Genomic DNA, 57,671 nt, shown 5'->3' with positions numbered 1-57,671 from the left:
ACCCCCTGCCCCAGCACCTTGCCGAGTGTCCGCAGGCCAAACGGGACGGGCGGTTTACCGAGGCTGGCGAAGACCAGCTTCATCAGCAGCAGCGGCATTAACGATCCTTCTGCGTAATGAAGCCAGAAACGGTATTGCAGCTTTAGCGCACGATCCTGCGGCTTCATCTGCGACCCGGGATCGTAAGTTTCCTGCAAATATTCGAGGATAGCGCCCGATTCCGCCAGGATCAGGCCGTTGTCCTCCAGCACCGGGGATTTCCCCAGCGGGTGGATTTTACGCAGCGTGGCGGGGGCCATCATGGTCTTATCCCGCTGATAACGAACGATCTGGTACGGTAGAGAGAGCTCTTCCAGCGCCCAGAGCACGCGCTGCGATCGGGACTGGTTGAGGTGGTGGACCTTAATCATCGTCATCTCCAGTTGGGCTTATCCACTAACTATAGAAAATTGCACAACCTGGCAAAAAAATTTTGCCGATTTTTTGCGCGATGAGGCTGGTAAAGCTAAGGCCGCGGCCTAGACTTAAAGTGTCAGCACAAGCCGGAACCTCCACAAGATGCTCGACTGAGGGGTGCTGATGTCGGGGGAAACCCTCCTGTAAACCAGCGGGATAGAGAGAAAGACAAAGACCGGGAACAAACTAAAGCGCCCTGTTGTGGCGCTTTAGTTTTTTCTGCATCAGGCTAGTCCTCTTCCAGCAGCCGCGCGCCGGTTCCCTGTTCGCCCAGCTTATCGCCAGGGTTTCGCAGCGGACAGTCACTGCGCGACAGGCATCCGCAGCCAATGCATCCGTCCAGCTCATCCCGCAGCGCCACCAGGGTGTGAATGCGCCGGTCCAGCTCATCACGCCACTGGGAAGAGAGTGCCTTCCACTCCTTTGCGCTCAGGGTATGCCCTTCCGGCAGGATACCAAACGCCTCGCCAATGGTGGCCAGCGGGATGCCAATACGCTGGGCAATCTTAATGATCGCCACATAGCGCAGCACGTCACGGGTATAGCGGCGCTGGTTGCCGGCGTTGCGGATGCTTTTAATTAACCCTTTGCTTTCATAGAAGTGCAGTGCAGAGACCGCCACACCGCTACGCCTTGCCACCTCGCCCGGAGACAGCAGCGGTTTAATCCGCGGTAATTTCTTTTCCATAAAACCTCTTTACCTCAAGTTAACTTGAGGAATTATACTCGCCCGCAGACAAAACGACGAATCAACCGATACAGGTGTATCCAGAGAGAGGCTGCTCTATGTCACATCAACAAATTATTCAGACACTTATTGAATGGATGGATGACCATATCGATCAACCTTTGAGTATTGATGTGGTGGCGAAGAAGTCGGGTTACTCGAAGTGGTACTTGCAGAGGATGTTCCGCGCCGTCACGCACCAGACGCTGGGCGAATACATTCGTCAACGCAGATTATTGCTGGCTGCCCAGGCGTTACGCACCACCCAGCGGCCCATTTTTGATATCGCCATGGATCTGGGATATGTCTCCCAGCAGACCTTCTCCCGCGTCTTCCGCCGCGAATTTGATCGCACCCCCAGCGACTATCGCCATCAGCTCAATTAGTGGCTATGAGCAAGGGCTGTCGCGACGGGCTGATGTTGCCAGGTCATGAAATCCTGCGGTGACATCGCCTTGGCAAAGTGCCAGCCCTGGCAATACTGCACGCCGCGCTTGTTCAACCACATCACCTGCTCCACGGTTTCTACCCCTTCCGCGATGGTTTTCAGGCGCAGGCTTTGAGCCATTTCGATAATGTGCTCAACGATAAGATGGCTGGTACTGTTGGTGGTCAGCGTATCGATGAAGGTCTTGTCGATTTTCAGGATATCCACGTTCAGCGAGTAGAGGTTGTGCAGGTTGGAATAGCCGGTACCAAAATCGTCAATCGCCACCTCATATCCCGCCTGGCGGAATGCCTGAATTACCGGCGTGGTCCTGGGGACATCAATGAAACCGCGCTCCGTCACTTCAATTTTGATCTGCTGGGCCCGCACATTATAGTGCCGGGCTTTATCGGTGATCATCGCAATCAGGCGTGAAGAGTGGAAGTCCGTTGCCGAGAGGTTAATGGAGATATAGAGATGCGGGTTACAGGCCAGGAAATGGCCCAGATCGCTGAAGACTTCCTCTACCACGTAATCGGTAATGCGTTCGCTCATCCCCTCTTTTTCTGCCAGCGGGATAAATTCTACCGGGCTCATTACCGGGCCGTTAAAGCCAGGCCAACGCAACAGCGCTTCTGCGCCGACACACGCATTTGTTTTAATGTCGATAATGGGCTGGTAATGCAGGCAAAGTTGTCTTTTATTTAATGCCCGGTGCAATAAGCGACCCGGTGAATTAAATTCGCGTCGCGTCCGTGACCACATCAATAAAATGATAATACTGCTGATCATGCCCAGCGGCAGGGTTAATGTCGCCTGATGATAGAGCACTTCGTAAAAGCGCTGATTAGTCGTGGAAACAATAGCGGCAATCGGGCGTTTGTCCGAATGAAGAATAGTGTAAAAGCGGCCTTCGTTCTGGAATATAGCTTCGTTATCGCCAATCAGCTTTTTTAATGCCTTTTCTTTTGCCTGTTCACTGATAGAGAAAAAGTCGTTGTTCACCGTATCAAATACCCCCCACGCCAGGGAGCGGTCGGCTGACATGACTTCGCTATAGGTCAGGGGATTAACCACCACCACATAATTACCGACCTGCATATAGGTCATTTTATATCCCGCATAAAAGGGCGTATCGCGGTAATAATAGATAGAGACGTCAGGGGCGCGTTGGTAATTGGCAGCAGAGATTAAATAGGGGTTTTCAGGCGTGCTGGTGGTTGAGCAGAGAAACGCTTTACCTTCGGCGTACAGCAGGTCGGCAATGTAGAGTCGGCCCCGGACGATATTTAACATATATTGCCGGTGTTCCGGTGTGCAAATATTACCCGAGTATTTTTCAGCCGCATGACGTGCCAGCTCAACCTGCTGAATAACCAGTTCAGTTTTGTCTAAAGCAAGAGCAGCAAATGAGCGAAGTTGACTGCTTGTTTCGTTGACCGCGCGTTGCTGAGCAAACCATAGCGCAAGCATCACAGGTAGCAAAACTACCATGATAACCCCGACTATCCTCAGCACCTTGTCCCGTGCGTTACGATTCATTTCCGCCCTATTATCCCTGCTTTTTATGTGCCTGTAGTCATGAAGGCCGGATGCTTTGCTAAACAGGTGATTACGTTGCATGAATCATGCGAAGTTAGCAACTGACTTTTAACGCCAATAACCTAATATTGAGTTATGCCGATAATATTTGTCCGTAAGCCAAACTGAAAGTATTCGTTTCGTGTTTATTAAGTTAAATAATTACCGATCCAGGAAGCCAGGCTCCCGGATAACTCAACAGAAAATCGTCGATTAAGCCAAACTACCTACAGAATGAAAAAAGCGCAACTTCATCCTGAAATTTTGTGCTATTTAACCCTTCAGGATGATTGAAGTGATTTATAAATAATCAACCGCGACGATTGTTTTACCTCTTCCACCACGCTTGGCATCGTAAAGTGCCTTATCTGCGCTAATGAGTAGCGATGAGGTATCGCGTGGTTTTCCGCTCACCTCCACCACGCCCGCACTGAAAGAGAGCGTTAAGGTGCGGCTGCCGACCTTGAGCGGCGTGAGGGAGAGCGCCTGACGGAGCACCGTGGAGAGCTGCACTGCCGCATCGCTGCGAGTTTTGGGCAGCAACAGTAAAAACTCCTCTCCCCCTACCCGGCCCAGCGCTGCCCCCGAGGGGATCATCGTCCGCAGGCAGTCGCAAAAATGCACCAGCGCGGCATCGCCCACCAGATGCCCCCACTTATCATTAATCTGTTTAAAGAAATCCAGGTCGAGCATCATGACAGAGAAGTGGCTGTCGGCCTCTTCGTGCTGGCAGGTCTCCAGCGCAGCGCCAATCTGCTGCAGGATGGCAGAGCGGTTAAGACAGCGCGTCAGATCGTCGGTGGTGGCCTTCACCTCCAGCTGCTGCTCCGCTTTTTTACGCGCGGTAATATCGAGCCCGATATTAAGGATAGAGCCGTCCGGCAGAGAGATGTTTGACCACAGGATCGTCAGCTGAACGCCGTCCCGCCGCAGCGGATGCCATTCGTACATATCGTTCAGCGGGGTGGTATTGACCGACTCGCGCACCCGGCGGCGCTCCTCCGGGTCAGGATAAAAGAGCGCCAGCGGATCGGCATGGGCGTTGATCTCCGCCATCGTCCAGCCAAACACCTTTTCGCATTCGGCATTCCACAATACGCAGCGGCTATGCCGATCAAAGGAGTTCATCAGTACCGGTGCCCGCTCAAACAGGGTTTTATACTGGGTGATCATCCGCTGCATCTCTTTTGCCGTGCGCTCACGGGCAACGAGGCCGGTCAAATAGTCCTTCAGTTTTTCGACCAGGATCACCACCACCTCTTTTAGCACAGTGATGCTGCTTTGCGGTTGCGTAAAGCCGAGGAAGAAGTAGCCGTTGCAGCGATCCTGTTGCAGCGACAATTTATACAGCACGCCACACTGTAAATGCGTATGGCCCGGATGGGTGGCAGGAAATAAAAGCGTACCGATCTTCTCTTTCCAACAGATGACCCGCCATGCCCGGTGGTGACGCTGCAATAACGCACTGGAAAGAAAGGCTTTAATTTCTGGAGAATGGCAGGTTAATTCGCCGACGCTGACAAACTGCGGCTGGCCCACATCGTCCTCCATCATCACCCAGCTGGTCTGGGCGCCAAAGGTGTGATTAATCGTCTGGAGAAGATCCGTTAAGGTTTGCTGCGACGATAATTTTGGCATTAATTTAGCTAATGCGTGCAGAGCCCGCGTGCTGTCATTTATATACTCTCGATTTGCTTGCTTCATCGTTTTATTCGTCGCTCATTTAACGAGATAAAAAATGTCGCAACGAATAAATCAGGAGTGAAAGGATACGCAGCCAGCATCTATTATTGCGGCTGTCTGACCCTGTCGAAAAAGAAAGTGTGTGTAAAATTAAAAGTACAGCAAATAATAACCAGTAAAAGCCTGATTTATTTATTACGGGCTAGTCACGTAACCGGATGAAGCATAATCCATAGCCCTGAGGCTGTAAATATTGTACATCGGCATGCTGCTTGTACATGTTTTCTTATCCCAATGAATTTTCAATAAAGTTGTCGCAAACGGGCACTTAGCAGACTAAAGAAATATTTCTTCGGGCTATTTATACAACAAAAGCCGGGTTAAAAAACGCCATTTTCATGCATTTGCCCACTGGCGAATAAAAGAACAAGTGTGATATAGTTCACACATCTGATGTAACAAAAAACATCGTTTCATTTTGTCAGTCTGAGCTTGCCGGTAGCCAGTTTGCCACGTCCGGGCAACGTCGCGCTACACCCGGCGGCGGTTATCTTTGAGGATCGGTCTTATGGCAGCTATTACCACCGGTGTTGTCTTTGCACGCTGGGAGTTGTTGAGCGCGGTGCTGATGTTTCTGGCCAGTACGCTGAATATACAGTTCAAGAAATCGGATTACGCGGTGCTGGCGGTGATCAGCACCTGTCTGGGACTGGCGGCGGCCTGCTGGTTTGCCACCGGCCTGTTGGGCATCACCCTGCTGGATATGGCCGCGGTCTGGAATAACGTTAAAACAATCATGGTTGAGGCAATGAGCCATACGCCGCCGGACTGGCCGATGATGTACACCTGATGCCCGCGGGCATAAAGGCTGAATACAAAAAAACCCAGACATGCGTCTGGGTTTTTTGTTTTTGCGAATCGCAGGTTCTGGCTATCAGAACGGGATGTCGTCGTCGAAATCCATTGGCGGTTCGTTGGACTGCGCTGGCACAGACGGCTGCTGCGGACGGGACTGCGCGCCGCCGCTGAACTGGTTGCCGCCCTGCGGCTGCTGAGGCTGACCCCAACCGCCCTGCTGCTGGCCACCACCTGCCGGCGCGCCGCCGCCCTGACGACCGCCCAGCATCTGCATGGTACCGCCAACGTTCACCACCACTTCAGTGGTGTATTTTTCCTGACCGGATTGATCGGTCCATTTGCGGGTACGCAGCTGGCCTTCAATATAGACCTGAGAACCTTTACGCAGATACTCACCGGCCACCTCGGCCAGTTTGCCAAACAGCACGACACGGTGCCATTCGGTCTGCTCTTTCATCTCACCAGTCGCTTTATCACGCCAGGATTCGGAGGTAGCCAGCGTAATGTTGGCCACTGCACCACCACTCGGCATATAGCGTACTTCCGGGTCCTGGCCCAGATTACCGACGAGAATCACCTTGTTTACGCCTCTGCTGGCCATGATCGTGTCTCCTGAAAACAATTTCTAAATAGTGTAAACGCGCGAGTGTACCATTTCCATGCCGCATGTTCATAGCTGCGAGGCGGATTCCACCCAACTCTTTTCGTGGTCTATTTTTGCACAACGAATCTGAATTTGCATCTCAATACTGTATATCCAGACAGGTCAATTTGTGTCATAATTAATCGTTTATGCCGGTTGTCCTTCAAACAAACCAGGCATTCCGTGTATCTACCTACCGGGAAAGGTGAATGGATAAGATCGAAGTTCGGGGCGCCCGCACCCACAATCTCAAGAATATCAACCTCGTCATCCCTCGCGACAAGCTGATTGTCGTCACCGGGCTTTCAGGCTCAGGCAAATCCTCTCTGGCTTTCGACACCCTCTATGCCGAAGGACAGCGTCGTTACGTTGAGTCGCTCTCTGCTTATGCGCGTCAGTTCCTGTCGCTGATGGAAAAACCGGACGTCGACCATATCGAAGGGTTGTCGCCTGCCATCTCCATTGAGCAGAAGTCGACCTCTCACAACCCGCGCTCCACCGTCGGGACCATCACCGAAATCCATGACTACCTGCGTCTGCTCTATGCCCGCGTAGGCGAGCCGCGCTGCCCGGACCACGATGTCCCGCTGGCGGCCCAGACCGTCAGCCAGATGGTGGACAACGTGCTGGCGCAGCCGGAAGGCAGACGCCTGATGCTGCTGGCGCCGATCATTAAAGAGCGTAAGGGCGAGCACACCAAAACGCTGGAGAACCTGGCAAGCCAGGGCTATATCCGCGCCCGTATCGACGGGGAAGTGTGCGATCTCTCCGATCCACCGAAGCTGGAGCTGCAAAAGAAACACACCATTGAGGTGGTGATCGACCGCTTTAAGGTGCGTGACGACATGACCCAGCGCCTAGCGGAGTCGTTCGAGACCGCGCTGGATCTCTCCGGCGGTACGGCGGTGGTTGCCGATATGGACGACCCGAAAGCGGAGGAGCTGCTCTTCTCCGCCAACTTCGCCTGCCCGGTGTGCGGCTACAGCATGCGCGAGCTGGAACCGCGTCTGTTCTCGTTCAACAACCCGGCGGGCGCCTGCCCGACCTGTGATGGCCTGGGCGTACAGCAGTACTTCGATCCCGATCGGGTGATCCAGAATCCCGAACTGTCGCTGGCTGGCGGCGCCATCCGCGGCTGGGATAAGCGTAACTTCTACTATTTCCAGATGCTGAAGTCGCTGGCAGAGCACTATAAATTTGACGTTGAAGCGCCGTGGGGCAGCCTGAGCCCAACCGTGCACAAAGTGATCCTGTTCGGTTCCGGCAAAGAGAACATCGAGTTCAAATACATGAACGATCGCGGCGATACCTCGGTGCGTCGCCATCCGTTTGAAGGCGTGCTGCACAATATGGAGCGCCGCTACAAAGAGACCGAATCCAGCGCCGTGCGTGAAGAGCTGGCGAAGTTCATCAGCAACCGCTCCTGCGCCACCTGTGACGGTACCCGTCTGCGTCGTGAAGCGCGCCACGTATATGTGGAAAACACGCCGCTGCCAGCTATCTCAGACATGAGCATCGGTCATGCGATGGACTTCTTCACCAACCTGAAGCTCTCCGGCCAGCGGGCGAAAATCGCCGAAAAAGTGCTGAAAGAGATTGGCGATCGTCTGAAATTCCTGGTGAACGTTGGCCTGAACTACCTGACGCTTTCCCGCTCCGCAGAGACGCTTTCCGGCGGCGAGGCCCAGCGTATCCGTCTGGCGAGCCAGATTGGTGCGGGCTTAGTGGGCGTCATGTACGTGCTGGATGAGCCGTCTATCGGCCTGCATCAGCGTGACAACGAACGTCTGCTTGGGACCCTGATCCACCTGCGTAACCTCGGCAACACGGTGATTGTGGTCGAGCACGATGAAGATGCCATCCGTGCCGCCGACCACGTGATCGACATCGGGCCGGGTGCGGGTGTTCACGGCGGCCAGGTAGTGGCGGAAGGTCCGCTGGACGCCATCATGGCGGTGCCGGAGTCCCTGACCGGCCAGTACATGAGCGGTCAACGCAAGATTGAGGTGCCAAAACAGCGCGTGCCTGCCAACCCGGAAAAAGTACTGAAGCTCACCGGCGCTCGCGGCAACAACCTGAAAGACGTGACGCTCACCCTGCCGGTCGGCCTGTTCACCTGTATTACCGGGGTGTCGGGTTCCGGTAAATCGACGCTGATTAACGACACGCTGTTCCCGATTGCCCAGACCCAGTTGAACGGGGCGACGTTGGCTGAACCGGCGCCGTATCGCGAGATCCACGGTCTAGAGCACTTCGACAAGGTGATCGATATCGACCAGAGCCCAATTGGTCGTACCCCGCGCTCTAACCCGGCGACCTATACCGGTGTCTTCACGCCGGTACGTGAACTCTTTGCCGGCGTGCCGGAATCGCGTTCGCGCGGCTACACGCCGGGCCGCTTCAGCTTTAACGTGCGCGGCGGGCGCTGCGAAGCCTGTCAGGGCGATGGTGTGATCAAGGTTGAGATGCACTTCCTGCCGGATATCTACGTGCCGTGCGACCAGTGCAAAGGCAAACGCTATAACCGCGAAACGCTGGAGATCAAATACAAAGGCAAGACCATCCACGAAGTGCTGGATATGACCATCGAAGAGGCGCGCGAGTTCTTTGATGCCGTTCCGGCGCTGGCGCGTAAGCTCCAGACCCTGATGGATGTCGGTCTGACCTACATTCGTCTGGGCCAGTCGGCAACTACCCTCTCGGGCGGGGAGGCGCAGCGCGTGAAGCTGGCGCGTGAGCTCTCCAAACGCGGCACCGGACAAACGCTGTACATTCTGGATGAGCCGACCACTGGTCTGCACTTTGCCGATATCCAGCAGCTTCTCGACGTGCTGCACCAGCTCAGAGATCAGGGCAACACCATCGTGGTGATTGAGCACAACCTGGACGTGATTAAAACCGCGGACTGGATTGTCGATCTCGGTCCGGAAGGCGGCAGCGGCGGCGGTGAAATACTGGTTTCCGGCACCCCGGAAACCGTCGCGGAGTGCGAAGCCTCGCACACCGCCCGCTTCCTTAAACCGCTTCTGAAGTAGTTACACTGACAGCTGCTGCCGGGTCATCTCCGGCAGCAGTTCCACCGCCTGCTTGTAAGAGGCATCCACCAGATAATAAATCTGCGAATCCGGAATCGACCCGTCCAGATAGACCGTGCTCCAGTGCGCTTTATTCAGGTGCTTGCTGGGACGCACGTCGTTGTGCTGCTGGCGCAACAGTTCCGCCAGTTCAGGGCTGGTTTTTAACGAGGCCGCCGGACGCCCCTCCACATCTTTCACCATCGCAAACAGCACGTCGGCGACTTTGATTTGGGTTGCCTTCCAGTCGCTGTGCACACTTTGCTCCGCACCCGGCTTATTCATGCAGTACTGAAGTATCTCCGAAATTGTCATCTTTATTCCCCTTGTAGCGTGGCGATGATTTTGCGCGAACCGCCGTGGATACGATGTTCTCCCAGCCAGATCCCCTGCCAGGTGCCCAGCTGTACGCGGCCGTGATTGACCGGCAGCAGCAAAGAGACGCCTAGCGTGGAGGATTTAATATGGGAAGGCATGTCGTCTGGCCCCTCGTCATCATGTTCCCAGCGGGCACTGTCGGGAATGGATTTGAGAAAATGCTGCTCCATATCGGAACGGACGCTGGGATCGCAGTTTTCATTAAGAGTGAGAGAGGCTGACGTGTGTTGCAGCAACAGATGAAGTAAACCCACGTTGATGCGGGGAAGATCGCGAATCTGACCGATGACCTCGTCTGTCACCAGGTGAAAACCGCGAGACCTGGCGCGCAGGGTCAGGGTTTGCTGATACCACATGTGCTGCTCCGTTTTACAGGTTGATCCCTCTAAGTGTGCAGCAATACGACGAAAGGTAAAACCCGCAGCGGGTAAATCTGCTTAAAAAGTGTTCCTGTCTGCGCCAGGAGCCAGTGAGGGATTATCTCTTTACGGCCCCCTTCGCCAAAAGAAGAAGGCCGTGAGTAAGTGCTTACATTACAGCAGCGAAGGCCTTCGCCACGCGCTGAACGTTGCCGCTATTCAGACCTGCAACGCACATGCGTCCGCTGGCAATCAGATAGACGCCGAACTCGTCGCGCAGGCGGTCTACCTGCTGTGCGCTGAAGCCGGTATAGCTGAACATGCCGCGCTGCTGTAGCAGGTAGTCGAAGTTGTGCCCCGGAACGGCATCCTTCAGGACATCCACCAGCGTCTGGCGCATGGCGAGAATGCGGGTGCGCATCGCTTCCACTTCTGCCAGCCACTCGGCTTTGAGTTCGTCATCACCCAGCACGGTTGCCACCACCTGCGCACCGAAGTTTGGCGGGCTGGAGTAGATACGGCGTACGGTCGCCTTCAGCTGGCCCAGCACGCGCCCGGCGGCGTCCTGATCTTCGCAGACCACCGACAGGCCGCCGACACGCTCGCCATACAGCGAGAAGATTTTAGAGAAGGAGTTGCTGACCAGCGCCGGCAGGCCTGCGCTGGCAATGGCACGGATGGCGTAGGCATCCTCTTCCATCCCGGCGCCAAAGCCCTGGTAGGCGATGTCGAGGAACGGGATCAGATTGCGGGCCTTCAGCACCTCGATAACTGCATCCCACTGCGCATTCGTCAGATCGGCACCGGTCGGGTTATGGCAGCACGGATGCAGCAGCACGATGCTGCGTTCCGGCAGGGTGCTCAGTTTTTCCAGCAAGGCGCCAACGCGTACGCCGTTGGTCTGGTCGTCGAACCACGGATAGGTATTCACCGTAAAACCCGCGCCTTCAAAGATGGCGACGTGGTTTTCCCAGGTCGGGTCGCTCACCCAGACACCCGATTCCGGGAAATATTTGTGCAGGAAGTCGGCGCCGACCTTCAGCGCGCCGGAGCCGCCCAGCGTCTGGATGGTAGCGACACGCTTCTCCGTCAGCACCGGATGGTCTGCGCCAAACAGCAGCGGGGCGATGGTGTGACGGTAGCTGTTAAGCCCTTCCATCGGCAGATAGAGCGATGCGCCGTGTGGCGTGGCATTGAGACGCGCTTCGGCTTTGGCAACGGCCTGCAGCTGCGGGATGATGCCCGCTTCGTTGTAGTAAAGACCGATACTGAGGTTAACTTTATCGCCACGCGGATCGTCTTTGAAACGCTCCATTAAGGAGAGGATGGGGTCGCCAGCATAGGCGTCGACTTTCTGGAACACGCGATGGTTCTCCGGATAATAATGAGGCAGGGAATTCAACAATAAACCGGAAGTGGCAGAAGATCGAGAGGATGTTAATGAAGATGGGGTGTGGGCGACAGAACCTACGGCGCGGCCTGTTTCTCCTCACCCTGGTCCTGCAGGGTCCGGGAATCGCCAGTAATTTTATTGCCCTTAAAGCCATGCCGGAATCCTAAGGAGATAAACAACTTACAGCGACACCCTGGTCCGGCTGAAAATCGCCGAAGCGTTTCCGGAAGGCCGGGGCGAGGCGCAGGGACGCGCCGAGAGGGCATAGCCTGCAGGGATGCAGGCTGGTGCCCGACCCGAAAGCCTGAAGGAATAAGCTGAGGGCACCGCGAAGCGGCGATTTTCTTTGCCGGGAGCCGGGATTGCTAAGGGGGCGGCGGCGAGCCCCCTTAGCACGTTCACGGGTGACGTGGTTTACAGAGAAGCAGCGAACGTAAGGTGAACGGAACAACCACTTCAGTCGTATGTTCCCCCTTACCCCAGCCCTTTCTGAGAGGGAAACGGCCGTGCGGATATCTCATCCCTCCAGGGGGAGGGAAAGTTATTATAAATCAAGATACCGCATCGCCAGGCGCGACGTCAGCCGCGTGATAAGTTCGTAAGCACTTACTTTTGTGATTTCCGCGATTCGCTCCACGGGCAAACCTTCGCCCCACAGCGTCACCGGATCGCCCGCTTTCTCCTCGGCCTCTGGCCCAAGGTCGACGCAGATCATATCCATCGCCACGCGGCCAACAATGGTCACTTCCCGGCCATTCACCAGCACTGGCGTCCCGGATGGCGCCGCGCGCGGATAGCCGTCGCCGTAGCCCATCGCCACCACGCCTAAACGGGTGTCGCGCTCGCTGATCCAGGTCCCGCCGTAGCCGACCGGTTCACCGGCTTTGTGCTCGCGCACCGCAATCAGGCTGGAAGTCAGCGACATCACCGGCTGAAAACCGAGGTCCGGTCCCCAGGGCTTACCCTCCAGCGGCGAGACGCCGTACAGGATGATCCCTGGACGCGCCCAGTCAAAATGGGACTGCGGCCAGAGCAAAATACCGCCGGAGGCCGCAATCGAACGCATCCCCGGCTTGCCTTCGCAGAAGGTGTTAAAGATATCGAGCTGCTGCTCGGTGGCACCACAGTCAGGCTCATCGGCACGGGCAAAATGGCTGACGATATTGACTGGCTGACGTACATTCCTGCACTGGCTTAAGCGCTGGTAAAACGCCTCCGCCTGCTCCGGGCGCACGCCCAGACGGTGCATGCCAGTGTCGAGCTTCATCCACACGGTGACGGGCTCGCTGAGCACCGTATTTTCCAGTGCTTCGAGCTGCTCCAGATTGTGTACGGCGGTATGCAGCCGTTGCGTGGCGATAGTCGGGAGATCGGCGGCGTTAAAGAAGCCTTCGAGCAGCAGAATCGGCTGGGTGATCCCCCCTTCGCGCAGGCGCAGGGCTTCTTCGAGACGGGCGACGCCAAAGGCGTCGGCATCAGGGAGCGTTCGCGCGGTCTCAATGAGACCGTGTCCGTAAGCGTTCGCTTTCACGACTGCAACGAGCTTGCTGGCGGGCGCCAGTTCACGCAGGCGTTGCAGGTTGTGTCGCAGAGCGCGGCGGTTAATGACTACTGTTGCCGCTTGCATTGCAAATCCTTGTTAAAAGAAGGTCGGAGAGTTATTCGTCATCGTATTGCGGGCCAGCATAGTTGTCGAAACGCGACCACTGGCCGTTAAAGGTAAGTCGCACCGTACCGATGGGGCCGTTACGTTGCTTACCGATAATAATTTCCGCGATCCCTTTCAGGTCGCTGTTCTCGTGATAAACCTCGTCACGATAGATGAACATGATTAAGTCGGCATCCTGCTCGATAGAGCCGGATTCACGCAGGTCGGAGTTAACCGGACGTTTGTCGGCACGTTGTTCCAGGGAGCGGTTAAGCTGCGACAGGGCCACAACCGGTACCTGTAATTCTTTCGCCAGTGCTTTCAGCGAGCGGGAGATTTCGGCGATCTCAAGCGTTCGGTTATCAGAGAGCGACGGGACGCGCATCAGCTGGAGGTAGTCGATCATGATCAGACCAATGCCGCCGTGCTCGCGGGCGATACGGCGCGCGCGGGAGCGCACTTCCGTTGGCGTCAGACCGGAAGAGTCATCAATATAGATATTACGTTTTTCCAGCAGGATGCCCATGGTGCCGGAGATCCGCGCCCAGTCCTCATCGTCCAGCTGCCCGGTACGAATACGGGTCTGGTCCACGCGGGACAGCGAGGCCAGAGAACGCATCATGATCTGCTCGGAGGGCATCTCCAGACTGAAGATTAAAACCGGTTTATCCTGCAACATCGCCGCGTTTTCGACGAGGTTCATCGCAAATGTCGTCTTACCCATCGACGGACGGGCGGCGACGATAATCAGATCCGACGGCTGCAAACCGGCGGTCTTTTTATTCAGATCGTCATAGCCCGTGTTAACGCCCGTAACCCCGTCGTGCGGCTGCTGGAACAGCTGCTCAATACGCGAGACGGTGGCGTCCAGCACGTCGGCGATGTTCTTCGGCCCTTCGTCTTTATTGGCCCGACTTTCGGCGATTTTAAATACCCGGGATTCGGCCAGGTCGAGCAGTTCATCGCTGTTACGCCCCTGCGGATCGAAACCGGCTTCGGCGATTTCATTGGCAACGGAAATCATGTCGCGTACCACCGCACGTTCACGCACGATGTCAGCATAGGCGCTGATGTTCGCCGCACTTGGGGTGTTTTTCGACAGTTCAGCCAGATAAGCGAAGCCGCCTACCGACTCCAGCTGCCCCTGACGCTCCAGCGATTCCGCGAGCGTGATCAGGTCGATAGGGCTGCCGGACTCCTGCAACCGCGCCATTTCGGTAAAGATATGGCGGTGCGGTCGGGTGTAGAAATCGTCAGTGACCACGCGTTCGGCGACGTCGTCCCAGCGTTCGTTATCCAGCATTAAACCGCCCAACACCGACTGTTCCGCTTCGATCGAGTGAGGCGGAACCTTTAATCCGGCTAACTGGGGATCGCGTTCCCGGGGTTCAGTCTGTTTGTTGAAGGGTTTGTTTCCTGCCATAGTGAATGGAGTTACCGAGATAGAGAGTGGGTCGAAAGATTACCATATTTTCTAATTCTAATGGAGGGAGCATGGCAACGCGTATTGAATTTCATAAACACGGCGGCCCGGACGTTCTCAGGGCGGTAGAGTTCACTCCCACCGCGCCTGGGGAGAACGAAGTCCAGGTCGAAAACAAAGCCATTGGTATTAACTACATCGACACCTACATCCGCAGCGGGCTCTATCCGCCCCCTGCTCTGCCGAGCGGTCTGGGTACCGAGGCGGCGGGCGTGGTGGTGAAAGTCGGTAGTGCGGTAAAACATATTAAAGAGGGCGATCGCGTGGTGTATGCGCAATCGGCTCTCGGGGCCTACAGCTCGGTCCACAACGTCCCGGCAGATAAAGCAGCGATTCTGCCCGGCGCCATCTCCTATGAGCAGGCAGCTGCCTCCTTCCTGAAGGGGCTGACGGTCTTCTACCTGTTGCGCAAAACCTACGAAATCAAACCTGACGAACAGTTTCTGTTCCACGCTGCCGCCGGCGGTGTGGGCCTGATCGCCTGCCAGTGGGCAAAAGCGCTGGGGGCTAAACTCATCGGCACGGTGGGTAATGCGCAAAAGGCGCAGCGCGCGCTGCAGGCGGGTGCCTGGCAGGTGATTAACTACCGTGAAGAGAGCATTGTTGAGCGGGTGAAAGAGATCACCGGCGGCAAAAAGGTGCGTGTAGTGTATGACTCGGTGGGGAAAGATACCTGGGAAGCCTCGCTGGACTGCCTGCAACGTCGCGGTTTGATGGTTAGCTTCGGCAATGCTTCCGGCCCGGTGACCGGCGTTAACCTCGGCATTCTTAACCAGAAAGGGTCGCTGTTTGCCACCCGTCCTTCGCTGCAGGGCTATATCACCAACCATGACGAACTGGTCGAGGCCAGCAACGAGCTGTTCTCGTTGATTGCCAGCGGCGTGATTAAGGTGGATGTAGCCGAGGCGCAGAAGTATCCGCTGAGTGATGCGCAACGCGCGCATGAAGTGCTGGAGAGCCGGGCGACGCAGGGGTCGAGTTTGCTTATTCCTTGATAAAAAATTGGGCTTCCCGTGGGAAGCCCTTTCTTTCTTTGCTTTTTTTAGTTCGGCTGTATGTAGGGTACAGCGCGATGAATTCTTTAACGGCGGTCATAGTGACAGATTCGATAACTAAATCCTATTCTGTTCTAAGTGATGATGCCGTAAAAGTTGCAAGGATGTGACGAACCGCTCAATACCTTAGTAACGAAAACGGTTATTGCGCTGATAGCGTGGGAGTTTTGGCGATTTAATCGCCCGTATTGCCCACACCACCGCCACGGCTAACAGCAACCACGGCAACAGTTTCAACATCAGGGCAAACAGTCCCCCGATAAACATCACGACTGTCGCAACCACCAGTGCGGCGATGATCCCCAGCAACGAGACGCCGGTTGCCAACAGCATGACAAAAAATCCAATCACAAAAAGTAGTTCCAGCATGGCTCTCTCCCAAATGCATCACAACGATACGCTGATGTGATATTTACAAGATCCGTGCCAAAAATAACCTATTGATATTGAAACAAAACGCCCGGCAATGCGGTGCCGGGCGTGGTGAATTTGACGAAGTTTTGGTGAAAATTATCGTTTGTCTGCCACCAGACGCAGCGCCTGCTCCAGCACCTCGATATCGGCACCCGCTTTATGGGCGTTTTCACTCAGGTAACGACGCCACTGGCGCGCCCCCGGGATACCCTGGAACAGCCCCAGCATATGACGGGTGATGTGGCCCAGATAGGTGCCGTTGCTCAGCTCGCGCTCAATGTAAGGGTACATCGCCCGCACCACCGCCACCGGGTCACGATCGGCAACGTCCACACCAAAGATTTCGCGATCTACGGCCGCCAGCACGCCCGGGTTCTGGTACGCCTCACGGCCCACCATAACGCCGTCCATATGCTGCAGATGCCCTTTCGCCTCTTCAAGGGACTTAATGCCGCCGTTAATGGACATGGTCAGCTGCGGGAAATCGCGCTTCAGCTGATACACGCGCGGGTAATCCAGCGGCGGGATCTCACGGTTCTCTTTCGGGCTCAGGCCAGAGAGCCAGGCTTTGCGGGCATGGATGATAAACATCTCGCACTCGCCCTTGCCAGCCACCGTGCCAATAAAATCACAGAGAAATTCGTAGCTATCCTGATCGTCGATGCCGATGCGGGTTTTTACCGTCACCGGAATGGAGACCACGTCGCGCATCGCTTTCACGCAGTCGGCCACCAGCTGCGCATTACCCATCAGGCAGGCGCCAAACATGCCGTTCTGCACGCGATCGGAAGGACAGCCGACGTTGAGGTTAATCTCGTCGTAGCCACGCGCCTCAGCCAGCTTGGCGCAGTGCGCCAGCGCCGCCGGATCGCTGCCGCCCAGCTGCAACGCCACCGGATGCTCCTCTTCGCTGTAGGCGAGATAGTCACCCTTGCCGTGAATGATCGCCCCGGTGGTCACCATCTCGGTATAGAGCAGGGTGTGGCGCGACAGCAGACGCAGGAAGTAGCGGCAATGTCTGTCTGTCCAGTCGAGCATCGGCGCGATGGAAAAACGGTGGGCAGGATAACGGGACGAGTTTTCTGACGACATGGCGAAGTTTTAAGCATCTGGTGAAAATGGGGCGCTACTATAGCACATATTCGCCGGAGGCCGAGCGCCTCCGGATGCCTTCAGAAGGTCAGGCTCAACTGGGCCCCGGCCCCCCAGGTTTCATCTTCCCCGTAAATACCGGTCAAATCGATATGCACGGTATTAAACGGCGCAAAGCCTAACCCGCCCGTGAAGACATTGCTGTCGTTGCCCCTCACGTCACCGCGAAAGCCTGCGCGCACCGCCAGCCAGCTCAGGGGGGTCACTTCTGCCCCCACGCCGACATACTGCGCGTCTTCTTCGCTCTTAAAGCCGCGGGTTTCGGTCAGATCGCCATCGGCGCTGAGGGTAAGCAGGCCGGTATGCCAGGCCACACCTGCCGTGACCAGCGGGCGGATCTGGTATGTGTCCTGATAGCTCACCACTTGCCCGGTACGCCCGTTGAGAATGCGGATGTCGTTGGTATCAATATCACGTGAGAAGAGGTTTTGCCCGCTCAGGCCCACCGACCAGTTCTCACCAAAGTCCACCGCGACGCCGACATCAACGTTAAAACTGGTATCGTCGTTACGGTAGCGGCTGCTGTTAAAGTCGCCGCTGTCGTAGGTATAAATGGAGGTGGTGTAGTTATAGAGCCAGGTTTGCTGTAATTTCGGCGTGACGCCCACCGAAACCGGCAGGTCGCTTACCGTAAACTGACGGGCAATCGCCAAGCCATAGTCGGAGACGATAGCCCCTCTGCCCATGGCAACAGAGTTAAGATTGCGGGTAATCACGTCGCTGCCGTTGCGCGCCGCGCTCAGCGCCATCTGGTTGGTCATTCCCGGGCTACCCTGCAATCGGCGTAAAAAATCGATGTCCTGAGGATCGATTTCTGAGCTGATGCGGGCATGAGCATTAGCTTTGGCGACAAACGCCAGCGACAAGCCGGAACCCGGGATGCTCACGGCTATCCCACCGCCGGCGTTGGCATGCGCCGTTTTGCCATCAAGAAATTCCAGCTGATCGGCAAGGTTGCCGGCGGCTCTCTGCAGCTCACTGAGCGTGCCTTGCGGATCGGCGGCGATCTGCGCCACGGTCAGATCGTCGATCATCTGCCGATCGTCGGTGATCTCATCGCTGATTTCATCGATCTTATCCTGCAAATTGTCTTTATCGCTAATTTGCGCTCCCACGGAAGGGAAAATGATGGCGACATCATCCTCCTCTTTTGATTTTGCCAACAGCGCCGGGTTAATTAATACCCCGCTGCCATAATGGGCCGATGCAACGCCTGTTCCGCCCATTGCATCGCCGCGTGCTTCCGTCCAGGTATTTGCGGCTCCAGCCTGATGAGACAAAAGAATACCGGTGGCAATTCCAGCCACAGAAAGTTTGAGTTTTATTTTCACAGGACACCTGACTTATTTTGGGTAAATTAACCCCGGCGGCTATACGCCGCGCAGGGAAATACGTCCTCCGTGAAAAAAGTATTAGAAGCTAAATATGTCTTAAACTTTAGTATTAGATAAGCTATTGATTTCCTTATGTCTTTAAATAGGTATAGAACAAGAATTTATTTTCGCCCGGGTTTTCCATCATGCGGACCAAAAAATTGTGGCGGATGATCGATCCAGCGATCTTCACGGGTGGCGGCATATACTGCATTTAGCGGATAATAAATTCGGTTATATTTTTTATTGGCTTCGCCCACCACTAATAACCGCACTTCTTCAGTGGTGTTATTAATAAAGGTGTGGCAGACACCCGTCCCGGCCGGAAATCCTACGCTGTCTCCCGGCTCCAGCTTCCATAAATACCCGTTGATCCAGGCTTCGGGATAACCCTCCAGCACATAGATAAATTCCTCTTCATCGCTTTCGGCATGTGGATAAGAGGTACGACGCCCAGGCGGCAGGCGTTCATGGTGAATACCGAGGCGGCCTAAGCCAAGCGCTCGAGCCAGGGGCGCGCTAATGGAGAAACGCTCTGTGCTGTCGGGATAGGTAGAGTCGTCGGCGCCTTCTACCTCACGCCAGTGTCGAATACAGTCCGGTCTTTTCATCTTTTGCTCCCCCGTGGTTTTTCGTCAGGGTAGCACACCTGCAGGATCTCGGCGTTTAGGCCAGAACATGGTAAACTGGCGGTTTGTTATTCCACGTTATTCGAGGTGCAAAATGGAAACGACCACAATGCAGGCACTGTTAGCGCAAGCCGAAAAGCTCTGTGCGCAACGCAATGTGCGCCTGACTCCGCAGCGCCTTGAAGTGTTGCGCCTGCTGAGCCTGCAAAATGGGGCCATCAGCGCTTACGACCTGCTCGATCTGCTGCGCGAAAGCGAGCCGCAGGCGAAGCCCCCTACCGTATACCGGGCGCTCGATTTTCTGCTTGAGCAGGGTTTTGTGCATAAAGTGGAATCGACCAACAGCTATGTGCTGTGCCACCTGTTCGATCAGCCTACCCATACCTCAGCGATGTTTATCTGCGATCGCTGCGGCAGCGTGAAGGAAGAAGGCGCGGAAGGGGTAGAAGACATCATGCATACTCTGGCGGCGAAAATGGGATTTGCCCTGCGTCACAATGTGATTGAAGCGCACGGCCTGTGCCGCAACTGCGTGGAAGTCGAGGCCTGCCGCCATCAGGAAAATTGCCAGCATGACCACTCTATCCAGCTGAAAAAGAAGCCGCGCTGAGCACAAAAAAAGGGGCGACCTGAGGGTCGCCCTGGGCGTACATCCGTGTACCTGCGGGTAGCGCTGAATTACCAGCGATAGTTGTTACGGGTTTCCCAGTCACCAACTTCTTTCTCCGCCTGGTCTTTCTCATAACCATAGCGTTCCTGAATTTTCCCCACCAGCTGGTCACGTTTACCTTCGATAACGGTCATGTCATCGTCAGTCAGGTCGCCCCACTGTTCTTTTACTTTACCTTTGATCTGCTTCCAGTTACCGCCGACTTGGTCTTTATTCATCATCGATTCCTCTTCGCTCGGTCGTTAAGGATAAGTTCGTCCTGAAATAGATTTCGTGCTGGACGTGATAATAATTATAGATAAGCGTGCGGCGTTGGGTTTGTTATTCGGAATCTTTTACCATTCAGTGAGGTGAAGCCGTTATTGAAACCAGGTGCCGTTGCGCCAATGCCGGTGCCAGATCCAGCCCAGAGAGAGCCCCCGCAGGGCCAGGAACACGCTCAGGGCCAGCCACAGGCCATGATTCCCCAGCCAGGGCAAGGTGAACAGCGTCAGACCAAACCCGGCGGCCGCGACGGCCATACTGTTGCGCATCTCTGCGCCACGGGTTGCGCCGATAAACATGCCGTCGAGCAAATAGCACCAGACCCCCACCACCGGCAAAATCACCTGCCAGACAAGATAATGGCTCGCCAGCGCGCGCAGCTCTGGCAGCGAAGTCAGCAGCGCCACGATCGGGTTGCCCGCCAGGGCATAGACAAGCGCGAAGGCCAGCGCCACCATGCCAGACTGACGGCAGGCTGCCCGCCATACTTCACGCAGCTGGCCGCTTTCCCGGGCGCCATAGGCCTGCCCGGAGTGCGCCTCAACCGCGTAGGCAAACCCATCCAGCGCGTAGGCGGTAAAGGTGAGTAGCGTCATCAGCACGGCGTTAACCGCGATAATCTCGGGCCCCAAACGCGCGCCCAGCACCGTCAGCGCGCCGAAACAGAGTTGCAGCAGCAGCGAGCGCAGCATAATGTCCCGGTTCAGGGCCAGCAGCTTGCGGATATTGCCCCGCCAGCTCGCTTTCAGCAGCGCCAGGGAAATGCCGCGCAGAGCCAGCACCCGCCAGACCATCCACAAGCCAAGCAACAGGGTGGCGTATTCGGCGACAGCGGTCGCGAGAGCGGCCCCCTGCACGTTCATTTTCAGCCCGATTACCAGCCACAGATCCAGCACGATATTGAGCAAGTTACCCACCACCAGCAGGATCACCGGTGCCCGGGCATACTGCACCCCCAGCAGCCAGCCGAGCAGCACCAGGTTAGCCAGCGATGCCGGGGCGCTAAGCCAGCGGATCTCGAGGAAGCGCCGCGCCTGATGCAGGACATCCTCGCTGCCGCCCACGATATGCAGCGCCAGATCGATAAGCGGTGTGCGCAGCAGCACAATCAGTAACCCGGCGCCGAGCGCGAGGATCAGCGGCTGCACCAGCGCCCGGGCCAGACGCAGCGGATCTTTCGCACCATAGGCTTGAGCGGTGAGACCGGTGGTGCTCATACGCAAAAAGAGCAGCAGCATAAACAGGAAACTGGTTGCCGTGGCGCCGATGGCGACACCGCCCAGATAGACCGGAGAGTCGAGATGGCCGATAACGGCGGTATCCACCAGCCCCAGCAGCGGGACGCTGATATTGGAGACGATCATCGGGAGGGCAAGACGCCACAACGCCTTGTCTGAAGCAGTCAGCAGAGACATGTGTATGACCGGCAGAAAAAAGAAAAGCAGACTGCGGGGTTGCCGCAGTCTGTCAGAAAGAGGTTATAACCATTCGCCGTTGCGGATGACGCCTACCGCCAGCCCTTCGATGGAAAAGTTATGTTCACGCAGATCGACAACAATCGGGGAAAACTCGCTGTTTTCCGGCAGCAGCTGTACCGTGTTGCCCTGTTTCTTCAGGCGTTTAACGGTCACTTCGTCATCTATGCGCGCCACAACCACCTGGCCGTTGCGCACATCCTGCGTTTTATGTACCGCCAGCAGATCGCCGTCGAGAATGCCGATATCCTTCATGGACATCCCGCTGACGCGCAGCAAGAAGTCCGCGCTCGGTTTGAACATGCCCGGATCGACCTGATAGTGGCCTTCAATATGCTGTTGCGCCAGCAGCGGTTCCCCGGCGGCAACACGACCGACAAGCGGAAGGCCCTCTTCTGCTTCAACCAGCAGACGAATACCACGAGACGCGCCGGAGACAATCTCAAGCACACCCTTACGCGCCAGGGCTTTAAGGTGCTCTTCAGCGGCGTTTGGAGAACGGAAGCCCAGACGCTGCGCGATTTCTGCACGCGTCGGCGGCATACCCGTCTGGCCGATATGATCCCGAATGAGATCAAACACCTCTTGCTGCCTGGTCGTTAACGCTTTCATTCCGCCCCCTGGGTGTATATACAGTTATGCTGTGAGTATATACAGCTAAAGGCGATTTTGGAACCACAAACCGCATAAAAAACCAGAGACTTGTTCGGTTTCTGAAGGCTTATCGCAAATGTTCCCAAAGCAGCGTGACCCAGGTAAACAGGGCAACGATAATCGCCATCAGCACAGCGGCAGAGCCCATATCTTTTGCCCGGCCCGAAAGCTCATGGAAGTCGCTACCAATGCGGTCGACCACCGCCTCGATCGCACTGTTCAGAATTTCGACTATCATCACCAACATTACCGATCCAATCAGGAGTACACGGGTGATGGGATCAACATCCAGCCAGCAGGCAATAATAATCGCCGCGATGACTGCTACCCCCTCCTGGCGAAAAGCGGCTTCATTGATCCAGGCAGCACGAATGCCTTTCCAGGAATAGCCGGCAGCTTTAATGATTCGGGTTAACCCAGTGGTATTGTTGGCCATTAAAAGAAACCTTTCTTCGAAAATAGCGTCAGAAACGGTGGCTTAAGCGCGCTGCGCTGCCGCCGGAAGTATGACGGGTAACAACAGAAATTTTGCGCGCTTTCTGTTATCCTTGCGCCGCAATTGCATTTTTAACCAGAGGCTTTACATCGTTTATGTCTGGCTGGCCACGAATTTACTACAAATTACTTAATTTACCATTAAGCGTCCTGGTAAAAAGCAAGTCTATTCCGGCGGTTCCCACGCTGGAATTGGGACTCGATACCTCGCGTCCTATTATGTACGTTTTGCCTTACAACTCGAAGGCCGACTTGCTGACGCTGCGCGCCCAGTGCCTGGCGCACGATCTCCCGGATCCGCTGGAGCCGCTGGAGATCGACGGCACCCAACTGCCACGCTACATCTTTATCCACGGCGGACCTCGCGTATTCACCTGGTACACGCCGAAAGAAGAGTCCATTAAGCTGTTCCATGATTACCTCGACCTGCACCGCAGCAACCCGCTGCTGGATGTGCAGATGGTGCCGGTATCGGTGATGTTTGGCCGTCGTCCGGGGCGCGATAAAGGCGAAGAGAACCCGCCGTTGCGCATGCTCAACGGGGTGCAGAAGTTTTTTGCCGTAAACTGGCTGGGCCGCGACAGCTTCGTCCGTTTTTCACCGTCCGTCTCCCTGCGCCGCATGGCCGATGAGCACGGCACGGATAAAACCATCGCCCAGAAGCTGGCCCGCGTGGCGCGCATGCACTTTGCCCGCCAGCGTCTGGCTGCGGTAGGCCCGCGCCTGCCTGCTCGCCAGGATCTGTTCAATAAGCTGCTGGCGTCGAAAGCCATTGCCCGTGCCGTCGAAGACGAAGCGCGCAGCAAAAAGATCTCCCATGAGAAGGCGCAGCAAAACGCCATCGCCCTGATGGAAGAGATTGCCGCCAACTTCTCCTACGAGATGATCCGCCTCAGCGACCGTATCCTGAGCTTCACCTGGAACCGTCTCTATCAGGGGATTAACGTGCACAACGCCGAGCGTGTGCGCCAGCTGGCCCATGACGGCCATGAAATTGTCTACGTGCCCTGCCACCGTAGCCACATGGACTACCTGCTGCTCTCGTACGTGCTCTATCACCAAGGGCTGGTGCCACCGCACATTGCGGCGGGCATTAACCTCAACTTCTGGCCGGCAGGGCCGATCTTCCGCCGTCTGGGTGCGTTCTTTATTCGCCGTACCTTCAAAGGCAACAAGCTCTACTCCACCGTGTTCCGTGAATACCTCGGCGAGCTGTTCAGCCGCGGCTATTCCGTCGAGTACTTTGTGGAAGGTGGCCGTTCCCGTACCGGGCGTCTTCTCGATCCGAAGACCGGCACCCTGTCGATGACCATCCAGGCGATGCTGCGCGGCGGTACGCGTCCTATCACCCTGGTGCCGATCTACATCGGTTACGAGCACGTGATGGAAGTGGGCACCTACGCCAAAGAGCTGCGCGGCGCCACCAAAGAGAAAGAGAGCCTGCTGCAGATGCTGCGTGGTCTGAGCAAGCTGCGCAACCTCGGCCAGGGGTATGTTAACTTCGGCGAGCCGATGCCGCTGATGACCTACCTCAACCACCGTGTACCGGAGTGGCGTGAGTCCATCGATCCGATCGAAGCGGTGCGTCCGGCCTGGCTGACGCCGACGGTGAATGCCATTGCTGCCGATCTGATGGTGCGCATTAACAACGCCGGGGCGGCGAACGCCATGAACCTGTGCTGTACCGCCCTGCTTGCTTCGCGCCAGCGCTCGCTCACCCGCGAGCAGTTGACCGAGCAGATCGACTGCTACCTGAACCTGATGCGCAACGTGCCCTATGCCGCCGATGCCACGGTGCCGACGGCCAGCGCCAGCGAGCTCATCGATCACGCATTGCAGATGAATAAGTTCGAGGTCGAGAAAGACACGATCGGCGATATCATCATTCTACCGCGCGAGCAGGCGGTGCTGATGACCTACTACCGCAACAACATCGCGCATATGCTGATGCTGCCGTCACTGATGGCCGCCATCGTGACCCAGCATCGCCAGATCAGCCGTCAGGCGCTGCTGGAGCATGTCACTGCCCTCTACCCGATGCTGAAAGCCGAGTTGTTCCTGCGCTGGAACAGCGACGAGCTGGCAGAGGTGCTGGATAAGCACACTGAAGAGCTGGTCCGCCAGGGGCTGATGACGCAGAAAGAGGACGTTCTGGTGATCAACCCGTCCCGCTCACGCACGCTACAGCTGCTGGCGGCGGGTGCGCGCGAGACCGTACAGCGCTACGCCATCACCTTCTGGCTGCTGAGCGCCAACCCGTCGATCAACCGCGGTACGCTGGAGAAAGAGAGCCGTACCCTGGCCCAGCGTCTGTCGATGCTGCACGGCATCAACGCGCCGGAGTTCTTCGACAAAGCGGTCTTCAGTTCGCTGGTATTGACGCTGCGTGATGAGGGTTATATCAGCGACAGCGGTGATGCCGAGCCGGAAGAGACGATGAAGATTTACCAGATGCTGGCAGAGCTGATCACCTCTGACGTGCGCTTAACGATTGAGAGCGCGACGCAGGGCGAGTAATGCGTAAAAAAGCCGGGTGGCGCTAACGCTTACCCGGCCTGCATGTTCTGCCAAATCGTAGGCCGGGTAAGGCGAAGCCGCCACCCGGCTTTTTTTATGCCCAATAGCTAATCGCTAACCCGACAAACAACACCAGACCAACATAGTTATTGTTCAGAAACGCTTTAAAACAGGCCTCGCGCTCACGGTTGGCAATGAGCTTTTGCTGGTAGATAAAGAGCACGCCCGCCGCCGCGACCGCCGCGTAAAATGCGCCGTTCAATTGATTCAGGTAACCAATTGCCACCATCAGCGCCAGCACCGCGACCTGCAAAATCCCGATGATCAGCTTGTCCTGACGACCAAACAGAATGGCCGTCGATTTAATGCCAATCTTCAGATCATCGTCGCGGTCAACCATCGCGTACTGGGTATCGTAGGCCACCGCCCAGAGGATATTGGCCAGGAACATCAGCCAGCAGCTCAACGGCACGCTTTCGCTGACGGCGGCAAAGGCCATGGGGATCGACCAGCCAAACGCGGCGCCCAGCACCACCTGCGGCAGATGGGTGTAGCGCTTCATAAACGGGTAGACCCAGGCCAGGGCCAGCGCTGCCACGGAGAGCAGGATGGTCATGGTGTTGAGGGTCAACACCAGCAGGAACGAGAGCAGGATCAGCACCACAAACAGCGTCCGCGCCTCTTTCTCCGTGACATCCCCGCTCGGCAGCGGACGATTGGCAGTGCGTTTCACGTGGCCGTCAAATTTGCGATCGGCATAATCGTTAACCACACAGCCCGCTGCTCGCATCAGCCAGACACCCGCCACAAATACCGCCAGGATCCACAGCGGCGGCAGCCCGGGTGTCGCAACCCACAGCGCCCACAGGGTCGGCCACAGCAACAGCAGCGCACCGATCGGCTTATCCGTTCGCATCAGCCGGTGGTACGCCAGCAGCTTGTTCTGCGTCAGACTCCTCTCCATTTTCTCTTCCTCTTAGTACAACGGTGACGCCGGTAAAAACAGCTCGGTCAGCAGTAAGGGTTTGCCGCTCAAGCGCAAGCGGGAACGGCGTCCCCATAATCCGGCATCGCGTCCAATTTCAATAAAATCACGGGTCAGCTCGGAGGAGGTGAACAGATAGCGTCCCAGCGGGGTTTTGCCCATCTGCTGCAGCGCCATCTCCGGCCCGGTGAGGGTAGATTCTGGCACCACCGTGCGCCCGGCCAGCCACGGCTCGCCGTCGGCACAGAGCAGGATCTCCCGCAGCCAGTAGCGCGCCTCTTTCGGCAGCAACGGCAACTCATCCGCCACCGCGTCAGGCGTGACGAATCCCTCCTGAATGAGGGTGACGGTGACGTTCTTGCCCTGCTGCTCAAAACGTTTGGTCATGGAATCTTCCAGCAGCAGCCAGTCGAGCTGCTCCGGTTCCAGGGCAGGGATTTCGTCAAAATAGCGCAGCGCACGCAGTTGCGTTAGCGCGGGGTGTGACATGCCAGACTCTCCGATACATAACGTAAAGCTATTGTATCGCAGAAACGCGCAATGCGGGCGGGCAAACGTGAGTTAGCGAACATTATCGCAACAGAGATGCAACAGCGGTGTAAATCACAAAAAAAGTGCGCCCGTAGGGGCGCACCAAACTACTGACAAAATCAGCATTGTGGGGAGACGGTCACCCCTTGCCTTTTACACTGCTGATAAAGGTGGAACGGGCAGTGGTCGAGCCTAAACGCTCTGCTTCATCCAGCAGTTTTAGCGCTTTGTCGACATCACCTTTAGCGACTGCCTGCTTAATGGCCTGATTAAAGTAGGCTTCGGTATCGGTCAGTACCGGCTCGCTCTTCTTCGCCGGGGCCGGGGCAACGGCTGGCGCGGCAGCCGGAGCCGCAGCAGGTGCAACCGCTGGCGCAGCATAGACCGGTGCCGCGGTATTGCCTACGGTGACCGGGCCAGGGCCGGAGGAGCCAAACAGCGGGCCGACCAGCACGCTGGAGGTGCTGTTGGTGGAGACTTTCAGCTTCAGCTGGCCATCCGTCACGTGACGGGCAATCGGGTCCGGAATATCCGGTACGGCGTTGCCGGTGCCTTTGGCATAGGCTTTCGCCGGATCAATCAGTTTGGTGGTTTGCTGCAGATCTTTGTCGGTGGTAAAGACCAGGACGTACAGTTTCTGCTGACCCAGGGCTGGCGTCAGGCGCATAACCCCTTCCAGACGATCGGCGCTCATCACGCCCGGCTCCTGGTAGGTGAAGTATTCGCTTGGGAAGTAGGCAGATGGCGTCAGGTTCTGATCCAGAATCAGCACGTTCGGTGCAAATACGCTGGTCTGTTTATCTACCACGCTTGTCAGCGTCAGGGTGATTTCGCCGATATTAGCCGGCACACTGTACGCCGCCACCGGGCCGGCGATCCCCGCCACGTTTAAGGTCTGGCCGCCGGCAGAAAGCTGGGTGGTCTGGGTTTTGGACTGATCGACAGGCGTCCAGACCAGCTGTTGCAGCGCGGCTGCCGGAACCGCAGGCGCAGCGCTGGTGTTTTGTGGGACGAAATTGACGTTTGCAAGCGTGATGGCTGGAGCTCCTGCCAGCAGACCTGCGGAGAGGCACAGCGCGACGAGACTTTTTTTCATTTTCATTATGTTTACCTCAGATTGCGTTAGCACTGCGGTGGCCAGGCAATAGCGCGCAGCACCCTATGAAGAGAGGGGCTTGCGCCCCTCTTTTAGGTCAATACATCAGGTGTTACGACTTACCACCAGATTTCCATCTGGGCACCGAAGGTCCACTCATCGTTGTCGCCACGGCTGAAGGTTTTCGCGGAGGTGTCGTTGTACGCTACGCCAGAGGTGTAACCTGCACCAGAGTCGTTATTCGCGTAACCCCATTTCTCATCCCACTTGGCGTAGGTTGCGAAGACGCGGATAGCCGGACGGGACCAGATGCTGTCGCCAGCCTGCCACTGTTGGGCCAGGGTGATTTTGTACTGGCTGTTGGTGTCGTCAGTTTTCTGAGATTTGACGTTGTCGTAGCCCACTTCCAGCAGGGTGGACATGATTGGCGTCCATTTGAACATCGGACGAACACCGACGGTCCACCACTCGGTACCGTTGTTGTTGTCCAGGTCGATGTTCTGGTACATACCGACGTACATCAGATCCCACTGGTCAGCCAGGGTGACAGCACCGTGGTCAAGAACGCGGATCATGGAGCCGTCGTTGTTCAGGCTCGCACCCTGCGGAGTACCTTTACCGTTGGAGGTCATGGAGTCTGTTGCGTACTGAACAACAAACTTGTTAAAGCCTTTCAGCATGCTCTGGGTGTGTTCAGCGGTGAACATCCAGCCATCTTTAGAGGCGCCAGGCTGCAGGTAGTAGTCATCAGGAATGTTGGTGTGACCGTAGTCAACGCCCAGCTCCAGAGTACCGCCTGGGTTGATTTCCATACCGGCTAAACGAACGTCGAAGACATCGTTTGGTACGATATTATCGTAAATACGGTCGCCATTTGCATCGAAGTCGGCAAATGCAGAAGAGCCGCCGGACTCAGAAGAACGGGTCGCTGCCAGAGAGAGTTTACCGAAGCCCAGATCGATGTTTTCGATACCTGCACCAGGACCGGAGATATCCCAGTAGTAGAAGTCGATCATGTGAACGTCATGACGCTGATAGAAGCGCTTACCGGCCCAGATAGTAGAGCCTGGCAGCCATTCAATCAGGTTTTTACCCTGCACGTTAGCTTCACGGAAGGCAGGGCTGGTAGATTCCCAGTCGTTCTGCTGAGAAACAGAGTAGGCTACGTTGGTGTCGAAGTAGAAGCTCTTGTCGCCCTCTTTCCACACTTCCTGACCCAGTTTCAGTTCGGCATAGGTTTCACATTCGTTACCAAGACGGTATTTGCTCTGTGCACCTGTTGCCTGGAAACACTGTTGTTCGCCACCACTCCCGGTCCAGCCAATGCCAGAACGAGCATAACCTTTGAAGTCTACAGCGCCGGCCTGGGCAGACATGATGCCTGCCGCAATGGCGAGTGCCAGAGGGACTTTGCGCAGAGTAATCATTATTCTATCTCCTGAGATCATTGCTTTTCTTTGAACACTTCACCTGATGGTTTCGTGCTTATTATTGGGATTGCTTAAACGCCGGGCTCTTGATGCAGCCGACGACATGCGGTGCCATCCTCACGGAACAGATGGCAGCGCTCTGGCGGCAAGCCGATAGCGAATGTGGCACCCTCTTTTACCAACACCACGTCGTTCTGGCGGTAGACCAGGTTCTGACGAATGGCTGGGATCTGGATATGAATCTGTGTTTCGTGACCTAACTGCTCAACCACCTGAACCTCGCCCTCCAGGGTCACATCAGCGATGTGACTTGGCAGCAGATGTTCAGGACGGATCCCGAGGGACATGTTGGCCCCCACGTTGACGTTTACGCTGTCTACCGGCAGCCACACCTGCTGGCGGTTCGGCAGCTCAACCTGAACCTGATCGATGGCAGTGGCGGTGACTTTTACCGGCAGGAAGTTCATCTTTGGCGAGCCAATAAAGCCCGCAACAAAGCGGTCTGCCGGGTAGTGATAGAGCTCCAGCGGTTTACCCACCTGCGCCACGCGACCGGCATCGAGCACCACAATCTTGTCGGCGAGAGTCATCGCTTCGACCTGATCGTGGGTGACGTAAATCATGGTGCGACCAAGACGCTTGTGCAGACGGGAAATCTCAATACGCATCTGCACGCGCAGCGCGGCGTCGAGGTTCGACAGCGGTTCATCGAGCAGGAACACGCGCGGCTCTGCCACCAGCGTACGGCCAATCGCCACGCGCTGACGCTGACCACCGGACAGGGCCTTCGGCTTACGGTCCAACAGATGCGCCAGCTGCAACACTTCAGCAACCTGGGTCACGCGCTGGTTGATAGTCTCTTTTTTGGCGCCCGCCAGCTTGAGGCCGAACGACATGTTCTCGGCAACGGAGAGGTGGGGATAAAGTGCATAGGACTGGAAGACCATCCCGACACCGCGCTCCGCAGGCGGAATATCGTTCATGCGGGTATCGCCAATCATCAGATCGCCGCTGGTGATGGTTTCCAGACCGGCAATCATACGCAGCAGCGTGGATTTACCGCAGCCTGACGGGCCAACAAAAACCACTAATTCACCTTCCTGGATATCGAGATTGATATCTTTCGATACCACCACGTCACCCCAGGCTTTCGTTACGTTACGCAGTTCTACGCTCGCCATGCCCTACTCCCTTCGTTACAGCCTGTCATCAACAGAAACATTCAATATGGGCTGACTATGCGGTATCGGGGCGTTTCGCGAATCCTCCACCCCCAGCCTTTTTTATGGGGGAGGAGGCGGGAGGATGAGAGAGTGGACTCCGCCAGCGCCCCCCGGGGGCGGAGGCAAAATTCGTGATGTCACCGGCAAAATTCATCGCTCTTTTGTGTGCGCCAGGACACATAACTGAAATTTATGCAACGCAGATCACATAAAGCGGGGGTGGGGCGTAGGGGCCAGGAGGATGGAAAGAGGATGTCAAATAAGGAGACTGAGCGACGTTGAACCACCTCAATGTATCCACAGCACATCACCAAAAAGGATGGCAGATATGAATATCAAGACTGGCGCACGCGTTTTCGCATTGTCCGCCCTTGCAGCAATGATGATTTCCGCACCGGCGCTCGCCAAAATTGAAGAAGGTAAGCTGGTAATCTGGATTAACGGCGACAAAGGCTATAACGGCCTGGCTGAAGTGGGTAAAAAATTCGAGAAAGATACCGGCATTAAAGTCACCGTTGAACACCCGGACAAGCTAGAAGAGAAATTCCCACAGGTTGCTGCAACCGGCGACGGCCCGGACATTATCTTCTGGGCCCATGACCGTTTCGGCGGCTATGCTCAGTCTGGCCTGCTGGCCGAGATCTCCCCGGATAAAGCCTTCCAGGACAAGCTGTTCCCGTTTACCTGGGACGCCGTGCGTTACAACGGCAAGCTGATCGCTTACCCGGTTGCGGTTGAATCGCTCTCCCTGATCTACAACAAAGACCTCGTACCGAACCCGCCAAAAACCTGGGAAGAGATCCCGGCGCTGGATAAAGAGCTGAAGGCGAAAGGTAAGAGCGCGCTGATGTTCAACCTGCAAGAGCCGTACTTCACCTGGCCGCTGATTGCAGCCGACGGCGGTTACGCGTTCAAGTTTGAAAACGGCAAATACGACGTGAAAGATGTCGGCGTGGACAACGCAGGGGCGAAAGCGGGTCTGACCTTCCTGGTTGACCTGATCAAGAACAAACAGATGAACGCGGACACCGACTACTCCATCGCAGAAGCGGCGTTCAACAAGGGCGAAACCGCGATGACCATCAACGGTCCGTGGGCGTGGTCCAACATCGACAAGAGCAAGATCAACTACGGCGTTGCGGTGCTGCCAACCTTCAATGGCAAGCCGTCTAAACCGTTCGTTGGCGTGCTGAGTGCCGGTATCAACGCCGCCAGCCCGAACAAAGAGCTGGCGAAAGAGTTCCTGGAAAACTACCTGCTGACCGATCAGGGTCTGGAAGAAGTGAACAAGGATAAACCGCTGGGTGCCGTCGCGCTGAAATCCTTCCAGGAAACCCTGGCGAAAGATCCACGCATCGCCGCCACCATGAGCAACGCCGAGAAGGGCGAAATCATGCCTAACATCCCGCAGATGGCTGCCTTCTGGTACGCCACCCGTACTGCGGTGATCAACGCCGCCAGCGGTCGTCAGACTGTGGATGCTGCGCTGAAAGATGCTCAGGGTCGTATCACCAAGTAAGTAAAAGCGGCGGGTGGCGCTTCGCTTACCCGCCCTACAACTACGGTTCGAGCCGTAGGTCAGGTAAGCGGAGCGCCACCTGACAATAAGTTTTCACAGTTGTAGAGGAAGAACCCCATGGATGTCGTTAAAAAGAAACACTGGTGGCAAAGCGACACGCTGAAATGGTCAGTGATTGGTCTGCTGGGCTTGCTGGTGGGTTACCTTATTGTTTTGATGTACGCCCAGGGGGAGTACCTGTTTGCCGCCATGACGCTGATTTTAAGCTCGGTCGGCCTCTATATTTTTGCTAACCGCAAAGCCTACGCCTGGCGCTATGTCTATCCAGGTGTTGCCGGGATGGGGCTGTTTGTCCTGTTCCCGCTTATTTGCACCATCGCCATCGCTTTCACCAACTACAGTAGCACCAACCAGCTCGCGCAAGAGCGCGCCCAGCAGGTGCTGATGGATCGTTCCTATCAGGCCGGCAAGACCTTTAACTTTGGTCTCTATCCCGCAGGTGACGAATGGAAGCTGGCGCTAACCGACGATGCCGCAGGCAAATATTACGTCTCCGACGCCTTTAAATTTGGCGGCGAGCAGAAACTGGCCCTGAAAGAAGCCGATGCTCTCCCGGAAGGGGAACGCGCCAACCTGCGCGTCATCACCCAGAACCGTCAGGCGCTGACCCAGATTACCGCTGAGCTGCCGGACGAAAGCAAAGTCATCATGAGCTCACTGCGTCAGTTCTCCGGTACTCGCCCGCTCTACACGCTGGACGATGACAGCACGCTCACCAACAACCAGACCGGCGTGAAGTACCGCCCGAATAACGACATCGGCTTCTACCAGTCCGTGAATGCTGACGGCACCTGGGGCGACGATAAGCTCAGCCCGGGCTATACCGTCACTATCGGCTGGGATAACTTTACCCGCGTCTTTACCGACGAAGGCATCCAGAAACCGTTCTTCGCGATCTTTGTCTGGACCGTGGTCTTCTCGGTACTGACCGTGATCCTGACCGTGGCCGTTGGCATGGTACTGGCCTGCCTGGTGCAGTGGGAAGCCCTGAAAGGCAAAGCGATTTACCGCGTCCTGCTGATCCTGCCGTATGCCGTACCGTCGTTCATTTCGATTCTGATTTTCAAGGGTCTGTTCAACCAGAGCTTTGGTGAAATCAACATGATGCTGAGCAGCCTGTTTGGTATCAAACCGGCGTGGTTCAGCGACCCGACCACCGCCCGCAGCATGATCATCATCGTCAACACCTGGCTCGGCTATCCGTACATGATGATCCTGTGCATGGGGCTGCTGAAGGCGATCCCGGATGACCTGTATGAAGCGTCTGCCATGGACGGAGCTACCCCGTTCCAGAACTTCTTTAAGATTACGCTCCCGCTGCTGATCAAGCCGCTGACGCCGCTGATGATTGCCAGCTTCGCCTTTAACTTTAACAACTTCGTGCTGATTCAGCTGTTGACCAACGGTGGCCCGGACCGTCTCGGCACCACTACGCCCGCAGGTTATACCGACCTGCTCGTGAGCTACACCTATCGCATCGCCTTCGAAGGCGGCGGTGGTCAGGACTTCGGTCTGGCGGCGGCCATCGCCACCCTGATCTTCCTGCTGGTGGGCGCGCTGGCAATCGTGAACCTGAAAGCAACCCGCATGAAGTTTGACTAAGGAGGGTACTGAAAATGGCTATGGTCCAACCCAAATCACAAAAGTTACGTTTACTGATTACCCACCTGGGTCTGCTGATTTTTATCGCGGCAATCATGTTCCCGCTACTGATGGTTATCGCCATCTCCCTGCGTTCGGGTAACTTCGCCACCGGTAGCCTTATCCCGGAGCAAATCTCCTGGGAGCACTGGAAGTTAGCGCTGGGCTTCAGCGTGGAGCATGCCGATGGCCGCGTCACCCCGCCGCCGTTCCCGGTGCTGCTGTGGCTGTGGAACTCGGTGAAAGTCGCGACCATCACCGCGATCGGTATCGTGACGCTCTCCACCACCTGCGCCTACGCCTTTGCCCGTATGCGCTTCAAAGGGAAAGCGACGCTGCTGAAAGGGATGCTGATTTTCCAGATGTTCCCGGCGGTCCTGTCCCTGGTAGCCCTGTACGCGTTGTTTGACCGTCTCGGCCAGTACGTGCCCTTTATCGGTCTGAACACCCACGGCGGGGTGATTTTCGCCTACCTCGGCGGGATCGCGCTGCACGTCTGGACCATCAAAGGCTATTTCGAAACCATCGACAACTCGCTGGAAGAGGCCGCGTCGCTGGATGGCGCCACCCCGTGGCAGGCGTTCCGTCTGGTGCTGCTGCCGCTCTCCGTACCGATTCTGGCGGTGGTCTTTATTCTGTCGTTTATCGCTGCCATCACCGAAGTGCCGGTCGCTTCACTGCTGCTGCGTGATGTGAACAGCTACACCCTGGCGGTAGGGATGCAGCAATACCTCAACCCGCAAAACTACCTGTGGGGCGACTTTGCCGCAGCCGCCGTACTCTCCGCTATTCCGATCACCGTCGTCTTCCTGCTGGCCCAGCGCTGGCTGGTGAACGGCCTGACCGCGGGAGGCGTGAAAGGTTAAGTTTCATTGTTTTTCCACTGCAACCCTCAACTTTGCCTAGATGTCTTGATCCAAACTTGTGACTGTATTCGGCGGCCCTCGGGCCGCCCTTTTTTTATTCCCGCTTCAGTCGCTTCGAGTTGCACAGCCAGAGGGTGACCACCAGCAGCAGAATAGCCGCCGAGTAGAGCAGCACGTCGAGGGGCGATTTATGATCGACGATGATAAGCCGCACAATCGCGGTGATGCCAATGTAGACAAAGTAGCGCAGCGGGAAGTGAAAGCCAGACTGAAAGTACTTGACGATCAGGGCGATAAATTCGAAGTAGAGAAAGTAAACCACCAGCCCTTCAACCAGCTCGTATTTGCTGGTTTGCTCAGGGGCAAAAAGCACATCAGCCAGATGCACTGTCTCTTTACCGAGGAAGACGACCAGGATCAGGCCAAGGCTCAGCAGACCCAGGTTTAGGACGGTCTGCAGAATGGTTGAGATAAACTCAACGCGTGGGCGAGTCAGGGATGTCATACAGCACCTCATTCTCCGGGGCGAGATTCCTGTATAACGCAAAAATGTGACGGGGATCTATATTTTTTGTTTATATTTTGTGCAAAACGCCCGGTGGCGCTGCGCTTACCGGGCCTACAAAACACGTAGGCCGGGCAAACGCAGTGCCGCCCGGCGTTGTTGAGAACAGCGGAATTATGCGCGCCAGGCTTTATAACGGTTAATCAGGCCGTTGGTGGAGCTGTCGTGGCTGCTAATGTCCTGGTTATCACCCAGCTCTGGCAGGATGCGGTTAGCCAGCTGTTTGCCCAGCTCAACGCCCCACTGGTCAAAGGTGAAGATGTTCAGGATTGCGCCCTGGGTGAAGATTTTGTGCTCATACAGGGCAATCAGCGCGCCCAGGCTGAACGGGGTGATCTCACGCAGCAGGATGGAGTTGGTTGGGCGGTTGCCTTCGAACACTTTGAACGGCGCCACGTGATCCAGGGTCGCCGGATCTTTACCCTGATCGCGATACTCCTGCTCAACCACATCACGCGCTTTACCGAACGCCAGCGCTTCAGTCTGCGCGAAGAAGTTCGACAGCAGCTTCGGATGGTGGTCAGACAGCGGGTTATGCGTGATAGCCGGGGCGATGAAATCGCACGGTACCATTTTGGTGCCCTGGTGGATCAGCTGGTAGAACGCGTGCTGGCCGTTGGTGCCAGGCTCACCCCAGATGATTGGGCCGGTCTGGTAATCCACGGCGTTGCCGTTACGGTCAACGTATTTACCGTTGGATTCCATGTTGCCCTGCTGGAAGTAAGCTGCGAAACGGTGCATGTACTGGTCGTACGGCAGGATCGCTTCGGTTTCGGCACCAAAGAAGTTGTTGTACCAGATGCCGATCAGCGCCAGCAGCACCGGCAGGTTTTTCTCTGCCGGAGTGGTAGAGAAGTGTTTGTCCATCGCATGCGCGCCGGAGAGCAGCTCAACAAAGTTGTCGTAGCCCACGGAGAGGATGATGGACAGACCGATCGCGGACCACAGGGAGTAGCGGCCGCCAACCCAGTCCCAGAACTCGAACATGTTGGCAGTGTCGATGCCGAACTCGCCGACCGCTTTGGCGTTGGTGGAGAGCGCCGCGAAGTGTTTCGCCACGTGCTGCTCATCACCGGCAGTTTTCAGGAACCAGTCGCGCGCGCTGTGGGCGTTGGTCATGGTTTCCTGGGTGGTGAAGGTTTTAGACGCCACCAGGAACAGGGTGCTTTCCGGGTTCACTTTTTTCAGCACTTCGGCGATGTGGGTGCCATCGACGTTAGAGACAAAGTGCATGTTGAGGTGGTTTTTGTACGGACGCAGCGCTTCGGTCACCATGAATGGGCCGAGGTCAGAGCCGCCGATACCGATGTTCACCACGTCGGTGATTGGTTTGCCGGTGTAGCCTTTCCACTGACCTGAGATGATTGCTTCCGAGAAGGTTTTCATCTTTTCCAGCACGGCGTTCACTTCCGGCATCACATCTTTGCCGTCAACGATGATTGGAGTATTGCTACGGTTACGCAGTGCAACATGCAGTACGGCGCGATCTTCGGTGCGGTTGATCTTCTCGCCAGAGAACATGGATTTGATGGCACCGCTCAGATCGGTCTCTTTCGCCAGATCCTGCAGTTTTGCCAGCGTCTCTTCGGTGATACGGTTTTTGGAAAAATCCACCAGCATCTGATCGTCGAAGGTCGCGGAGAACTTATTAAAACGATCGCCGTCTTTCGCGAACAGCTCCGCGATGGTGACGTCTTTCATCTCATCAAAGTGTTTCTGTAATGCCTGCCAGGCTGCAGTCTGCGTTGGATTGATATTTTTCATAGCAATACTCTTCTGAATTGAGAATTGTGACCTCGGTCGATTGTAGCCTCTGTCGCCAAAAATTGTGATGGTTTTTATGCCATTGGCCTGGCCTGCATCAAGTGCAGTGCAAAAGCCCCAAAAGTATAGCTGTTATAAGTCCTGTTTCTCATATGGAAGGCAGCATGAAAAATCCGCATAATCCCGGCGTTGACAGGATCCTCTGCACATTTTATTTATACACACGGTATTTGCGCCTGCACCGATAAAACTATTTTGTCCTTGTGCCATGGTCGCTCTTTTCCTTCCCTGACACGAGGTTGTTATGACGAGTTTTGTTGTCGCCAAGTTTGGCGGTACCAGCGTGGCCGATTTTGATGCCATGAACCGCAGCGCCGATGTGGTGCTGGCCGATCCGAATACCCGGCTGGTGGTGTTGTCTGCTTCGGCGGGCGTCACCAATCTGCTGGTAGCCCTGGCAGAAGGGCTGGAAGCGAGCGAGCGCCAGGCGAAGCTGGAAGCGCTGCACAAAATTCAGTTCGATATCCTTAGCCGCCTGCGCGATCCCAGCGTCATCAGCGAAGAGATTGAGCGCCTACTGGAAAATATCATCACCCTGGCCGAAGCCGCCTCTCTGGCCACCTCCACCGCCCTGACCGACGAGCTGGTCAGCCACGGTGAGCTGATGTCGACCCTGCTGTTTGTCGAAGTGCTGCGCGAGCGTAACGTTCAGTCGCAGTGGTTTGACGTGCGTAAAGTGCTGCGCACCAGCGATCGCTTTGGCCGTGCCGAGCCGGACATTGAGGCCATTGCTGAACTGACCACTCAACAGCTGGCACCGCGTCTGGCGGAAGGGATTGTCATCACCCAGGGCTTTATCGGTAGCGAAGCCAAAGGCCGCACCACTACGCTGGGCCGTGGCGGCAGCGACTACACCGCAGCCCTGCTGGGCGAGGCGCTGCGCGCCTCCCGTGTGGATATCTGGACGGACGTGCCGGGCATCTACACCACCGACCCGCGCGTGGTGCCTGCCGCCAAACGTATTGACGTGATCGCCTTTGAAGAGGCCGCCGAGATGGCGACCTTTGGCGCGAAAGTGCTGCATCCGGCGACATTACTGCCGGCAGTGCGCAGCGACATTCCGGTCTTCGTCGGCTCCAGCAAGGATCCGAAAGCGGGCGGCACCATGGTGTGCAACACCACCGAAAACCCACCGCTGTTCCGCGCCATCGCCCTGCGTCGCAAGCAGACCCTGTTGACCCTGCACAGCCTGAGCATGCTGCACTCCCGCGGCTTCCTGGCCGAGGTGTTCAGCATTCTGGCGCGCCACAGTATCTCGGTTGATCTGGTGACCACCTCAGAGGTGAACATCGCCCTGACCCTGGACACCACCGGCTCAACCTCCACCGGCGATACCCTGTTGACGCAGTCCCTGCTGATGGAGCTCTCCGAACTGTGTCGCGTTGAGGTGGAAGAAGATCTCGCCCTGGTGGCGATTATCGGTAACGAGCTGTCCCGCGCCAGCGGCGTGGGCAAAGAGGTATTTGGCGTGCTGGATCCGTTTAACATCCGCATGATTTGCTATGGCGCATCCAGTTACAACCTCTGCTTCCTGGTACCAGGCCATGAAGCCGAGCAGGTCGTGCAGAAACTGCATCATAACTTGTTTGAGTAACAAAAAAGGCCCGGTAAACCGGGCCCTTTTTTTATCCTGCCAGCACCGTTATCAGCCATCTCTTTTATCCTTTTACACATACCACCTGGCGCAAGGTATGGACGATCTCGACCAGCGATGCCTGCGCCGCCATGACGGCATCGATGTCTTTATAGGCCATCGGTATCTCATCGATAACCTCGCTGTCTTTTCTGCACTCGACGTGAGCCGTTGCGCGAACCTGATCGGCGACGGTGAAGCGTTTTTTGGCCGCCGTGCGGCTCATCACCCGCCCTGCCCCGTGGCTGCAGGAGCAGAAGCTCTCTTCATTGCCCAGGCCGCGCACGATAAAGCTCTTTGCCCCCATCGACCCGGGGATGATCCCCATCTCGCCCTTCTGCGCCGACACCGCCCCTTTGCGCGTCACCAGGACCTCTTCACCAAAATGACGCTCTTTCTGGACATAGTTGTGATGGCAATTCACCGCCTCCTGCTGGGTCAGGAAAGGCTTTGGCACAATACGCGAGAGCGCGGCCAGCACGCGGGACATCATCACCTCGCGGTTATGGCGCGCAAAATCCTGTGCCCACTCCACGGCTTCGATATAGTCGTTATAGTGCCGGCTCCCCTCCTGGAAATAGGCCAGGTTTCTGTCAGGCAGGTTGGCAATATGCTGCTGCATATCCTTCTGCGCCAGCGTGATAAACACATTGCCGATGGCATTGCCCACGCCACGCGAACCGCTGTGCAGCATGACCCAAACGCGTTGCTGCTCATCCAGGCAGATCTCGATAAAGTGGTTCCCGGTGCCCAGCGTCCCCAGATGCTGATGGTTATTGGTTTTCAGCAGTTGCGGATATTTATCCGTCAGCCGTTTGAAGCGCGGTGCCAGCCGGGCCCAGTGATTATCCACTTCATCCGGCGTCTTTGCCCATGCTCCCTTATCGCGATGGGAGCGGGTATTGGTCCGCCCGTGCGGCACCGCCTGTTCAATGGCGCTGCGCAGCCCGTGAAGGTTATCCGGCAGGTCGCCTGCCTGCAGAGATGTCCGCACGGCAATCATCCCGCAGCCGATATCCACCCCCACCGCCGCCGGAATGATGGCCCCTTTGGTGGGGATCACGCTGCCAATGGTAGAGCCTTTTCCGAGATGCACATCCGGCATCACCGCCAGATGTTTAAAAATAAACGGCATCTTTGCGGTATTGAGCAGCTGCTCGCGCGCCTCTGGCTCAACGGGCACCCCGTGCGTCCACATTTTTACCGGTGCGCTGTGCTGCGCCGTTAAAACGTCAAAATCATTCTGTTTCATAGTGCTCATCCTCAGGGCTGTCTGAACCGTCGTGACCACCCTTTTAACGTTGTCTGTTACCGGAAAGTATTGCCAGGAGCGAGCCAGGCTACTCCTGCTGCACACAAAAATATCCTTTTGATTTAAATTGATTTTTTACTGGAAATCACAGCGCATTGCTTAACCGATAGAATATCTTTTATCTTTTAGTATTAGCTTTTATCTTGCAGGATGAACATGAAAAAGCGATGGGGAGTAATTGGGTTACTGGGAACGGTGCCGCGTTGAGGCGGAGGAAGATCTCGCCTGGTGGCGATCATCGGTAATGAGCTACCCCGCGCCAGCGGCGTGGGCAAAGAGGTGTTTGGTGTGCTGGAGCCGTTTAACATCCGCATGATTTGTTACGGTGCATCAAGCTACAACCTTTGCTTCCTGGTGCCGGGCGCTGGGCGCTGGGCGCTGGGCGCTGAAGCGGAGCAGGTTGTGCAGAAACTGCATCGCAATCTGTTTGAATAAAATTATTCAGCAAAAAGAAATAATAAAAAGCCAGGTACAGACCCGGCTTTTTGTCACTGTAAAACACGGTCGCAAGGAATGCTTAATGCACGTATAAGCGGCTCAATGTGTAAAATTACGCCATAATGGAAATGAATTTTACATGGGCTCTAACAGGCGTTAGATGGCTGAATATATTTCATCATGGTTAATGCCCTACCTCGATAAAAATAAATTAAAATGCGGTTTTTAGTTTATTTAACCTGGGATGTCCTCAAGCATATATATTGTATTAATTGCTCGAGTTTCGTATTTACATTCATACACTGGGAATGGGTCAGCGGTGGTAGTGAACGGTTCTTCGTACCAGCAATCATGACTTCTTGGTTTGACATCAGCTACATCAGCACTGTTGCTTGTCGTATAATAATTACCGTCAGAATGATCCTTGAACATGAATTTATATGTAGCTCCTCGGCCTAAAAACCCATTTGGGTAAGCTTCTCGATCATCATCGGTTAGCCATGCTCCATTGAGGCGAACATATGTATTATCAATAATATCACCAATGTCCGCCTTGTATAGCCGATAAATAAGTTCCAATGGCATTTCTTTCATATTAAATCCTTATTATATGACGTAGTGAAGATAGTGAGAGCAAATATATTATTAATAGACACGATACTATCTATTAATATTTCAAGCTGCAGCAAATTCATGCAACAAAACTCTTATAGCATGATCTAAGAATACAAGACAAACAGATTTTAATTGTTTTTTAATTAAATCGATTCAGCATAAAATAAACATATTTAAAGAGAATGAATAAACCTTCGCTATAAATAATAAAGATATATAGTTTATCGACAGACAGGTTATAAGATTGTTTCCTAGAGTTAATAAAGGGATAACACCTGTTCTTTTTTACGGCTTAACCAGACAAATAATATTGGCTTTTGTCTGTGCTCTCCATGATGGCTTCGTCACTTCAAAACCAAAATATTTGCACATACAGCGGGTCTGGCGGTTCAAACCTGATCCAGAGTGAAGCAGAAAGCAAACGGTGCTTCCTGCTTCAGTTTGCACTTTTCGTTACCGGCACGCAGGAGCGCGTTCATCAGACGGCAGATATCCCCTTCTACCGGCGATCATGAATATTATTTGATTGAACAAAATTACTTAGCACGATAAACAATACCTCTAAGCCGGGCTCGATCCCGGCTTTTTTATAACTACATGACACAACACAATCGCAAGGAATCCGTATGTTATCCGCCATCACCCGGCTGTTCCCGTTATGGGCGCTGCTGCTCTCCGTTCTCGCGTATTACACGCCTGGTACCTTTACCGCTATCGGCCCGTGGGTTACCACGCTGCTGATGCTGATCATGTTCGGCATGGGTGTGCACCTGAAAATCGACGATTTTAAACGCGTCCTGTCGCGTCCCGCCCCGGTTGCGGCGGGGATCTTTCTGCACTATCTGGTGATGCCCCTGGCGGCATGGGCCCTGGCTATCGCCTTTAAGATGCCGCCGGACCTCTCCGCCGGGATGGTACTGGTGGGCAGCGTGGCCAGCGGTACCGCCTCCAACGTGATGATCTATCTGGCGAAAGGGGACGTGGCGCTGTCGGTGACCATCTCCTCCGTCTCCACCCTGGTGGGCGTGGTGGCGACTCCGCTGCTGACGCGTCTGTATGTGGATGCCCATATTCAGGTGGATGTGATGGGGATGCTGCTGAGCATTCTGCAAATCGTGGTGATTCCGATTGCGCTGGGGCTGGTGATTCATCACCTGTTCCCGCGTCTGGTGAAAGCCGTAGAGCCCTATTTACCGGCATTTTCGATGGTCTGCATTCTGGCGATCATCAGCGCCGTGGTGGCCGGTTCTGCGGCCCATATCGCCTCTGTCGGTTTTGTGGTGATTATCGCCGTGGTGCTGCACAACATTATTGGCCTGATGGGCGGCTACTGGGGCGGAAAGCTGTTCGGCTTTGACGAATCCACCTGCCGCACGCTGGCGATTGAAGTGGGGATGCAGAACTCCGGCCTCGCCGCAGCTCTCGGCAAAATCTACTTCTCGCCGCTGGCGGCACTGCCGGGCGCGCTCTTCTCGGTATGGCATAACCTTTCCGGCTCGCTGCTGGCGGGTTACTGGTCGGGTAAGCCGCTCGAGGGGCAAAAGAAAAGCGATGTGGTGAAGGAAGGTTAATTCACTTCGCCGCAGCGAAGGCATGCTTTACACTGAAGCCTCTTTCACAGGAGGCTTCAGGTATGTCCACACCAAGATTGACCCAGAAAGAGATGACGGAAAGCGAGCAGCGCGAACTGAAAACCCTGCTCGACCGCGCGCGTATCGCCCATGGCCGTCTGCTGACCAACGCCGAAACCAATCACCTCAAAAAAGAGTACATCGACAAACTGATGGCGCAGCGTGAGCTGGACGCCAAAAAAGCCCGCAAACTTCGAAAAGAGCAGGCTTATAAAGAGGCGACATTTTCCTGGTCGGCGAATACCCCAACCCGTGGAAGGCGCTGATTAGCGCCCTTTCTTTTTACGGCCTGGCGACGTAAAGCGCTTTCCGTTTCCGGCAGGCTTCGCCCGGCTTTTCTCTTCCGATTGCGGAGCCTTAACCACCGGGCGTTTAATGCCCTGGGTTTTCGGTTTGGCTTTGGCTTTGGGTTTCGCTTCCGAGGATGAATTCTCAATCAGCTTAAAGAGCTCAATCAGTTCATCATCGGTCAGATCGCGCCACTCGCCCAGCGGGATGCCGGAGAGGCTGACGTTCATGATGCGTGTACGTTCCAGCTTCGTCACTTCGTAACCGAAATATTCGCACATGCGGCGGATCTGCCGGTTTAACCCCTGAACCAGGGTAATGCGGAACGCGAACGGCGCCTCTTTCTTCACCTTGCACTTTTTCGTCACCGTGCCGAGGATCGGAACGCCTGCGCCCATGCCGCGGATAAAGTCGTCCGTCACCGGTTTGTTAACCGTGACGATGTACTCTTTTTCGTGGTCGTTACCGGCACGCAGGATCTTGTTCACCAGATCGCCGTGGTTGGTGAGGAAAATCAACCCCTGGGAGTCTTTGTCCAGGCGGCCAATCGGGAAGATGCGGCTGCTGTGGTTGACGAAATCCACGATGTTGTCACGCTCGCCATCTTCCGTGGTACTGACAATGCCAACTGGTTTATTCAGCGCGATAAACACCAGGTCTTCTGCGTTACGGGGCTCGATCGTTTGACCATTCACTTTGACCACATCGCCAGGAACGACCTGATCGCCAATGGTGGCGCGTTTACCGTTGATAAACACGTTGCCCTGCTCGATGTAACGGTCAGCCTCGCGGCGCGAGCAGATCCCGCTCTCGCTAATGTATTTGTTTAATCGGGTGGATTGAGTTGGCAGCATAATTTCTCCTGTAGAGGCGAAATATACCTTAGGTTTCGGCTGGTAAAAAGATCGGTCGCGGGCGAAAAAGCGAGGTTTTACTCTTTGCGAAGCGCTTTCAGCATTTGAAGTTTCAGGCTTTACGCCTTCACCCTTCCCTTTTATTTTCTTTCCCTGTGCTCATCGTTTGTAGTTTATAAACAACAGGGAGTATGATGAAAGCGCTCGTTCAGACAGAATCCTTTCGCTGCTGGGAGCAAAATTTAAAAGATCGGCGTGCGAGAACTGTGATAGCAGCCCGTCTCTTCCGACTGGCAAATGGATTATCGGGGGACGTTAAACCTGTAGGTGAAGGAGTAAGCGAACTCAGGATCCACATTGGCCCCGGTTACAGAATCTACTTCAAACAGCAGGGTAAGCAGATCATCCTGCTGCTGTGCGGCGGCGACAAAAGTAACCAGGATAAAGATATCCTTCTGGCCAGAATGCTCGCCAGAACCGTTAAAGTGCAGGAGTAATCTGCCATGAATAAACTAACCTCCTACGATCCCGCAAATGCCCTGGTTGATGATGAGCAGATCGCCATCTTTATGGCTGACGCTTTCGAAACAGGCGATCCCGCCTTTATCGCCGAGGCGCTGGGCGTGGTTGCGCGCACTAAAGGCATGTCAACCATTGCAGAACAAACAGGATTATCACGAGAGCAGCTTTATCGCTCTTTCAGTGAAAAAGGCAACCCAACGCTTAAAACCACGCTCACCGTGATGAAAGCGCTGGGCCTTGGTTTAACCATCAAACATGCAAACAGTTAATACTCATCCCGACCATCGTCCTCATCTGGCTGCTCCATTACGCTGTAAGCCACCGCGCAGAACAGGGAGTTAAGGCGCTTCATGTCGCCAAGCAGCCCTAAGTGCAGGGAGCTGGTCTCAATGCTTTGCACGTTCTGCTGGTGCAGACGGTCAACGTGCGCGTGGGAATAGCGACGGTTGAGAATACGGAACCGGTGTTTATTACGGCGCAGACGGCGGGCGCTGGGTACGTCGCCAGAGAAAAAGACCGACATCGCCAGCTTCAGGTTGGCGAGCAGTTGATCGTGCAGTGCGTCCAGCTCTTTAACCCCTTCCAGGGAGAATGCCCGGCGGGCCGCCAGCGACTTGTCGGCGATTTCGCTCCCCATGCGCTCGACGATGTCGGAGGCCTGCTCCAGGTTGAGCGACATTTCGATGATCTCCGCCCAGCGGCGGGACTCCTCTTCCGCCAGCTCATCTTTTGGCATCCGCGCCAGGTAGAGTTTGATGGCGGTATAGAGCACGTTGATATCGTCGGCGAGTTTACGCAGCGCTTTCTCTTCCCGCGGCTCGCCATGTACCACCTTTTTCAGCCCCTCCAGCATTAACTCCATTGCATCGCCCATGCGCAGCGTTTCGCGGGCGGCATTGGCCAATGCCAGCGCCGGGGTATCAAGCGCGGTGGTATCGAGATGTTTCGGTTTCAGACGGGTATCGAGCTCCGGTTCATCGCGGATGATACGTTCACAGAAGCGCGCCATTGGACCAGCAAAGGGCACCATCGCCACGCAGCGCACCAGGTTATAGAAGACGTGGAAGTAGATGACCATCTCCGATTCCGGCAGCGACAGGTTATCCATCAGGTCCGCCAGCGGCTTAACGAACGGCAGAATAATCAGGCTTCCCACCAGCTTAAACAGCAGGCTGCCAAGCGCCACGCGGCGTGCTGCGGCATTGGCTGCGCTGTTGTTAAGTACCGCCAGCAGGCCGGAGCCAAGGTTCGCACCAATCACCAGACAGAGGGCGACGGGGAAGGAGATGATCCCCGCCGCGGTCAGGGTCGCGGTTAACAGCACCGCCGCCAGGCTGGAGTAGCTGATAAGCGCAAACACCGCACCAATCAACGCATCCAGCATGATGTCGCCGGTCAGTGAAGCGAAGATAACCTGGACGCCGCTGGCCTGCGTAATGGGGGTGACGGCCTGAACGATCAGCTCCAGGGCCAGCAGAATCAGCCCAAGGCCGATCCCCACGCGCCCCAGCTGTCCGGCCCGGGTCTGCTTACGGCCAAGGAAAAATATCACGCCGATAAAGATCAGCAGCGGCGACAGCCAGGAGAGATCAAAGGTCAATACTCGCGCCATCAGCGCGGTCCCTACATCGGCACCGAGAACAATCACCAGCGCAGGCGTCAGCGCCACCAGATCCTGGGCCACAAACGAGGTGACCAGCATTGTGGTGGCATTGCTGCTTTGCACCAGCGCAGTGACGCCAATGCCTGCACAGAACGCGAGCGGCTTTTTCTCAACGCTGCGGCTGAGAACGGTGCGTAAGCGGGCGCCAAAAACGCGCATTACGCCGGTACGAACAATATGGGTGCCCCAGACCAGCAACGCCACGGCAGAAAGCAGATGTAGCAGAGTCAGCACGGATACAGGTTCTCCTTTTCGTTATCGGTTCCTTAAGCCCATGCCAGAAACGCCGGATGGCGCTTCGCTTATCCGGCCTACGCCTGGCCTGAGCTCTTCTCAAGTATAAGGGGTCAAACGTAAGAAAGAGACAGGGCACCCATTGGGTGCCCTGTTTGTTGTAAGGAAACGTGACGTGAGCCGGGCCCTGACCGTCGGCGGTGCAGTCAGATTGCACACAGACTGCCCGCAGTGAGGACAGCCTGGCGCAAGCTGGCAAGTAAGCCAGGTCAGTCGGCGTCGTAGCCGAGGTTTGGCGCTAACCAGCGCTCCACCTCTGCCACGCTCATCCCTTTACGCAGGGCATAATCTTCCACCTGGTCACGCTGGATCTGCGCCACGGCGAAGTATTTGCTGTCAGGGTGACTGAAGTACCAGCCGGAAACCGATGCACCCGGCCACATGGCGAAGGACTCGGTGAGCTTCATGCCGGTATGGGCTTCGACATCCAGAAGCCGCCAGATAGTGCCTTTCTCGGTATGCTCCGGGCAGGCAGGGTAGCCTGGCGCCGGACGGATACCCTGGTAGTTCTCACGGATCAGATCCTCATTGCTGAGATTCTCAGTAGGCGCGTAACCCCAGTGCACCTTACGCACCCGCTCGTGCAGGTATTCCGCAAACGCCTCGGCCAGTCGGTCGGCAATCGCTTTAATCATGATTTTGTTGTAATCATCATGCTGCGCTTCGTAGGCATCCGCCAGTGCGTCCTCCTCCAGCCCGCCGGTCACGGCAAAGGCACCGATGTAGTCCGCTTTGCCGCTCAGCTTCGGCGCGACAAAATCGGCCAGACAGTAGTTGGCAAAACCCACCTTCTCGGTCTGCTGACGCAGATGATGGCTTACGGTCAGTACGTGAGTACGCGTCTCATCGCGATAAATTTCGATATCGTCGCCTACGCGGTTCGCCGGGAACAGCCCCACCACGCCGCGCGGGTTAAGGGTTTTCTCGGCGCTGAGCTTATCGAGCAGGTCGTTGGCATCTTTAAACAGGCGCTTCGCCTCCTCGCCTACCACCTCATCTTCCAGAATGCGCGGGTACTTCCCGGCCAGCGACCAGGTCATAAAGAACGGCGTCCAGTCGATGTAGTTGCGCAGGGTCTCGATGCTGGCCGTTACCTCCTGCACGCCCAGACGATGGGCAACTGGCGGCGTATAGCTCGACCAGTCAAAGGCCAGGTCGTTATCCCGCGCCGCGACCAGCGTTACCGGCGGGGTGCGCGGCTTTTTACGTCCGTGCTGAATGCGCACCGTTTCATACTCTTTGCGGGTTCTGGCAACAAAGTCGTCGCGCTGGGTTTCGGACAGCAGCGCCGAAACCACGCCAACCGTGCGCGAGGCGTTCTGCACGTATACCGTCGGCCCGCTGTAGTTCTGCTCGATCTTCACCGCCGTATGCGCTTTGGAGGTGGTCGCTCCGCCAATGAGCAGCGGAAGGGTAAAGCCCTGGCGCTCCATCTCTTTCGCCACGTTGACCATCTCATCCAGCGACGGGGTAATCAGTCCGGAGAGGCCAATCAGATCGGCATTCACTTCGCGTGCGGTTTTGAGGATTTTCTCCGCCGGCACCATCACGCCCAGATCGATAATCTCGTAGTTATTACACTGCAGCACCACGCCAACGATGTTTTTGCCGATGTCATGCACGTCGCCTTTTACGGTGGCGATGACCATCTTGCCGTTACTGGAGCCTTTCTCTTTGCTGGCTTCGATAAACGGCTCCAGATAGGCCACGGCCTGCTTCATCACGCGGGCGGATTTCACCACCTGCGGCAGGAACATTTTGCCCTCGCCGAACAGATCGCCGACCACGTTCATGCCGTCCATCAGCGGCCCTTCGATCACTTCAATCGGGCGCGCGGCCTGCTGGCGGGCCTCTTCGGTATCCTGCTCGATAAACTCGGTGATGCCTTTTACCAGCGAGTATTCCAGGCGTTTTTTCACATCCCAGGTACGCCACTCCGCCTGCTGAACGTTGGCACTGTCATCAGCTTTGCTGCCGCGATACTTTTCGGCCAGCTCCAGCATGCGCTCGGTGGCATCGTCGCGACGATTCAGGATCACATCCTCAACCGCATCGCGCAGCTCCACTGGCAGGTCGTCATAAATCGCCAGCTGGCCAGCGTTGACGATCCCCATGTCCATGCCGTTACGGATGGCGTAATAGAGGAACACCGCGTGGATCGCCTCACGCACCGGGTCGTTACCGCGGAACGAGAACGAGACGTTGGAGACGCCGCCGGAGATCAGGGCATGCGGCAGCTCGCGCTTGATGTCTTCACATGCGCCGATAAAGTCCTGGGCGTAGTTGTTGTGCTCTTCGATCCCGGTGGCGACGGCAAAGATGTTCGGGTCAAAGATAATGTCTTCCGGTGGGAAGCCGACCTCTTCGGTCAAAATCTGGTATGCGCGGCGGCAAATCTCAATTTTGCGCTCACGGGTATCCGCCTGGCCCACTTCGTCAAAGGCCATCACCACCACGGCTGCACCGTAGCGGCGCACCATTTTCGCGTGGTGGATAAAGGGCTCAACCCCCTCTTTCATTGAGATGGAGTTAACGATCCCCTTGCCCTGAATGCACTTCAGCCCTTTTTCGATCACTTCCCACTTCGAGGAGTCGATCATAATCGGCACGCGGGCAATGTCCGGCTCACCGGCAATCAGGTTGAGGAAACGCACCATTGCCGCTTCGGCGTCGAGCATCCCCTCATCCATGTTGATATCAATGATCTGCGCTCCGCTCTCAACCTGCTGGCGGGCAACGTCCAGCGCTTCGCTGTACTTCTCTTCTTTGATCAGGCGTTTGAACTTCGCGGAGCCGGTCACGTTGGTACGTTCGCCAACGTTCACAAACAGGCTGTCATCGCCAATGTTCAGCGGCTCAAGACCAGACAGTCGACAGGCCACCGGCAGGTCGGGGAGCTTACGTGGCGCCAGGCCCGCCACCGCGTTGCTCATGGCAGCAATGTGCTCTGGCGTGGTGCCGCAGCAGCCGCCGACGATATTCAGGAACCCGGATTCGGCCCACTCGCGGATCTGCGCCGCCATGGTGGCGGCATCGAGATCGTACTCACCAAAGGCGTTTGGCAGGCCGGCATTCGGGTGGGCAGTGACGTAGCACTCCGCGATGCGCGACAGCTCCTGCACATACTGGCGCAGTTCGTCCGGCCCCAGGGCACAGTTCAGGCCAAAGGTCAGCGCATCGGCATGGCGCAGGGAGTTATAAAAAGCTTCGGTCGTCTGTCCGGAAAGGGTACGGCCAGAGGCATCGGTGATGGTGCCGGAGATCATGATCGGCAGATCGACGCCCAGGGCTTCGAACTCCTCTTTCACCGCGTAGATAGCGGCTTTGGCGTTGAGCGTATCGAAGACCGTTTCAATCATGATCAGATCGACACCGCCTTCCACCAGCGCTTTGGTGGACTCGCGGTACGCGGTCACCAGCTGGTCAAAGGTGATATTACGAAAAGCCGGATCGTTCACATCCGGCGAGATAGAGGCGGTGCGGTTGGTCGGGCCAAGCACGCCCGCCACATAGCGCGGTTTCTCTGGCGTGCGGGCCGTCCACTCATCGGCGCAGGCGCGGGCCAGCTTCGCAGCCTCGTAGTTGATCTCCGCCGACAGGGATTCCATCTCGTAATCCGCCATGGCGATGGTTGTCGAGTTAAAGGTGTTGGTCTCAACGATATCCGCACCCGCCTCGAAATAGGCGTAGTGAATGGCGGCGATAATCTCTGGCTTGCTGAGTACCAGCAGGTCATTGTTACCTTTCAGATCGCAGGGCCAGTCGGCGAAACGGTCGCCGCGAAAGTCGTCTTCACTCAGACGATAGCTCTGGATCATGGTGCCCATACCGCCATCCAGTACCAGAATGCGTTCATTTAACTGCGCACGCAGTTGATCTACTTTGCTGCTCACACTTGCTCCCGACAACGCTCAACCAGGCCAAAAGGCCAGCAGTCCATACTGGCATAATCTTGCTAAGGGGAAAAGTCACACCGCGGTAACATGAGACATGTTCAGCATGACTCATCCGATCAGTCAGGATAACGGTTGCAAAATACCCAAATAAAACGAAAATGATTTCCACGATACAGAAAAAAGGAGCCTGCCATGGTCGCCACCGTTCCCGCTAAACGCGGCAGAAAACCCGCCGCCGCGACCGCCCAGGCAGGCGGTCAAGTCCAGTCCCTGACCCGGGGGTTAAAGCTCCTCGAATGGATAGCCGAGTCGCACAGCAGCGTGGCGCTAACGGAGCTGGCCCAGCAGGCAGGTCTGCCAAATTCCACCACCCATCGCCTGCTGACCACCATGCAGCAGCTGGGCTTTGTCCGTCAGGTGGGCGAGCTCGGGCACTGGTCCGTGGGTGCCCACGCGTTTATTGTCGGCAGCAGCTTTTTGCAGAGCCGTAATCTGCTCGCCATTGTCCATCCGATCCTGCGCAAGCTGATGGAAGACTCCGGCGAGACGGTCAACCTGGCGGTGCTCGATCAGAGCGATCACCAGGCGATTATTATCGACCAGGTGCAGTGTACCCAACTGATGCGCATGTCGGCCCCGATTGGCGGCAAGCTGCCGATGCACGCCTCCGGGGCAGGAAAGGCGTTTTTGTCCCAGCTCAGCGAGGAGCAGGTGACGGGTCTGCTGCACCGCAAAGGCTTACACGCCTATACCCATGCGACGCTGGTATCACCGGTCCATCTGAAAGAGGATTTAGCCCTGACGCGCAAGCGCGGCTACTCCTTCGATGATGAAGAGCATGCTCTCGGCCTGCGCTGTATTGCCGCCTGCATTTATGATGAGCACCGCGAGCCGTTTGCCGCTATCTCCATCTCCGGGCCAATCTCACGGATGACCGACGACCGGGTGACTGAGCTGGGGGCGCTGGTGATTAAGGCGGCGAAAGAGGTGACGCTGGCGTATGGTGGGATTCGTTAAGTCTTCAATGCCCGGCGGCGCTATGCTTGCACGGGCCTACAAAATTCTGTAGGCCGGGTAAGGCGCAGCCGCCACCCGGCGTTAAGCCGCATACTTCACGCTAAACCGCTGCTTACGCCGGTAAGCATAAACATCTTCCACATGCCCGTTCTTAATGCGGGTTTGCAGGCCACGCCAGTAATCGGCGCGAAACAGATCGGCATGCATCTCTTTAAACAGTGCTCCGATACGCGGGTCAGCGCATAACCAGTGGCGAAACTCCTCCGGGAAGACATCCCCCGGCGAGACGCTGTACCACGGCTCGCTGGCGAGCTCATCTTCCGGGTAGCGCGGCGGCGGGATTTCACGAAAATTCACTTCCGTCATGTAGCAGATTTCGTCGTAGTCATAGAACACGACCCGCCCGTGACGGGTGACGCCAAAGTTTTTAAACAGCATGTCGCCCGGGAAGATATTGGCTGCCGCCAGCTGCCGGATGGCATTGCCGTACTCTTCAATCGCATCGTGCAGCGCCTGCCCCTCTGACTGCTCCAGCCAGATATTGAGCGGCACCATCCGCCGTTCAATGTAGAGATGACTGATGGCGATTTTATCCCCCAGATCGCTGATTTTTTCTGGCGCTTCCTGGAGCAACAGCGCCATCAGCTGCGGCGCAATCTGTCGCTTATCGAGAACAAAATTCTCAAACTCCTGGGTATCCGCCATGCGCCCGACGCGATCGTGCTCCTTAACCAGCTGGTAGCAGGCGCGCACATGGGCGGCAGACATCTCTTTCTGTGGAGCGAATTTATCCTTTATCACCTTAAACACCCGGTCAAAACCCGGCAGGGTAAAGACCAGCATCACCATACCGCGAATGCCTGGCGCCTCGATAAACTGCTCATCGGCATGGGCGATATAGTGCAGGTATTCCCGGTAGCTCTCGGTTTTCGCATGTTTCTGGCAACCTATCGCCATATACAACTCAGCGGTGGTTTTACCGGGCAGGATCTCACGCAGCCACTCCACCAACGCGCCTGGCAGGGGGGCGTAAACCATAAAATAGGAACGGGCGAAGCCGAAAACAATGCTCGCTTCGGCGCTGGTGGTCAGGCAGGTATCCACCACCAGTTCACCTTCGTCGCTGCGGTGAATGGGCAATAAAAACGGCAGTGTGGCGTCCGGGGTAATCAGTTTCCCCACCAGCCAGGCGGCTTTGTTGCGGTAGAACAGTTCATTCGCCACCTGTAAATGAGAGTCTGGCAGCGTGTCCGAGCCGAGCGTTTCCAAAAGATGGGCGATGATATACCCGACATCACGCGGGCGATTTTGCCACGGCAGACGCAGAGGGAGATCGGCCAACACTTTGGTTAACAACGCCTCCCACCCCTGTTCAGGGTAGAAATCTTTCGCCAGCGGACGCGGCAGGGCGCGGAAACGTTGCCCCGGCTGAGAGCTGAAAATAAAAAGCCGCTCCGGTGACAGCGAGCGGTGATCAAACAGCCGACAGTAGACGGAGTTGAAAAAGCTTTCCGCAATCTCATAGCGCGGATAGTCCGGCAGCAGCTGGGTGTAATGGCTTTTCACCCGCAGCAAAAAAGCGGCATCAATATCAATACTGCCGGTGATGCAGCGCAGCTGCTCTACCACCAGACCCACATGATGATCGTAGAGATGAATACGCTGTTTCATGGCCTGCTGCACGGCGTGCCAGTCTGCCTGCTCGAAGCGCTGCTGCGCCCCGCCCGTCACTTCCAGAAAACGGCCATACTGAGCATCAAAGCCCTGCAAAATGGTCTGCGCAATCAGTAATTCCAGGCCACGCGACATAGATGTCCCTCACCCCAGGAAACAGAACCGTAGGCCCGGTAAGCGCAATGCCACCGGGCGTTTCCGTTATCAGAACTGCGCTTCTTCGGTCGACCCGGTCAGGGCGGTGACGGAGGAGGCGCCGCCCTGAATGATGGTGGTCACTCTGTCGAAGTAGCCTGTTCCTACTTCCTGCTGGTGCGAGACGAAGGTATAGCCCTTTTGACTTGCTGCGAACTCCGGCTGCTGGACTTTCTCGACGTAGTGCTTCATGCCCTCGCCCTGCGCGTAGGCGTGCGCCAGGTCGAACATGTTAAACCACATGCTGTGAATGCCCGCGAGGGTGATGAACTGATACTTGTAGCCCATGTCCGACAGTTCCTGCTGGAAGCTGGCGATCGTTTTATCGTCCAGATTTTTCTGCCAGTTAAAGGACGGTGAGCAGTTATAAGCCAGCAGTTTGCCCGGATATTTCGCATGGATGGCATCGGCAAAGCGTTTCGCCAGCGCCAGATCCGGGGTGGAGGTTTCGCACCACACCAGGTCAGCATAGGGGGCATACGCCAGACCGCGGCTGATCGCCTGCTCAATGCCGGCATGGGTACGATAGAACCCTTCGCTGGTGCGTTCGCCGGTAATAAACTGGCTGTCGTAAGGGTCGCAGTCGGAGGTGATCAGATCTGCGGCATCGGCATCGGTACGGGCAATCACCAGCGTCGGGACGCCCATGACGTCAGCGGCCAGACGGGCAGCCACCAGTTTCTGGATCGCCTCCTGAGTCGGAACCAGCACTTTGCCGCCCATGTGTCCGCACTTCTTCACAGAGGCCAGCTGATCTTCGAAGTGGACAGCCGCTGCACCGGCTTCAATCATCGATTTCATCAGCTCAAAGGCATTCAGAACCCCACCAAAGCCCGCCTCGGCGTCGGCCACAATCGGCAGGAAATAATCGACGAAGCGCGGATCGTTTGGCTCAATACCGGATGCCCACTGGATCTGATCCGCACGACGGAAGGTATTGTTGATTCGCTCCACCACGGCCGGGACGGAATTCGCCGGATAGAGGGACTGATCTGGGTACATGCTGGACGCGAGGTTGGCATCTGCCGCCACCTGCCAGCCTGACAGATAGACCGCTTCAATGCCCGCTTTCGCCTGCTGCAACGCCTGGCCGCCCGTCAGCGCGCCGAGGCTGTTGATGTAGCCTTTCTTCGACTCGCCGTGCAGCAGACGCCACATTTTGGCGGCACCCAGCTGCGCCAGGGTGTATTCCAGGTTTACCGAGCCGCGTAACTTCACCACATCCTCAGCGCTATAAGGGCGTTCAATGCCTTCCCAGCGCGGCTGAGTCCACTCATTCTGTAATGCTTCGATCTGTTGGGTACGGGTTTTCATGTGCAGATGCTCCATATTGTTATGTGGTGAAATCAGGCCAGCAGGCGGTAGCCCGGCAGCGTCAGGAAGTCGATTAAGTCATCTGAGGTGGTGATTTGTTCCATCAGGCGCGCGGCGGCGTCGAAGCGACCGCTGCTGAAGCGGTGCTCGCCCAGCTCTTCCTGAATGTTCAGCATCTCTTCCGACAGCATCTGGCGGAACAGGGCTTTGGTGACGGGCTTGCCGTTGCTGAGCGTTTTCTGATGATGGATCCACTGCCAGATAGAGGTGCGGGAGATCTCGGCGGTGGCGGCATCCTCCATCAGACCGTAAATCGGTACACAGCCGTTACCGGAGATCCACGCTTCGATGTACTGCACGGCCACGCGAATATTGGCGCGCATCCCCTCTTCGGTGCGCTCGCCCTCGCACGGTTCGAGAAGCTGTGCAGCGGTAACGGGCGCATCATCTTCACGGGTCACGTGCAGCTGGTTTTTGTTATCGCCCAGGATGCGGTTAAACACCTCCATGGCGGTATCTGCCAGGCCGGGGTGCGCCACCCACGTACCGTCATGGCCGTTGCTGGCCTCCAGCTCTTTATCGGCCTTCACTTTATTCAGCACCTGGGTATTACGCTCGCTGTCTTTGCTGGGAATAAAAGCAGCCATGCCGCCCATCGCGAAGGCGCCGCGTTTGTGGCAGGTTTTGATCAGCAGACGCGAGTAGGCATTGAGGAAAGATTTATCCATCGTCACCACCTGACGATCCGGCAGGACGCGATCCGGGTGGTTCTTCAGGGTTTTGATATAGCTGAAGATGTAATCCCAGCGGCCACAGTTCAGGCCAACAATGTGGTCACGCAGGGCATGCAGAATCTCATCCATCTGGAAAACCGCAGGCAACGTTTCAATCAGCAGCGTGGCCTTGATGGTGCCGCGCGGCAGTTCAAAACGGTCTTCAGTGTAACTAAAGACCTCACTCCACCAGGCCGCCTCCTGCCATGACTGCGTTTTTGGCAGATAGAAGTAAGGTCCGCTGCCTTTTGCCAGCAGGTTTTTATGGTTATGGAAGAAGTAGAGCGCAAAATCGAACAGGCTGCCGGGGATCGCCTCATTGTTCCAGGTGACATGCTTTTCCGGTAAATGCAGGCCACGTACGCGGCAAACCAGTACCGCCGGGTTGGGCTTAAGCTGGTAGATTTTGCCAGCTTCGTTGGTGTGGCTGATGGTGCCATCAACCGCATCACGCAGGTTGATCTGCCCATCAATCACTTTATTCCAGTCGGGTGCCAGTGAATCTTCAAAATCGGCCATAAAGACCTTCACATTGGCGTTCAGCGCGTTGATCACCATCTTGCGCTCAACCGGGCCGGTGATTTCAACGCGTCGGTCCTGCAGATCCTGCGGGATACCGCGGATCGTCCAGTTACCTTCACGAATGGAAGCAGTTTCCGAAATAAAGTCAGGCAGCTTGCCATTATCAATGTCTTGCTGCTGCTGGATGCGTGCCGCCAGTAATTTATTGCGCTTTGGCGTGAAGCGAGTTACCAGCTCGGTAAGGAACTCTACGGCATCGGCGGTCAGGATCTGCTTCTCCTGCTCACCATGCGGTTGAGTAAAGGACAGTTCATCGATAATGGTTGCCTGTTGATTCATTGCGCTGCTCCTCTTCATTGATCCGAATTTATTTCCCCCACGCGAACGAAAGATCCTTGTGTAGTTTTCGTTCAGCAGAATTAAGACTATCTCGCTCTACGATAAAATCAAAAACAATTTCCATTTTTAATTTAAATGCTTGGTAACTTGCTGATAAAAATGAATTTAAAAATTTTTCTATAGACGGAGTGAATTTCGGAAATAAAAAAGGCACCCGAAGGTGCCTTAACTGGAGAGCTGAAACGCTACAGGATGAGGATCGTCAGAGGATTAATCCAGCGTCGGATTCATGTGGCGCAGATCGTACGGCGTGATCTGGTAGACGTAGTAGTTAAGCCAGTTGGTAAACAGCAGATTGCCGTGGCTGCGCCAGGTGGCACGTGGTTTGTTCTGCGGATCGTTTTGCGGGAAATAGTTGTACGGTACGTCCGGATTCAAACCCGCTTCCACATCGCGGAAATATTCGCTCGCCAGGGTATCTGGATCGTATTCCGGATGACCGGTGACAAAAGCAATACGCTTGTCTTTGCTGGCAAACAGATAGGCATCGCCCTCTTCGGTTTCCGCGAGGATCTCAAGATCGGTGTAGTCGCGGATCAGGGCAGCCGGGAAATCGGCATAGCGTGAATGCGGCGCCAGGAAGGAGTCATCAAACCCGCGAGTCAGCAGCGCATGAGGGTGCAGAATATGATGCTCGTAGACACCAGAGAGCTTTTCGGTACGGGTTTGTTTAGGGATGCCGTAAAGAATGTTGAGCGCCGCCTGGACCGCCCAGCAGACGAACAGAGTTGAAGTGACATGATCTTTGGCCCACTCCAGCACCTGCTTGATTTGCGGCCAGTAAGCCACGTCGTTGAATTCAACCAGGCCCAGTGGCGCACCGGTGACGATCAGTCCATCGAAATTCTCGTCGCGGATGTCTTCGAAATTACAGTAGAAGTTATTGAGATGCTCTGTCGGCGTATTGCGGGATTCACGCGCATCAATACGCAGCAGCTGAATATCGACCTGCAGCGGGGAGTTTGAGAGCAAGCGGAGGAACTGGTTTTCTGTCTCAATCTTCTTTGGCATCAGGTTCAGGATAAGCACCTTCAGAGGACGAATTTCCTGACCTGTAGCGCGCGAAGCCGTCATGACAAAGACATTCTCTTCACGCAAGAAATTGACGGCTGGTAGCTCGTCCTGCACCCGAATCGGCATAACCTTACATCCTCACAGCATACGTATAAACGTTTAGACATCCAGATAGCTGACAATAACCAGGAATAACCTAAATGTCGAGTCTGCATGTGAAAGGTGAGAAAGTTTCAAGAAAGGGATAGCCGTAGGCCGGGTAAGGCGAAGCCGCCGCCCGGCTTTTTTAACGCCCAACGCAAAAAGCCCATCCGTGAGGATGGGCTTTCGGCTTGTTTGATACCTGGCAGTTCCCTACTCTCGCATGGGGAGACCCCACACTACCATCGGCGCTACGGCGTTTCACTTCTGAGTTCGGCATGGGGTCAGGTGGGACCACCGCGCTACAGCCGCCAGGCAAATTCTGTAA

Annotated in this window: 49 protein-coding genes, 1 rRNA gene and 1 pseudogene (1 of these 51 running past the window's edge); 16 read left to right on the top strand and 35 right to left on the bottom strand. The window is 56.0% G+C overall.

Annotated elements, in window-relative coordinates; genetic code table 11:
* A protein-coding gene (locus C3406_RS24395) for a glutathione S-transferase family protein (RefSeq protein WP_103825407.1) crosses the window boundary here: on the bottom strand, nt 1-410 show its 5' portion. The gene continues 262 nt to the left of window position 1, outside the view; 410 of the gene's 672 nt are visible here — the first part of the coding sequence; it begins with the start codon at nt 408-410; the stop codon falls past the left edge of the window.
* Nucleotides 411-685: 275 nt separating this feature from the next.
* A complete protein-coding gene (gene soxR / locus C3406_RS24390) occupies nt 686-1,144 on the bottom strand; it encodes a redox-sensitive transcriptional activator SoxR (RefSeq protein WP_103177870.1) in 459 nt (152 codons plus the stop codon).
* A 98-nt stretch (nt 1,145-1,242) separates the two neighbouring features.
* Between soxR and soxS the strand changes: the two genes are divergently transcribed.
* Nucleotides 1,243-1,569: a superoxide response transcriptional regulator SoxS gene (soxS, locus tag C3406_RS24385; protein ID WP_103177869.1), complete on the top strand. Its 327-nt coding sequence runs from the start codon at nt 1,243-1,245 to the stop codon at nt 1,567-1,569.
* Here the strand turns inward: soxS and C3406_RS24380 are convergent.
* On the bottom strand, nt 1,566-3,152 hold the full coding sequence (locus C3406_RS24380; protein ID WP_103825406.1) for an EAL domain-containing protein: 1,587 nt from the start codon (nt 3,150-3,152) through the stop codon (nt 1,566-1,568). The two genes, soxS and C3406_RS24380, sit on opposite strands and share 4 nt — an antisense overlap.
* 339 nt (nt 3,153-3,491) lie before the next feature.
* On the bottom strand, nt 3,492-4,895 hold the full coding sequence (locus C3406_RS24375; RefSeq protein WP_103825405.1) for a sensor domain-containing diguanylate cyclase: 1,404 nt from the start codon (nt 4,893-4,895) through the stop codon (nt 3,492-3,494).
* A gap of 547 nt (nt 4,896-5,442) precedes the next feature.
* Here C3406_RS24375 and C3406_RS24370 point away from each other — a divergent pair.
* Nucleotides 5,443-5,724 carry a YjcB family protein gene (locus C3406_RS24370; protein WP_103825404.1) on the top strand — a complete coding sequence of 94 codons (282 nt, stop codon included), beginning with the start codon at nt 5,443-5,445 and terminating at the stop codon, nt 5,722-5,724.
* Between the two features lie 84 nt (nt 5,725-5,808).
* Here C3406_RS24370 and ssb1 read toward each other — a convergent pair whose 3' ends face one another.
* Nucleotides 5,809-6,333: a single-stranded DNA-binding protein SSB1 gene (ssb1, locus tag C3406_RS24365; protein ID WP_103825403.1), complete on the bottom strand. Its 525-nt coding sequence runs from the start codon at nt 6,331-6,333 to the stop codon at nt 5,809-5,811.
* A gap of 251 nt (nt 6,334-6,584) precedes the next feature.
* Here ssb1 and uvrA point away from each other — a divergent pair, with 251 nt between their 5' ends.
* Nucleotides 6,585-9,410 (top strand): excinuclease ABC subunit UvrA, encoded by a 2,826-nt coding sequence (gene uvrA, locus C3406_RS24355; RefSeq protein WP_103825402.1) that lies wholly within the window; start codon nt 6,585-6,587, stop codon nt 9,408-9,410.
* On the opposite strand, the gene C3406_RS24350 is transcribed toward uvrA, so the two are convergent.
* From C3406_RS24350 to dnaB, 5 genes are all read right to left on the bottom strand, one after another.
* On the bottom strand, nt 9,411-9,764 hold the full coding sequence (locus C3406_RS24350; RefSeq protein ID WP_103825401.1) for an MmcQ/YjbR family DNA-binding protein: 354 nt from the start codon (nt 9,762-9,764) through the stop codon (nt 9,411-9,413).
* 2 nt (nt 9,765-9,766) lie between these two features.
* Nucleotides 9,767-10,183: a secondary thiamine-phosphate synthase enzyme YjbQ gene (locus tag C3406_RS24345; RefSeq protein WP_103825400.1), complete on the bottom strand. Its 417-nt coding sequence runs from the start codon at nt 10,181-10,183 to the stop codon at nt 9,767-9,769.
* Between the two features lie 172 nt (nt 10,184-10,355).
* Nucleotides 10,356-11,549, bottom strand: coding sequence for an aromatic amino acid transaminase (gene tyrB, locus C3406_RS24340; protein ID WP_103825399.1), 1,194 nt, complete (start codon nt 11,547-11,549; stop codon nt 10,356-10,358).
* A 574-nt stretch (nt 11,550-12,123) separates the two neighbouring features.
* Complete coding sequence (gene alr / locus C3406_RS24335; protein WP_103825398.1) at nt 12,124-13,206, bottom strand: alanine racemase; 1,083 nt, start codon at nt 13,204-13,206, stop codon at nt 12,124-12,126.
* A 31-nt stretch (nt 13,207-13,237) separates the two neighbouring features.
* Nucleotides 13,238-14,650, bottom strand: coding sequence for a replicative DNA helicase (gene dnaB, locus C3406_RS24330; protein ID WP_103177851.1), 1,413 nt, complete (start codon nt 14,648-14,650; stop codon nt 13,238-13,240).
* 71 nt (nt 14,651-14,721) lie between these two features.
* On the opposite strand from dnaB, the gene C3406_RS24325 reads away from it, so the two are divergent.
* Nucleotides 14,722-15,705 (top strand): quinone oxidoreductase, encoded by a 984-nt coding sequence (locus tag C3406_RS24325; RefSeq protein ID WP_103825397.1) that lies wholly within the window; start codon nt 14,722-14,724, stop codon nt 15,703-15,705.
* A 186-nt stretch (nt 15,706-15,891) separates the two neighbouring features.
* On the opposite strand, the gene pspG is transcribed toward C3406_RS24325, so the two are convergent.
* The 4 genes from pspG to C3406_RS24305 form a co-directional block, all read right to left on the bottom strand.
* Nucleotides 15,892-16,134: an envelope stress response protein PspG gene (gene pspG, locus C3406_RS24320; protein WP_039031939.1), complete on the bottom strand. Its 243-nt coding sequence runs from the start codon at nt 16,132-16,134 to the stop codon at nt 15,892-15,894.
* A 141-nt stretch (nt 16,135-16,275) separates the two neighbouring features.
* A complete protein-coding gene (gene dusA, locus C3406_RS24315) occupies nt 16,276-17,271 on the bottom strand; it encodes a tRNA dihydrouridine(20/20a) synthase DusA (protein ID WP_103177849.1) in 996 nt (331 codons plus the stop codon).
* 80 nt (nt 17,272-17,351) lie between these two features.
* Complete coding sequence (locus C3406_RS24310) at nt 17,352-18,662, bottom strand: conjugal transfer protein TraF (RefSeq protein ID WP_103825396.1); 1,311 nt, start codon at nt 18,660-18,662, stop codon at nt 17,352-17,354.
* Between the two features lie 164 nt (nt 18,663-18,826).
* Nucleotides 18,827-19,315, bottom strand: coding sequence for a cupin domain-containing protein (locus C3406_RS24305; protein WP_103825395.1), 489 nt, complete (start codon nt 19,313-19,315; stop codon nt 18,827-18,829).
* A gap of 112 nt (nt 19,316-19,427) precedes the next feature.
* On the opposite strand from C3406_RS24305, the gene zur reads away from it, so the two are divergent.
* Nucleotides 19,428-19,943 (top strand): zinc uptake transcriptional repressor Zur, encoded by a 516-nt coding sequence (gene zur, locus C3406_RS24300; RefSeq protein ID WP_039031935.1) that lies wholly within the window; start codon nt 19,428-19,430, stop codon nt 19,941-19,943.
* A gap of 68 nt (nt 19,944-20,011) precedes the next feature.
* On the opposite strand, the gene C3406_RS24295 is transcribed toward zur, so the two are convergent.
* The 4 genes from C3406_RS24295 to C3406_RS24280 all read right to left on the bottom strand — a co-directional run bounded on the left by C3406_RS24295 (nt 20,012) and on the right by C3406_RS24280 (nt 22,832).
* Nucleotides 20,012-20,221 carry a CsbD family protein gene (locus C3406_RS24295; protein WP_103177846.1) on the bottom strand — a complete coding sequence of 70 codons (210 nt, stop codon included), beginning with the start codon at nt 20,219-20,221 and terminating at the stop codon, nt 20,012-20,014.
* Nucleotides 20,222-20,362: 141 nt separating this feature from the next.
* Complete coding sequence (dinF, locus tag C3406_RS24290) at nt 20,363-21,682, bottom strand: MATE family efflux transporter DinF (protein WP_103825394.1); 1,320 nt, start codon at nt 21,680-21,682, stop codon at nt 20,363-20,365.
* 63 nt (nt 21,683-21,745) lie between these two features.
* A complete protein-coding gene (gene lexA, locus C3406_RS24285; protein ID WP_103825393.1) occupies nt 21,746-22,354 on the bottom strand; it encodes a transcriptional repressor LexA in 609 nt (202 codons plus the stop codon).
* Nucleotides 22,355-22,463: 109 nt separating this feature from the next.
* Nucleotides 22,464-22,832: a diacylglycerol kinase gene (locus C3406_RS24280; RefSeq protein WP_103825392.1), complete on the bottom strand. Its 369-nt coding sequence runs from the start codon at nt 22,830-22,832 to the stop codon at nt 22,464-22,466.
* 155 nt (nt 22,833-22,987) lie between these two features.
* Here C3406_RS24280 and plsB point away from each other — a divergent pair, with 155 nt between their 5' ends.
* Nucleotides 22,988-25,408, top strand: a complete 2,421-nt coding sequence (gene plsB, locus C3406_RS24275) for a glycerol-3-phosphate 1-O-acyltransferase PlsB (RefSeq protein WP_103825391.1) — start codon at nt 22,988-22,990, stop codon at nt 25,406-25,408.
* 94 nt (nt 25,409-25,502) lie between these two features.
* Here plsB and ubiA read toward each other — a convergent pair whose 3' ends face one another.
* From ubiA to malK, 5 genes are all read right to left on the bottom strand, one after another.
* A complete protein-coding gene (gene ubiA / locus C3406_RS24270) occupies nt 25,503-26,372 on the bottom strand; it encodes a 4-hydroxybenzoate octaprenyltransferase (RefSeq protein ID WP_103825390.1) in 870 nt (289 codons plus the stop codon).
* A 12-nt stretch (nt 26,373-26,384) separates the two neighbouring features.
* Nucleotides 26,385-26,882 (bottom strand): chorismate lyase, encoded by a 498-nt coding sequence (gene ubiC / locus C3406_RS24265; protein ID WP_103825389.1) that lies wholly within the window; start codon nt 26,880-26,882, stop codon nt 26,385-26,387.
* A 181-nt stretch (nt 26,883-27,063) separates the two neighbouring features.
* Complete coding sequence (gene malM / locus C3406_RS24260; protein WP_103825388.1) at nt 27,064-28,026, bottom strand: maltose operon protein MalM; 963 nt, start codon at nt 28,024-28,026, stop codon at nt 27,064-27,066.
* A gap of 113 nt (nt 28,027-28,139) precedes the next feature.
* Complete coding sequence (locus C3406_RS24255; protein ID WP_103825420.1) at nt 28,140-29,450, bottom strand: maltoporin; 1,311 nt, start codon at nt 29,448-29,450, stop codon at nt 28,140-28,142.
* A gap of 71 nt (nt 29,451-29,521) precedes the next feature.
* Nucleotides 29,522-30,631, bottom strand: coding sequence for a maltose/maltodextrin ABC transporter ATP-binding protein MalK (malK, locus tag C3406_RS24250; protein WP_103826504.1), 1,110 nt, complete (start codon nt 30,629-30,631; stop codon nt 29,522-29,524).
* A gap of 370 nt (nt 30,632-31,001) precedes the next feature.
* Here malK and malE point away from each other — a divergent pair, with 370 nt between their 5' ends.
* The 3 genes from malE (at nt 31,002) to malG (ending at nt 34,759) form a co-directional block, all read left to right on the top strand.
* Nucleotides 31,002-32,192, top strand: a complete 1,191-nt coding sequence (malE, locus tag C3406_RS24240; protein ID WP_139157118.1) for a maltose/maltodextrin ABC transporter substrate-binding protein MalE — start codon at nt 31,002-31,004, stop codon at nt 32,190-32,192.
* Nucleotides 32,193-32,309: 117 nt separating this feature from the next.
* Complete coding sequence (malF, locus tag C3406_RS24235) at nt 32,310-33,854, top strand: maltose ABC transporter permease MalF (protein ID WP_103825385.1); 1,545 nt, start codon at nt 32,310-32,312, stop codon at nt 33,852-33,854.
* Nucleotides 33,855-33,868: 14 nt separating this feature from the next.
* A complete protein-coding gene (gene malG / locus C3406_RS24230; RefSeq protein WP_032615951.1) occupies nt 33,869-34,759 on the top strand; it encodes a maltose ABC transporter permease MalG in 891 nt (296 codons plus the stop codon).
* Nucleotides 34,760-34,853: 94 nt separating this feature from the next.
* Here the strand turns inward: malG and psiE are convergent, their stop codons facing one another.
* A complete protein-coding gene (gene psiE, locus C3406_RS24225; protein ID WP_103825384.1) occupies nt 34,854-35,264 on the bottom strand; it encodes a phosphate-starvation-inducible protein PsiE in 411 nt (136 codons plus the stop codon).
* Nucleotides 35,265-35,438: 174 nt separating this feature from the next.
* The gene (gene pgi / locus C3406_RS24220) at nt 35,439-37,088 is read right to left on the bottom strand and encodes a glucose-6-phosphate isomerase (RefSeq protein ID WP_103825383.1); all 1,650 of its coding nucleotides are present in this window, start codon (nt 37,086-37,088) and stop codon (nt 35,439-35,441) included.
* A gap of 304 nt (nt 37,089-37,392) precedes the next feature.
* Between pgi and lysC the strand changes: the two genes are divergently transcribed.
* A complete protein-coding gene (gene lysC / locus C3406_RS24215) occupies nt 37,393-38,742 on the top strand; it encodes a lysine-sensitive aspartokinase 3 (protein WP_103825382.1) in 1,350 nt (449 codons plus the stop codon).
* A gap of 64 nt (nt 38,743-38,806) precedes the next feature.
* Here lysC and C3406_RS24210 read toward each other — a convergent pair whose 3' ends face one another.
* Nucleotides 38,807-40,033 (bottom strand): RtcB family protein, encoded by a 1,227-nt coding sequence (locus C3406_RS24210; RefSeq protein ID WP_103825381.1) that lies wholly within the window; start codon nt 40,031-40,033, stop codon nt 38,807-38,809.
* 256 nt (nt 40,034-40,289) lie between these two features.
* Between C3406_RS24210 and C3406_RS24205 the strand changes: the two are divergent.
* Nucleotides 40,290-40,528: pseudogene (locus tag C3406_RS24205) on the top strand (ACT domain-containing protein); the annotation flags it as partial.
* A gap of 237 nt (nt 40,529-40,765) precedes the next feature.
* Here the strand turns inward: C3406_RS24205 and C3406_RS24200 are convergent.
* Complete coding sequence (locus C3406_RS24200; RefSeq protein WP_103825380.1) at nt 40,766-41,125, bottom strand: hypothetical protein; 360 nt, start codon at nt 41,123-41,125, stop codon at nt 40,766-40,768.
* A 647-nt stretch (nt 41,126-41,772) separates the two neighbouring features.
* Between C3406_RS24200 and panS the strand changes: the two genes are divergently transcribed.
* Both panS and C3406_RS24190 read left to right on the top strand, forming a co-directional pair.
* The gene (gene panS, locus C3406_RS24195) at nt 41,773-42,717 is read left to right on the top strand and encodes a ketopantoate/pantoate/pantothenate transporter PanS (protein ID WP_103825379.1); all 945 of its coding nucleotides are present in this window, start codon (nt 41,773-41,775) and stop codon (nt 42,715-42,717) included.
* Nucleotides 42,718-42,779: 62 nt separating this feature from the next.
* On the top strand, nt 42,780-43,043 hold the full coding sequence (locus tag C3406_RS24190; protein ID WP_103825378.1) for a YjbD family protein: 264 nt from the start codon (nt 42,780-42,782) through the stop codon (nt 43,041-43,043).
* Here C3406_RS24190 and rluF read toward each other — a convergent pair whose 3' ends face one another.
* Nucleotides 43,044-43,919, bottom strand: coding sequence for a 23S rRNA pseudouridine(2604) synthase RluF (rluF, locus tag C3406_RS24185; protein ID WP_103825377.1), 876 nt, complete (start codon nt 43,917-43,919; stop codon nt 43,044-43,046).
* Nucleotides 43,920-44,113: 194 nt separating this feature from the next.
* On the opposite strand from rluF, the gene C3406_RS24180 reads away from it, so the two are divergent.
* Both C3406_RS24180 and C3406_RS24175 read left to right on the top strand, forming a co-directional pair.
* Nucleotides 44,114-44,416: a type II toxin-antitoxin system RelE/ParE family toxin gene (locus tag C3406_RS24180; protein WP_103825376.1), complete on the top strand. Its 303-nt coding sequence runs from the start codon at nt 44,114-44,116 to the stop codon at nt 44,414-44,416.
* Between the two features lie 6 nt (nt 44,417-44,422).
* Nucleotides 44,423-44,710, top strand: coding sequence for an addiction module antidote protein (locus C3406_RS24175; protein WP_103825375.1), 288 nt, complete (start codon nt 44,423-44,425; stop codon nt 44,708-44,710).
* Here C3406_RS24175 and C3406_RS24170 read toward each other — a convergent pair.
* Both C3406_RS24170 and metH read right to left on the bottom strand, forming a co-directional pair.
* Complete coding sequence (locus tag C3406_RS24170) at nt 44,707-46,338, bottom strand: Na/Pi cotransporter family protein (protein ID WP_103825374.1); 1,632 nt, start codon at nt 46,336-46,338, stop codon at nt 44,707-44,709. The genes C3406_RS24175 and C3406_RS24170 overlap by 4 nt on opposite strands.
* A 269-nt stretch (nt 46,339-46,607) precedes the next feature.
* Nucleotides 46,608-50,291 (bottom strand): methionine synthase, encoded by a 3,684-nt coding sequence (gene metH / locus C3406_RS24165; RefSeq protein ID WP_103825373.1) that lies wholly within the window; start codon nt 50,289-50,291, stop codon nt 46,608-46,610.
* A 195-nt stretch (nt 50,292-50,486) separates the two neighbouring features.
* On the opposite strand from metH, the gene iclR reads away from it, so the two are divergent.
* A complete protein-coding gene (iclR, locus tag C3406_RS24160; RefSeq protein WP_103177822.1) occupies nt 50,487-51,311 on the top strand; it encodes a glyoxylate bypass operon transcriptional repressor IclR in 825 nt (274 codons plus the stop codon).
* Nucleotides 51,312-51,392: 81 nt separating this feature from the next.
* Here the strand turns inward: iclR and aceK are convergent, their stop codons facing one another.
* From aceK to rrf, 5 genes are all read right to left on the bottom strand, one after another.
* Nucleotides 51,393-53,120: a bifunctional isocitrate dehydrogenase kinase/phosphatase gene (aceK, locus tag C3406_RS24155; protein ID WP_103825372.1), complete on the bottom strand. Its 1,728-nt coding sequence runs from the start codon at nt 53,118-53,120 to the stop codon at nt 51,393-51,395.
* Between the two features lie 69 nt (nt 53,121-53,189).
* Nucleotides 53,190-54,494 (bottom strand): isocitrate lyase, encoded by a 1,305-nt coding sequence (aceA, locus tag C3406_RS24150; RefSeq protein WP_103825371.1) that lies wholly within the window; start codon nt 54,492-54,494, stop codon nt 53,190-53,192.
* A 32-nt stretch (nt 54,495-54,526) separates the two neighbouring features.
* Nucleotides 54,527-56,128 (bottom strand): malate synthase A, encoded by a 1,602-nt coding sequence (gene aceB / locus C3406_RS24145; RefSeq protein ID WP_103177819.1) that lies wholly within the window; start codon nt 56,126-56,128, stop codon nt 54,527-54,529.
* Between the two features lie 270 nt (nt 56,129-56,398).
* Nucleotides 56,399-57,328, bottom strand: a complete 930-nt coding sequence (metA, locus tag C3406_RS24135; RefSeq protein WP_103825369.1) for a homoserine O-acetyltransferase MetA — start codon at nt 57,326-57,328, stop codon at nt 56,399-56,401.
* A gap of 215 nt (nt 57,329-57,543) precedes the next feature.
* Nucleotides 57,544-57,659, bottom strand: a 5S ribosomal RNA gene (gene rrf / locus C3406_RS24130).
* Between the last annotated feature and the right edge of the window lie 12 nt (nt 57,660-57,671).

This window comes from Leclercia sp. LSNIH8 (assembly GCF_002920195.1).
Taxonomy (GTDB): domain Bacteria; phylum Pseudomonadota; class Gammaproteobacteria; order Enterobacterales; family Enterobacteriaceae; genus Enterobacter.
The sequence above is the reverse complement of the archived record's forward strand: the minus strand, read 5'-3'. Positions and strand labels throughout refer to the sequence as shown.

Coding starts and splice junctions, on each gene's coding strand:
- rluF (WP_103825377.1), bottom strand. CDS start 43,919: ATGCTGCCAACTCAATCCACCCGATTAAACAAATACATTAGCGAGAGC.
- alr (WP_103825398.1), bottom strand. CDS start 13,206: ATGCAAGCGGCAACAGTAGTCATTAACCGCCGCGCTCTGCGACACAAC.
- C3406_RS24375 (WP_103825405.1), bottom strand. CDS start 4,895: ATGAAGCAAGCAAATCGAGAGTATATAAATGACAGCACGCGGGCTCTG.
- zur (WP_039031935.1), top strand. CDS start 19,428: ATGGAAACGACCACAATGCAGGCACTGTTAGCGCAAGCCGAAAAGCTC.
- dinF (WP_103825394.1), bottom strand. CDS start 21,682: ATGTCTCTGCTGACTGCTTCAGACAAGGCGTTGTGGCGTCTTGCCCTC.
- C3406_RS24380 (WP_103825406.1), bottom strand. CDS start 3,152: ATGAATCGTAACGCACGGGACAAGGTGCTGAGGATAGTCGGGGTTATC.
- lexA (WP_103825393.1), bottom strand. CDS start 22,354: ATGAAAGCGTTAACGACCAGGCAGCAAGAGGTGTTTGATCTCATTCGG.
- pspG (WP_039031939.1), bottom strand. CDS start 16,134: ATGCTGGAACTACTTTTTGTGATTGGATTTTTTGTCATGCTGTTGGCA.
- C3406_RS24305 (WP_103825395.1), bottom strand. CDS start 19,315: ATGAAAAGACCGGACTGTATTCGACACTGGCGTGAGGTAGAAGGCGCC.
- C3406_RS24190 (WP_103825378.1), top strand. CDS start 42,780: ATGTCCACACCAAGATTGACCCAGAAAGAGATGACGGAAAGCGAGCAG.
- soxR (WP_103177870.1), bottom strand. CDS start 1,144: ATGGAAAAGAAATTACCGCGGATTAAACCGCTGCTGTCTCCGGGCGAG.
- C3406_RS24210 (WP_103825381.1), bottom strand. CDS start 40,033: ATGAAACAGAATGATTTTGACGTTTTAACGGCGCAGCACAGCGCACCG.
- C3406_RS24180 (WP_103825376.1), top strand. CDS start 44,114: ATGAAAGCGCTCGTTCAGACAGAATCCTTTCGCTGCTGGGAGCAAAAT.
- C3406_RS24345 (WP_103825400.1), bottom strand. CDS start 10,183: ATGTGGTATCAGCAAACCCTGACCCTGCGCGCCAGGTCTCGCGGTTTT.
- C3406_RS24175 (WP_103825375.1), top strand. CDS start 44,423: ATGAATAAACTAACCTCCTACGATCCCGCAAATGCCCTGGTTGATGAT.
- malK (WP_103826504.1), bottom strand. CDS start 30,631: ATGGCGAGCGTAGAACTGCGTAACGTAACGAAAGCCTGGGGTGACGTG.
- C3406_RS24295 (WP_103177846.1), bottom strand. CDS start 20,221: ATGAATAAAGACCAAGTCGGCGGTAACTGGAAGCAGATCAAAGGTAAA.
- ubiC (WP_103825389.1), bottom strand. CDS start 26,882: ATGTCACACCCCGCGCTAACGCAACTGCGTGCGCTGCGCTATTTTGAC.
- iclR (WP_103177822.1), top strand. CDS start 50,487: ATGGTCGCCACCGTTCCCGCTAAACGCGGCAGAAAACCCGCCGCCGCG.
- C3406_RS24200 (WP_103825380.1), bottom strand. CDS start 41,125: ATGAAAGAAATGCCATTGGAACTTATTTATCGGCTATACAAGGCGGAC.
- ssb1 (WP_103825403.1), bottom strand. CDS start 6,333: ATGGCCAGCAGAGGCGTAAACAAGGTGATTCTCGTCGGTAATCTGGGC.
- dnaB (WP_103177851.1), bottom strand. CDS start 14,650: ATGGCAGGAAACAAACCCTTCAACAAACAGACTGAACCCCGGGAACGC.
- dusA (WP_103177849.1), bottom strand. CDS start 17,271: ATGTCGTCAGAAAACTCGTCCCGTTATCCTGCCCACCGTTTTTCCATC.
- malG (WP_032615951.1), top strand. CDS start 33,869: ATGGCTATGGTCCAACCCAAATCACAAAAGTTACGTTTACTGATTACC.
- psiE (WP_103825384.1), bottom strand. CDS start 35,264: ATGACATCCCTGACTCGCCCACGCGTTGAGTTTATCTCAACCATTCTG.
- lysC (WP_103825382.1), top strand. CDS start 37,393: ATGACGAGTTTTGTTGTCGCCAAGTTTGGCGGTACCAGCGTGGCCGAT.
- malE (WP_139157118.1), top strand. CDS start 31,002: ATGAATATCAAGACTGGCGCACGCGTTTTCGCATTGTCCGCCCTTGCA.
- aceB (WP_103177819.1), bottom strand. CDS start 56,128: ATGAATCAACAGGCAACCATTATCGATGAACTGTCCTTTACTCAACCG.
- uvrA (WP_103825402.1), top strand. CDS start 6,585: ATGGATAAGATCGAAGTTCGGGGCGCCCGCACCCACAATCTCAAGAAT.
- pgi (WP_103825383.1), bottom strand. CDS start 37,088: ATGAAAAATATCAATCCAACGCAGACTGCAGCCTGGCAGGCATTACAG.
- aceK (WP_103825372.1), bottom strand. CDS start 53,120: ATGTCGCGTGGCCTGGAATTACTGATTGCGCAGACCATTTTGCAGGGC.
- soxS (WP_103177869.1), top strand. CDS start 1,243: ATGTCACATCAACAAATTATTCAGACACTTATTGAATGGATGGATGAC.
- C3406_RS24280 (WP_103825392.1), bottom strand. CDS start 22,832: ATGGCCAACAATACCACTGGGTTAACCCGAATCATTAAAGCTGCCGGC.
- aceA (WP_103825371.1), bottom strand. CDS start 54,494: ATGAAAACCCGTACCCAACAGATCGAAGCATTACAGAATGAGTGGACT.
- C3406_RS24325 (WP_103825397.1), top strand. CDS start 14,722: ATGGCAACGCGTATTGAATTTCATAAACACGGCGGCCCGGACGTTCTC.
- C3406_RS24350 (WP_103825401.1), bottom strand. CDS start 9,764: ATGACAATTTCGGAGATACTTCAGTACTGCATGAATAAGCCGGGTGCG.
- metA (WP_103825369.1), bottom strand. CDS start 57,328: ATGCCGATTCGGGTGCAGGACGAGCTACCAGCCGTCAATTTCTTGCGT.
- malM (WP_103825388.1), bottom strand. CDS start 28,026: ATGAAAATGAAAAAAAGTCTCGTCGCGCTGTGCCTCTCCGCAGGTCTG.
- malF (WP_103825385.1), top strand. CDS start 32,310: ATGGATGTCGTTAAAAAGAAACACTGGTGGCAAAGCGACACGCTGAAA.
- ubiA (WP_103825390.1), bottom strand. CDS start 26,372: ATGGAGAGGAGTCTGACGCAGAACAAGCTGCTGGCGTACCACCGGCTG.
- C3406_RS24370 (WP_103825404.1), top strand. CDS start 5,443: ATGGCAGCTATTACCACCGGTGTTGTCTTTGCACGCTGGGAGTTGTTG.
- plsB (WP_103825391.1), top strand. CDS start 22,988: ATGTCTGGCTGGCCACGAATTTACTACAAATTACTTAATTTACCATTA.
- panS (WP_103825379.1), top strand. CDS start 41,773: ATGTTATCCGCCATCACCCGGCTGTTCCCGTTATGGGCGCTGCTGCTC.